Annotated in this window: 46 protein-coding genes, 1 tRNA gene and 2 rRNA genes; 27 read left to right on the forward strand and 22 right to left on the reverse strand. The window is 38.9% G+C overall.

The annotated features are described in order from the left end of the window. The 5 genes from ACP6L2_RS14160 to putP form a co-directional block, all read left to right on the forward strand. A 23S ribosomal RNA gene (locus ACP6L2_RS14160) occupies positions 1-874 on the forward strand; the annotation flags it as partial. 95 nt (positions 875-969) lie between these two features. Beyond that, positions 970-1,081: ribosomal RNA gene (gene rrf / locus ACP6L2_RS14165) — 5S ribosomal RNA — on the forward strand. Between the two features lie 860 nt (positions 1,082-1,941). Then, on the forward strand, positions 1,942-3,345 hold the full coding sequence (locus tag ACP6L2_RS14170; protein ID WP_440509991.1) for a S10 family peptidase: 1,404 nt from the start codon (positions 1,942-1,944) through the stop codon (positions 3,343-3,345). Positions 3,346-3,372: 27 nt separating this feature from the next. Continuing rightward, positions 3,373-6,252 carry a tetratricopeptide repeat protein gene (locus tag ACP6L2_RS14175; RefSeq protein ID WP_440509992.1) on the forward strand — a complete coding sequence of 960 codons (2,880 nt, stop codon included), beginning with the start codon at positions 3,373-3,375 and terminating at the stop codon, positions 6,250-6,252. Positions 6,253-6,277: 25 nt separating this feature from the next. Next, the gene (gene putP / locus ACP6L2_RS14180; RefSeq protein ID WP_440509993.1) at positions 6,278-7,774 is read left to right on the forward strand and encodes a sodium/proline symporter PutP; all 1,497 of its coding nucleotides are present in this window, start codon (positions 6,278-6,280) and stop codon (positions 7,772-7,774) included. Between the two features lie 136 nt (positions 7,775-7,910). Here the strand turns inward: putP and ACP6L2_RS14185 are convergent, their stop codons facing one another. Together ACP6L2_RS14185 and ACP6L2_RS14190 are read right to left on the reverse strand one after the other, a co-directional pair. After that, the gene (locus ACP6L2_RS14185; protein WP_440509994.1) at positions 7,911-8,759 is read right to left on the reverse strand and encodes a TraB/GumN family protein; all 849 of its coding nucleotides are present in this window, start codon (positions 8,757-8,759) and stop codon (positions 7,911-7,913) included. Positions 8,760-8,888: 129 nt separating this feature from the next. Continuing rightward, on the reverse strand, positions 8,889-10,751 hold the full coding sequence (locus ACP6L2_RS14190; RefSeq protein WP_440509995.1) for a CocE/NonD family hydrolase: 1,863 nt from the start codon (positions 10,749-10,751) through the stop codon (positions 8,889-8,891). An 85-nt stretch (positions 10,752-10,836) separates the two neighbouring features. Between ACP6L2_RS14190 and ACP6L2_RS14195 the strand changes: the two genes are divergently transcribed. The 5 genes from ACP6L2_RS14195 to ACP6L2_RS14215 all read left to right on the forward strand — a co-directional run bounded on the left by ACP6L2_RS14195 (position 10,837) and on the right by ACP6L2_RS14215 (position 13,696). Then, complete coding sequence (locus ACP6L2_RS14195; protein ID WP_440509996.1) at positions 10,837-11,331, forward strand: DinB family protein; 495 nt, start codon at positions 10,837-10,839, stop codon at positions 11,329-11,331. A gap of 162 nt (positions 11,332-11,493) precedes the next feature. Beyond that, positions 11,494-12,009 carry an RNA polymerase sigma factor gene (locus ACP6L2_RS14200; protein ID WP_440509997.1) on the forward strand — a complete coding sequence of 172 codons (516 nt, stop codon included), beginning with the start codon at positions 11,494-11,496 and terminating at the stop codon, positions 12,007-12,009. Beyond that, positions 11,975-12,661 (forward strand): hypothetical protein, encoded by a 687-nt coding sequence (locus ACP6L2_RS14205; protein ID WP_440509998.1) that lies wholly within the window; start codon positions 11,975-11,977, stop codon positions 12,659-12,661. Before ACP6L2_RS14200 ends, ACP6L2_RS14205 begins: the two co-directional genes overlap by 35 nt. A gap of 8 nt (positions 12,662-12,669) precedes the next feature. Beyond that, positions 12,670-13,146 (forward strand): DUF4252 domain-containing protein, encoded by a 477-nt coding sequence (locus ACP6L2_RS14210; RefSeq protein ID WP_440509999.1) that lies wholly within the window; start codon positions 12,670-12,672, stop codon positions 13,144-13,146. Positions 13,147-13,231: 85 nt separating this feature from the next. Beyond that, positions 13,232-13,696 carry a DUF4252 domain-containing protein gene (locus ACP6L2_RS14215; RefSeq protein WP_440510000.1) on the forward strand — a complete coding sequence of 155 codons (465 nt, stop codon included), beginning with the start codon at positions 13,232-13,234 and terminating at the stop codon, positions 13,694-13,696. Between the two features lie 327 nt (positions 13,697-14,023). On the opposite strand, the gene sucD is transcribed toward ACP6L2_RS14215, so the two are convergent. After that, positions 14,024-14,896 carry a succinate--CoA ligase subunit alpha gene (gene sucD / locus ACP6L2_RS14220; RefSeq protein ID WP_344673486.1) on the reverse strand — a complete coding sequence of 291 codons (873 nt, stop codon included), beginning with the start codon at positions 14,894-14,896 and terminating at the stop codon, positions 14,024-14,026. Between the two features lie 73 nt (positions 14,897-14,969). After that, positions 14,970-15,509, reverse strand: a complete 540-nt coding sequence (locus ACP6L2_RS14225) for an RNA methyltransferase (protein ID WP_440510001.1) — start codon at positions 15,507-15,509, stop codon at positions 14,970-14,972. A 117-nt stretch (positions 15,510-15,626) separates the two neighbouring features. Between ACP6L2_RS14225 and rpsT the strand changes: the two genes are divergently transcribed. After that, positions 15,627-15,881 carry a 30S ribosomal protein S20 gene (gene rpsT / locus ACP6L2_RS14230; protein ID WP_344673488.1) on the forward strand — a complete coding sequence of 85 codons (255 nt, stop codon included), beginning with the start codon at positions 15,627-15,629 and terminating at the stop codon, positions 15,879-15,881. Between the two features lie 399 nt (positions 15,882-16,280). Here the strand turns inward: rpsT and ACP6L2_RS14235 are convergent, their stop codons facing one another. Both ACP6L2_RS14235 and ACP6L2_RS14240 read right to left on the reverse strand, forming a co-directional pair. Beyond that, positions 16,281-17,138, reverse strand: a complete 858-nt coding sequence (locus ACP6L2_RS14235; protein WP_440510002.1) for a 3-keto-disaccharide hydrolase — start codon at positions 17,136-17,138, stop codon at positions 16,281-16,283. Positions 17,139-17,159: 21 nt separating this feature from the next. Next, on the reverse strand, positions 17,160-17,942 hold the full coding sequence (locus tag ACP6L2_RS14240; protein ID WP_440510003.1) for an AraC family transcriptional regulator: 783 nt from the start codon (positions 17,940-17,942) through the stop codon (positions 17,160-17,162). 375 nt (positions 17,943-18,317) lie between these two features. Between ACP6L2_RS14240 and ACP6L2_RS14245 the strand changes: the two genes are divergently transcribed. Continuing rightward, complete coding sequence (locus tag ACP6L2_RS14245; RefSeq protein ID WP_440510004.1) at positions 18,318-19,805, forward strand: succinate CoA transferase; 1,488 nt, start codon at positions 18,318-18,320, stop codon at positions 19,803-19,805. Positions 19,806-19,983: 178 nt separating this feature from the next. On the opposite strand, the gene ACP6L2_RS14250 is transcribed toward ACP6L2_RS14245, so the two are convergent. From ACP6L2_RS14250 to ACP6L2_RS14270, 5 genes are all read right to left on the reverse strand, one after another. After that, complete coding sequence (locus ACP6L2_RS14250) at positions 19,984-20,565, reverse strand: hypothetical protein (RefSeq protein ID WP_344673492.1); 582 nt, start codon at positions 20,563-20,565, stop codon at positions 19,984-19,986. A gap of 141 nt (positions 20,566-20,706) precedes the next feature. After that, positions 20,707-21,672 carry a glycerophosphodiester phosphodiesterase family protein gene (locus tag ACP6L2_RS14255; RefSeq protein ID WP_440510005.1) on the reverse strand — a complete coding sequence of 322 codons (966 nt, stop codon included), beginning with the start codon at positions 21,670-21,672 and terminating at the stop codon, positions 20,707-20,709. After that, positions 21,669-22,187 carry a shikimate kinase gene (locus ACP6L2_RS14260; RefSeq protein WP_440510006.1) on the reverse strand — a complete coding sequence of 173 codons (519 nt, stop codon included), beginning with the start codon at positions 22,185-22,187 and terminating at the stop codon, positions 21,669-21,671. Before ACP6L2_RS14260 ends, ACP6L2_RS14255 begins: the two co-directional genes overlap by 4 nt. Before the next feature lies 1 nt (position 22,188). Continuing rightward, positions 22,189-23,394 carry a BT_3928 family protein gene (locus ACP6L2_RS14265; protein ID WP_440510007.1) on the reverse strand — a complete coding sequence of 402 codons (1,206 nt, stop codon included), beginning with the start codon at positions 23,392-23,394 and terminating at the stop codon, positions 22,189-22,191. A 12-nt stretch (positions 23,395-23,406) separates the two neighbouring features. After that, positions 23,407-23,946: a DUF1599 domain-containing protein gene (locus ACP6L2_RS14270; protein ID WP_440510008.1), complete on the reverse strand. Its 540-nt coding sequence runs from the start codon at positions 23,944-23,946 to the stop codon at positions 23,407-23,409. A gap of 407 nt (positions 23,947-24,353) precedes the next feature. Between ACP6L2_RS14270 and ACP6L2_RS14275 the strand changes: the two genes are divergently transcribed. The 4 genes from ACP6L2_RS14275 to cysM are packed head-to-tail and all read left to right on the forward strand — an operon-like array spanning position 24,354 to position 27,226. Continuing rightward, the gene (locus ACP6L2_RS14275) at positions 24,354-25,139 is read left to right on the forward strand and encodes a HipA family kinase (protein WP_440510009.1); all 786 of its coding nucleotides are present in this window, start codon (positions 24,354-24,356) and stop codon (positions 25,137-25,139) included. Further along, positions 25,129-25,512 carry a DUF3037 domain-containing protein gene (locus ACP6L2_RS14280; RefSeq protein WP_440510010.1) on the forward strand — a complete coding sequence of 128 codons (384 nt, stop codon included), beginning with the start codon at positions 25,129-25,131 and terminating at the stop codon, positions 25,510-25,512. The genes ACP6L2_RS14275 and ACP6L2_RS14280 overlap by 11 nt, the downstream gene beginning before the upstream one ends. 32 nt (positions 25,513-25,544) lie before the next feature. After that, positions 25,545-26,354 carry a serine O-acetyltransferase gene (locus ACP6L2_RS14285; RefSeq protein ID WP_440510011.1) on the forward strand — a complete coding sequence of 270 codons (810 nt, stop codon included), beginning with the start codon at positions 25,545-25,547 and terminating at the stop codon, positions 26,352-26,354. Then, complete coding sequence (gene cysM, locus ACP6L2_RS14290) at positions 26,354-27,226, forward strand: cysteine synthase CysM (protein WP_440510012.1); 873 nt, start codon at positions 26,354-26,356, stop codon at positions 27,224-27,226. Before ACP6L2_RS14285 ends, cysM begins: the two co-directional genes overlap by 1 nt. Positions 27,227-27,299: 73 nt before the next feature. On the opposite strand, the gene ACP6L2_RS14295 is transcribed toward cysM, so the two are convergent. After that, positions 27,300-27,989 (reverse strand): hypothetical protein, encoded by a 690-nt coding sequence (locus ACP6L2_RS14295; protein WP_440510013.1) that lies wholly within the window; start codon positions 27,987-27,989, stop codon positions 27,300-27,302. A 183-nt stretch (positions 27,990-28,172) separates the two neighbouring features. Here ACP6L2_RS14295 and ACP6L2_RS14300 point away from each other — a divergent pair, with 183 nt between their 5' ends. Both ACP6L2_RS14300 and ACP6L2_RS14305 read left to right on the forward strand, forming a co-directional pair. Continuing rightward, positions 28,173-29,651, forward strand: a complete 1,479-nt coding sequence (locus ACP6L2_RS14300) for a DUF3943 domain-containing protein (RefSeq protein WP_440510014.1) — start codon at positions 28,173-28,175, stop codon at positions 29,649-29,651. 187 nt (positions 29,652-29,838) lie between these two features. Next, positions 29,839-30,492, forward strand: coding sequence for a hypothetical protein (locus tag ACP6L2_RS14305; protein WP_440510015.1), 654 nt, complete (start codon positions 29,839-29,841; stop codon positions 30,490-30,492). A gap of 278 nt (positions 30,493-30,770) precedes the next feature. On the opposite strand, the gene ACP6L2_RS14310 is transcribed toward ACP6L2_RS14305, so the two are convergent. Then, a complete protein-coding gene (locus tag ACP6L2_RS14310; protein WP_440510016.1) occupies positions 30,771-32,108 on the reverse strand; it encodes a trigger factor in 1,338 nt (445 codons plus the stop codon). A gap of 69 nt (positions 32,109-32,177) precedes the next feature. Next, a tRNA-Leu gene (locus ACP6L2_RS14315) sits at positions 32,178-32,259 on the reverse strand. Positions 32,260-33,031: 772 nt separating this feature from the next. On the opposite strand from ACP6L2_RS14315, the gene ACP6L2_RS14320 reads away from it, so the two are divergent. The 5 genes from ACP6L2_RS14320 to ACP6L2_RS14340 all read left to right on the forward strand — a co-directional run bounded on the left by ACP6L2_RS14320 (position 33,032) and on the right by ACP6L2_RS14340 (position 38,272). Further along, on the forward strand, positions 33,032-33,652 hold the full coding sequence (locus tag ACP6L2_RS14320) for a hypothetical protein (RefSeq protein ID WP_440510017.1): 621 nt from the start codon (positions 33,032-33,034) through the stop codon (positions 33,650-33,652). Then, a complete protein-coding gene (locus ACP6L2_RS14325) occupies positions 33,649-33,951 on the forward strand; it encodes a winged helix-turn-helix domain-containing protein (RefSeq protein WP_344673506.1) in 303 nt (100 codons plus the stop codon). Before ACP6L2_RS14320 ends, ACP6L2_RS14325 begins: the two co-directional genes overlap by 4 nt. A 61-nt stretch (positions 33,952-34,012) precedes the next feature. Next, positions 34,013-34,504, forward strand: a complete 492-nt coding sequence (locus ACP6L2_RS14330; protein WP_440510018.1) for a Coq4 family protein — start codon at positions 34,013-34,015, stop codon at positions 34,502-34,504. A gap of 4 nt (positions 34,505-34,508) precedes the next feature. Next, positions 34,509-36,014 carry a cell envelope integrity protein CreD gene (creD, locus tag ACP6L2_RS14335; RefSeq protein ID WP_440510019.1) on the forward strand — a complete coding sequence of 502 codons (1,506 nt, stop codon included), beginning with the start codon at positions 34,509-34,511 and terminating at the stop codon, positions 36,012-36,014. A 200-nt stretch (positions 36,015-36,214) separates the two neighbouring features. Then, entirely contained in the window at positions 36,215-38,272 is a 2,058-nt protein-coding gene (locus ACP6L2_RS14340; RefSeq protein ID WP_440510020.1) for a prolyl oligopeptidase family serine peptidase, read from the forward strand. A 434-nt stretch (positions 38,273-38,706) separates the two neighbouring features. Here the strand turns inward: ACP6L2_RS14340 and ACP6L2_RS14345 are convergent, their stop codons facing one another. The 3 genes from ACP6L2_RS14345 to ACP6L2_RS14355 are packed head-to-tail and all read right to left on the reverse strand — an operon-like array spanning position 38,707 to position 41,554. After that, entirely contained in the window at positions 38,707-39,654 is a 948-nt protein-coding gene (locus ACP6L2_RS14345) for an MlaD family protein (protein WP_440510021.1), read from the reverse strand. 56 nt (positions 39,655-39,710) lie between these two features. Further along, positions 39,711-40,589 carry an N-acetylmuramoyl-L-alanine amidase family protein gene (locus ACP6L2_RS14350; protein WP_440510022.1) on the reverse strand — a complete coding sequence of 293 codons (879 nt, stop codon included), beginning with the start codon at positions 40,587-40,589 and terminating at the stop codon, positions 39,711-39,713. A 59-nt stretch (positions 40,590-40,648) separates the two neighbouring features. Next, the gene (locus ACP6L2_RS14355) at positions 40,649-41,554 is read right to left on the reverse strand and encodes an N-acetylmuramoyl-L-alanine amidase family protein (protein WP_440510023.1); all 906 of its coding nucleotides are present in this window, start codon (positions 41,552-41,554) and stop codon (positions 40,649-40,651) included. A gap of 214 nt (positions 41,555-41,768) precedes the next feature. Between ACP6L2_RS14355 and ACP6L2_RS14360 the strand changes: the two genes are divergently transcribed. The 3 genes from ACP6L2_RS14360 to ACP6L2_RS14370 all read left to right on the forward strand — a co-directional run bounded on the left by ACP6L2_RS14360 (position 41,769) and on the right by ACP6L2_RS14370 (position 47,131). After that, entirely contained in the window at positions 41,769-44,351 is a 2,583-nt protein-coding gene (locus ACP6L2_RS14360; protein WP_440510024.1) for a putative LPS assembly protein LptD, read from the forward strand. A 20-nt stretch (positions 44,352-44,371) separates the two neighbouring features. Then, on the forward strand, positions 44,372-45,622 hold the full coding sequence (locus ACP6L2_RS14365) for a competence/damage-inducible protein A (RefSeq protein WP_440510025.1): 1,251 nt from the start codon (positions 44,372-44,374) through the stop codon (positions 45,620-45,622). A gap of 108 nt (positions 45,623-45,730) precedes the next feature. Next, positions 45,731-47,131 (forward strand): dihydrolipoamide acetyltransferase family protein, encoded by a 1,401-nt coding sequence (locus tag ACP6L2_RS14370; protein WP_440510026.1) that lies wholly within the window; start codon positions 45,731-45,733, stop codon positions 47,129-47,131. Positions 47,132-47,223: 92 nt separating this feature from the next. On the opposite strand, the gene ACP6L2_RS14375 is transcribed toward ACP6L2_RS14370, so the two are convergent. Both ACP6L2_RS14375 and tsaD read right to left on the reverse strand, forming a co-directional pair. Then, positions 47,224-48,600, reverse strand: a complete 1,377-nt coding sequence (locus ACP6L2_RS14375; RefSeq protein WP_440510027.1) for an MATE family efflux transporter — start codon at positions 48,598-48,600, stop codon at positions 47,224-47,226. A gap of 77 nt (positions 48,601-48,677) precedes the next feature. Then, on the reverse strand, positions 48,678-49,679 hold the full coding sequence (gene tsaD / locus ACP6L2_RS14380) for a tRNA (adenosine(37)-N6)-threonylcarbamoyltransferase complex transferase subunit TsaD (RefSeq protein ID WP_440510028.1): 1,002 nt from the start codon (positions 49,677-49,679) through the stop codon (positions 48,678-48,680). A gap of 94 nt (positions 49,680-49,773) precedes the next feature. Here tsaD and ACP6L2_RS14385 point away from each other — a divergent pair, with 94 nt between their 5' ends. Next, positions 49,774-54,138, forward strand: a complete 4,365-nt coding sequence (locus ACP6L2_RS14385) for a translocation/assembly module TamB domain-containing protein (protein WP_440510213.1) — start codon at positions 49,774-49,776, stop codon at positions 54,136-54,138. On the opposite strand, the gene ACP6L2_RS14390 is transcribed toward ACP6L2_RS14385, so the two are convergent. From ACP6L2_RS14390 to ACP6L2_RS14400, 3 genes are all read right to left on the reverse strand, one after another. Further along, entirely contained in the window at positions 54,125-54,424 is a 300-nt protein-coding gene (locus ACP6L2_RS14390) for a hypothetical protein (RefSeq protein ID WP_440510029.1), read from the reverse strand. The two genes, ACP6L2_RS14385 and ACP6L2_RS14390, sit on opposite strands and share 14 nt — an antisense overlap. Before the next feature lie 84 nt (positions 54,425-54,508). Next, positions 54,509-56,743 (reverse strand): Tex family protein, encoded by a 2,235-nt coding sequence (locus ACP6L2_RS14395; protein ID WP_440510030.1) that lies wholly within the window; start codon positions 56,741-56,743, stop codon positions 54,509-54,511. Positions 56,744-56,810: 67 nt separating this feature from the next. Then, positions 56,811-57,347, reverse strand: coding sequence for a Sec-independent protein translocase subunit TatA/TatB (locus ACP6L2_RS14400; RefSeq protein ID WP_440510031.1), 537 nt, complete (start codon positions 57,345-57,347; stop codon positions 56,811-56,813). Positions 57,348-57,671: the final 324 nt, after the last annotated feature.

The following is a 57,671-nucleotide window of genomic DNA, read 5'->3' on the forward strand; positions in this document are numbered from 1 at the left end:
GAGCTCGGTGAAATTGTGGTATCGGTGAAGACGCCGGTTACCCGCAACGGGACGGAAAGACCCCATGAACCTTCACTATAGCTTAACATTGAGATTGGGTACAGGATGTGTAGGATAGGCGGGAGTATGTGAAGCGGTTTCGCCAGGAATCGCGGATACGACCTTGAAATACCGCCCTTTCTGTATTCGGTTTCTAACTCGACAGAGTCGAGGACATTGTTTGGTGGGTAGTTTGACTGGGGTGGTCGCCTCCAAAAAGGTAACGGAGGCTTTCAAAGGTAAGCTCAGTACGCTTGGTAACCGTACGGGGAGTGCAATGGCATAAGCTTGCTTGACTGTGAGACCTACAAGTCGACCAGGGTCGAAAGACGGACATAGTGATCCGGTGGTTCTGTATGGAAGGGCCATCGCTCAAAGGATAAAAGGTACTCTGGGGATAACAGGCTGATCTCCCCCAAGAGCTCATATCGACGGGGAGGTTTGGCACCTCGATGTCGGCTCGTCACATCCTGGGGCTGGAGAAGGTCCCAAGGGTTGGGCTGTTCGCCCATTAAAGTGGCACGCGAGCTGGGTTCAGAACGTCGCGAGACAGTTCGGTCCCTATCTGTTGTGGGCGCTGGAAGTTTGAGTGGATCTGACCTTAGTACGAGAGGACCGGGTTGGACGGACCGCTGGTGAACCTGTTATGCCGCCAGGTGTACGGCAGGGTAGCTACGTCCGGGATAGATAAGCGCTGAAAGCATCTAAGTGCGAAACTAGCCACGAGATGAGACTTCCTCATAAGGGCCGTCGAAGATGACGACGTCGATAGGCCACAGGTGTAAAGGTTGAGAGACCAAAGCCGAGTGGTACTAATAACCCGAAGCTTTCCAATGCGGATAGAACTGTTGTCCTCTCTCTTTTTTATCTTTTCTTCCAATAACATGTCATTGTCCATCGGGTAATTGGTCCCGGTGCACAAAAAGGTATTCAGGTGCCTATATCGGCGGTGTCCACCTCTTCCCATTCCGAACAGAGAAGTTAAGCCCGCCAGAGCCGATGGTATTGCCGTAACAGGTGGGAGAGTAGGTCGGTGCCTAATTTTATACGGAGGCCCGTCATCGATGAGATGACGGGCCTTTCTGTTTTTGTTTTTTTCTTTATGGGTGGATAAGTTTGTCGAGGGCATCCCGGCTGACCGTAGGGTCGAAGCATGCTTCGACCGATAACAGATCCTATTTTTTTATCAGATCATAAGAAGGTTTTGATTTCCCGCTGGGTCTAGGGGATACGTCCATTTACAATGGAGACCCTGAATGCCTCCCCATTGATTCCATATAGATTACCTAACCCTGAACTGTAGAGATTTTGTTGGATGGTTTGATTGGTATTGTTCAGGCGGTCGGTGGATACATCGAACCTTCGGTAATCGGGAAATTTGGTCTAATTGTTTTTGCCTGACGGTTACTTCCTATAAAGTTCGTAGTTCGTGCATCGGGGATGCACGATGACGGGTTCTTGGGGGGAGGAAAGGAGACTCTTCGCTTCGCTCTGAGTTGGAAATAGCATTAATTGACTCTATCCCGCCAATAGGTCTATATACTAATTACTATATACTGCCCTCAGGGCTCAGACTCTTCGCTTCGCTCTGAGTTATAAATAGCGAAATACCATCCCGCCAATAGGTCTAACTACTACGTACTATATATAAATACTATAAAAAAACTGCCCGCAGGGCCAAAGTCTGTTATCTGGTGTCTTATATCTAACAGCGCAGCGATCTCACATCTTTTATAACAATTCCATATCCTTTCCTATCATTATTATTTTTCCAATTAGTTTTTTGTTAAATTCCCATCCTATTATTAATCTATTTTAACCTGAAAAACTGAAAAGAAAAAGATTTTATTTTCAATTGTTGCCATTTGTACGTTAGGTTTCGCGCAAGCACAACGTATTCCTTTGGCAGATTCGGCTGTAAGCACTAAACATCAAATTCGTGCCAATGGCCAAAGTTTCTCTTATACAGCAAAAGCTGGAACCCAACCTGTATGGGATAATTCAGGAAAAGCAATTGCTACAGTACATTATACTTACTACACGCGTGATGATATTCAGGATCGCAGTAAACGTCCTTTGGTGATCTCCTTTAATGGTGGACCAGGTTCGGGCTCAGTATGGATGCACTTGGCATATACAGGCCCTAGATTGCTTAATATCGATGATGAAGGATATCCATTGCAGCCTTATGGTGTTAAAGAAAACCCATATACCATATTGGATGTAGCGGATATTGTATTTGTAGATCCAGTTAATACTGGTTATTCACGTATATTGGATGAGAAAGCTGATCGCTCTCAATTCTTTGGTGTCAATGCTGATATCCGTTATTTGGGGGAATGGTTAAATACCTTTGTGACTCGTAATAACAGATGGGCATCGCCGAAATATTTAATTGGAGAGAGCTATGGCACGACTCGTGTTTCAGGATTAGCTTATGAATTGCAAAATTCACAATGGATGTATTTAAACGGCGTTATCCTAGTGTCTCCAACCGAATTGGGTATTAAGAGAGATGGCGCACTAAGCAAAGCCTTACGTTGGCCTTATTATGCAGCAGCAGCTTGGTTTCATAAAAAACTTCCTGCAGACTTACAGAGCAAGGATTTAGAACAAATGTTACCAGAGGTAGAGAACTTCACGATGAATGAGCTTCTACCAGCCATTGCGAAAGGATCTAGCATAGACCCTGCAAATAAAGCGGCTATCATTAAGAAAATGGCTCGCTATTCTGGCTTATCAGAAACCGTTATTTCTCAAAATAACTTGGATATTTCGACCAACTTATTCTGGAAAGAATTACTTCGTGATCAAGGAATGACCATCGGAAGATTGGATTCACGTTATTTAGGTATTGATCTGCGTGATGGTGGAGAACGCCCTGATTTTAATGCGGAGCTAACATCTTGGTTGCATTCTTTCACACCTGCGATCAATTACTATTACGCCAATGAGCTAAAATACAAAAGCGATGTCAAGTACAATATGTTTGGAAATGTGCATCCTTGGGATAACAGCAACGACAATACAGGCTATCAATTGAGACAAGCTATGGCAGCTAATCCATTCTTACATGTGATGGTGCAATCCGGTTACTACGATGGTGCATGTGATTATTTTAATGCCAAATACAACATGTGGCAAATGGATCCATCGGGTAAGTTAGCTCCTAGAATGAGTTTTAAAGGATATCGCAGTGGGCACATGATGTACCTTCGCAAAGAAGATTTGATCAAAGCCAATGAGGATATCCGTCAATTCATTAAATTATCTACCCCTAAGCCAGATCAGTCAGCTAAATATTAATTTTATATCACATCATCGCATCTACTCATGAGGATAAGTTTAATCGTATTCGCATTATTTTTTCTATTGCAACAAGGTCGAGGGCAAGGATTAGAGCTAGTCAATGATCCTGAAGCTGCCAAGGTATATTTATCAGCAGCTAGAGCAAAAGCATCTGAGGCATATCGAACCAAGAGCCAACCTGTATACCAAAGTTTAAATCAATTGATAGATCTAGGCGATTGGGAACTCGTGGAGAAAGCTCTTGTTTCTAATAAGGACTTAAAACCTGTAGATAGAGCCTTGTTAAGCGCTAAATTGCATTGGTTAAGAAATGACTTTCAAGCAGCTGAATCAGATCTCAAAAAGTTGTCTTCTCAAGATCAAACTGATTACCGAGTTCAACGATCTTTTGCACAATTAAAGATCGAAGCATGGGAACTAGAGACAGCTGAACACATGGCTAAGCAATTATTGGCTAAAAAACCAAATGATGTTGAAACAGAATTAGTTCTTGGTCGAGCTCTAATGTTGCAAAAGAAATATAAAGAAACATTGGATCTTGCCAATGCGATGATTAAGCACAATCCTCAAGAGGCTGCTGGATATTTTTTAAAGGCGGATGTCAATTTTTGGGATCAAAACCCCAAGGAAGCCGAAGTAGCCCTTATTGAAGGTTTAAAATTAAACCCCTTAAATGCAGATGCCCGATTCTATTATGGATATGCTATTTGGCGTAGAATTGATGCTACGCAACTCAACGATATGGTGGCTCAATGGGAATTGGCCTTGCTTATTAACCCCTTGCACTTTCAATCGCATTGGCACTTAGGAAATGGCCACACTAACCTGACTTATGCAGACTATGTAGATGCCAATGAGAAGGAAATCCGTAAAGAATTAGAAACTGCTGACTCCCTATTTACAGCTAATAATATTCAAGTTTCCATTCATGTTATTCAAGAGGTTTCCAAGAAATTCCCTAATTCCGTATTACCAGCCATGCATGAAGCTTCTTTGCTTTATGGAGATTTTGATGCTCAGGACCGCAAATCCAGATTAGATAAATCGGAAAAGTTATTTCTCGATATTCTGAAAAAGAAAAACCACTATGGCCCGGCACACAATGGATTGGCAGCAGTGATTAAGTCAAAGCGTATTCCATACCTGAAGACCTATTCCAAGATCATGCAGGAACTCCGTAATCCGAAGATTAGCAATATGGATGATTTCTTGGAAATCTTTCCTGATGTGGCCTATTATCCTGGAAATGTCGCAAAAGGAATGGCATGGAATCAACTATACACTTCCACAGTTTATTTTCCTTTCTTGGTGAAACAACATCGACTATTTGTAATTCCACCATTACATGTTGATTTAGCCTTGGCGATGAAATCTCCTTATTTCCGATTTAATTCCACTTTTGATAACCGTCAGTGGATGGATATCCGAGGAGTGGGCTCTGGAGCAGCCGCGATTGAATATGTAGAAAGAGGAGCTTTTGAGGAACGAAATGTATTGCTGCATGAGTATGTGCATCTATTTCATGGGCAAGTGCTAACCGATGAACAGAACAGGAAGATCAAAGCTTTGTACTATAACGCCATGAAGAATGGGCTAACCTTAGATTATTATTCCCAAAACAATGAGTCGGAATACTTTGCCCAAACCTACCCAGCCTATTTTGAAAAAGTAAAAGTACATCCATTGGATTTTAAATCCATGAACACCCTCTCCGATTTGAAGGGAAGAGACCCAGAGATGTATGCCTTTCTAGATGACTTGATTGGCAAAGAGAAGGCTTATTTGGCAGGTGATAAGAAAGCAATGGCTTCCAATTGGTCACAGGTTTATCTGAACCTAGCCAGTTATGCGGCAAGAAATGATCATCAAGAAGCATTCAGATTATTAGATACGGCTTTACAATACGATAAAAAATATTTGCCGGCGATTTTAGCCTACGCTGATATATTGGCTGATCAAAAACAATTTGCTTTAGCGAAAGCAAGAATTGAAGAAGCAAAGCAAATCAACGATAAATATGCTCCCATCTATTTAAGCGAAGGAAAACTAATGAGCATTCAATTCCCTCAGAAAAGAAATGAATTAGCTCAACTCTACAAGAAAGCTTATGATTTGGAAACCGATTACATGGAAAAAGCTAGAGTTTCTAGTCTATTGCGGAACTTTTATTTCCAAGGAGGGCAACTCAAAGAGGCCTTAAACGTAGCGGATGAATATGTAAAGAACGGATCAGAAATCTCCACTTATTTAAGAGATCGAAAAGATGATGCGCGATCATTTGCTGCTTGGCAAAGAGCTTTATTAGGTGATGAAACCCAAATTAAGCAATTGGCTTATTTGGCTGGACAGAAGCCACAAAACTACAGCATTAGAACCCAATATGTAGAAGCCTTACTTGCCAATCAACAAACAGATGAAGCGATTAAGAACTTGAAAGAAGTCTATAGAACTTTACAAGCAACGCAAGTAGGACGTGCAGATTTCGAATTATTACTCTTTGCAGCTTATATCCAAAAGGAGGATAAAGCCAATATTCAGGAGTATTTAAATAAATTGACGGGAAACCATGTGGATCCTATTCGCTTATCTTCCTTGAATAATTTACGCTTGGTTCGACTTTTATTACAGATTGGTGAGCAGCAAAAAGCAAAATATCTATACCAAACCATTAAAAAGGAATCAGGATTATTTTATCGCGCTTCTGATAGCTTAACCCAAGCAATGCTACTAAAAGTTGATGGAAAACAGGATGAAGGATTGAAAAGCCTAAAAGCAGCATTGGACATTTATCCTTATCAAATTGAAGCTTATCAAATCTATAATTCTTGGTTCAATAATCAACCAGCAAGCAAGAATAATAACAAGAAGATAAAAATTGATATCAATAATCCTCAAAAAATATAGCATCTTTACGAATTAAAATAACCGTATGAACATTTATGAACTTATTTCCATATCCATCTACATGTTACTCATGGTGGGTATTGGATTTTATTCTTGGAAGAAATCAACCAGTAATTCCGAAGAATTTTTAATTGGAGGCCGTAAGATGGGAGCTGCTGTAACGGCACTTTCAGCAGGTGCTGCCGACATGAGTGGCTGGTTGCTGATGGGACTACCGGGCGCTATGTACCTTTCGGGGCTTTCTGCGGCATGGATAGCTATAGGCTTGACCATTGGGGCGTTTTTTAATTACGTGCTTGTAGCGCCTCGCTTAAGGGTCTATACAGAGGTGGCTAAAAATGCCATCACATTACCTGTATTCTTTGAAAACCGCTTTCAAGATAAAACCCAATTGTTGAAACTAGTCTCTTCCATCTTAATTTTAGTGTTCTTTACCCTATATACCTCTGCAGGTATGGTTTCAGGTGGACGCTTATTTGAGTCTGCATTTGGAATGGATTATTACACCGGATTGTTCGCAACAGCATTCGTGGTTGTGCTATACACCTTCTTAGGAGGATTCCTAGCCGTGAGTTTAACGGACTTTGTTCAGGGTACTATCATGGTATTGGCATTGGTCATTCTTCCCATTGTTTTAATTAGTCAATTGGGTGGGCTGGGTACTACCTTAGATATTATTGAACAAAAGGACAGTAAATTCCTCGATCTCTTTAAAGGAACGACCACAGTGTCCATTGTATCGCTTCTAGCTTGGGGATTAGGCTATTTTGGTCAACCACATATTTTGGTTCGCTTTATGGCTATTGACAGTGTAAAGGACATTCCTAAGGCGAGAAATATAGGAATTACCTGGATGATCTTTACAGTAGGGGGTGCCATGCTAGTTGGTCTATTCGGAATTGCCTATTTGCAACAATTTGATCCTGCGACAATGAGTAAGTTTGACGGTTCTAAGGAGCATGCCGAAACCATCTTTATTCACTTGTCTCGTGTATTGTTCCATCCTTTAATAGGTGGATTCCTTTTGTCGGCAATTTTAGCTGCTGTGATGAGTACCATTTCTTCACAACTGTTGGTGACCTCCAGTTCTATGACTGAGGATATCTACAAGACATTCTTTAACAAACAAGCATCTGCGAAAAATATGTTATTGATGAGCCGTTTGTCGGTATTGATCGTAGCTATTATCGCTATTCTATTATCCTTAAATCCTAAGGATAGTATATTGAACCTAGTAGGGAATGCTTGGGCAGGCTTTGGTGCTGCTTTTGGACCAATAATTATCTTGTCCTTATTGTGGAAAAGAACTACAGCTATAGGTGGTTTAATTGGTATGTTAGTGGGAGCAGCGACGGTATTAGTTTGGGTATATGTGCCACACGATTACAAAGCGGTATATGAAATTATTCCTGGATTCTTATTAGGATTTCTAACCATCGTCATCGTATCGTTAATGACTAAACCAGTAAATAAGGAAGTGATTGAAGAATTTGATCATGTAGAAAAAATACTGAAGAGTTAATAGATAACCCGCATAAAACAAAAAGGTTGATTGTCGAACAATCAACCTTTTTGTTTTTATCTCCATAATGGAAACCTTGATAAACAAAGAAGCTGATCTACGGCATAGATCAGCTTCTTTCAATTAAACAAATGTATTAATCTAAAACTGGGGTAACTTTGTATCCTTGTTTCTTTAATAAATTTATTAGGCCTTTTTCACCTACAAGGTGTGCTGCACCTACCGCTACTAAAAGAGGTTTCTCATTTAAAATGGTCGGTAATTTTTCCATCCAAGCATTGTTTCTTTCTTTTAATAGTTTGTCGTGACCTTCAGGTGAAAGGAAGTCCATATCTTCAGATAATTTCTCAATATCTTTGATGTTTTCTGAGAAATATGCAGCAACCAATTTCTTAGTAGCTCCTACTTGACTGTCGCTATCCTTTAAGTAATTGTATAAATCTTCCGCACGAAATAGACTGTTTAACAAGTTTATTTGAAACTCTGGAGTTTCCAATTCTGCGACAGGCTTGTCTTTTAATTCAGCAAGTTTCTTCAACTCCATTTCCATCATTTTGATGTTAGTAGGATCTGAACAAGCAAAAGATTGCATAGATAATAAAGAAAGAACCACTACTGGAGGCACTTGATCGAATATTTCTACTGGTAGGTTCTTACTTTTCATAACGCTATCAATCACTGCTTTTTTCTTTGGATCGAAATCTTTAAAGAAATCAGGATTTGGTTTCATCAAATTTTGAATATTGGCTAGATTATCTGGGTTCTCTAAATCTACCTCTAGTACTAGTCCATCTACTTTTCCTGCGGCTACTTTGACTTTATCTTCCATTTTGAAATCTTCTGCACATGCCATGTGTAATGTTCCAAATAAATAAGATTCTTTTTTCAAGCCTTTACCCGAAATCTTCCATAACAAGGTGTTTTCTTGCGCAAAGACTGTTACAGCTAAAAATAATGCAAATACGCTAATTAATGTTCTTTTCATGTTTTGAATGTTAGTTGTAAGTATTAGTATCTAATACCATAATTGTGTTACAAAATATTAAAACTTTATTAAAAAAAAGACACCCATTCCGATGAAAGAATGGGTGTCTATGCTTAATTTATATAAATTCTATAATGTAGAAAAGCTTATTTTACTCGGATGTGCTTGGTCAAAATAAATTCTATGGGTGTTCTTCAGGTAATCTGACGCCTTAGCTTTATAGATATCCATAAACTGATTAGGATTTCTATCGGCTAAAGGAAACCAAGTATGTTGCACCTGAACCATTATTTTATGGCCTTTCTTAAAGGTATGCGCTACGTCTGGTAAAGTTACTTTAACCTGGGTAATAGCATTTGGTTTGAAAGGCTCCGGATTGCTAAAGCTATTTCTAAATTTACCACGTAAGATTTCACCCCGAACCAACATCTGGTAACCAGGCATCACAATGTCCTTGGCAACGGGCGAGGTAGCAGAAGAACTGTCCGGATAAACATCAATAACCTTAACTATAAAATCAGCATCTGTACCCGTCATAGCAATGGATAGATCAGCCACAATTGGTCCTGCCATGGTCAGGTCTTCATTCAGAACATCCGTTTCAAATACCATGACATCTGGTCGGTTAGCCACAAAACGCTGATCGGCAATCATGTATTCACGGGTTCTGCTCGTAATAGTCCCCTCTTGAAAAGGAACTGGTTTATTTGGGTCAGACGTATATTCTACAAATTTATTGTCACCGCTTGAGGCAGCTTTACTCAATTTACCTCCCTCATTCAAATATAAATCTTGAGGCTTGGCAGTCTTTACTGGCCAAGTATCAAAAGCATGCCATTCATTTGACCCTGTAAAGAATACATTCGCTTCAGCAGCTTTAAAATCGCCTTCTCCTTTTAGGTAGTAATTGAAAAACGGTAACTCAAAGTTCTTTTGGTAATAGGTACTAGTTTCTTGACCAAAGCGGATATCTCCAAAGGAATCTCCTTTACCACGAACCCAACCACCATGAAACCAAGGCCCCATTACTAAAATGGAATTGTTATTTTTATTACGTTGCTCGATTTGCTTATAAGTCTCAAACGCACCATAAGTATCCTCCGCATCATATAATCCACCTACGACCATAACTGCCGGTTTAACATCGTTTAAATGATGCGTAATGGTTCTTGCTTGCCAAAAGCTGTCTAAGGTGCTGTGCTTCGCTAGATTGTCCCAAAACTTAACCGTATGGTCTAGGTAGTCTTTTTTAATACCTGATAAGGTAGGGTTGTCCAAGAAAAATTTAGACCAGTCTTTAGATTTCAGTTCAAAACCTTTAGGTCCATGTTCGTTTGTAATAGGCTTAGGTCTTGGCGCATCAAATGTATACATGAAACGGAAAGCATCCATTAAAAATAATGCACCGCCATGATGGAAATCATCCCCTATGAACCAATCAGTCACTGGTGCTTGTGGCGATACAGCTTTTAAAGCAGGGTGGGAGCCAACCAAGCTTACCGTAGAATAGAATCCCGGATAGGAGATACCATAAATACCTACTTTTCCATTGTTGTTGGATAGATTTTTCACCAACCAATCAATGGTATCATAGGTGTCGGTGCTCTCGTCAATTTGATGCTTATTTTCTTTTGTTCTGGTAGGTCTTATATCTTCAAATGTACCCTCGCTCATCCATTTCCCCCGAACGTCTTGATAAACGAAGATATAACCAGCTTTCATTACCTCTAGATAACTGCCCAAACTACCCTTGTATTTGTCCTCTCCATATGGAGCTACCGTATAAGGTGTTCGATTTAGTAAGATGGGATATTTTTTAGACTTATCCTTAGGAATGTAAATGGAAGTAAACAGCTTGACACCATCACGCATGGTGATTTGTTTTTCGATTTTGTCATAATGCTGTTTTACATAATCGGCATTTGGGGCTTGTGCCATGGCTTGAGTCCCGAATATGGCTATTAGGAACCAAACAATTAATAAGTTTTTCATTTGTTTTAGGTGTTAATTTGACAAGCAAGTTAGAAAATTTTTAACTTTTTTGGCTACATTAGTCGTAAACATAATATTACAAACTATGAGTATCAAACAAGGATTTTTGGTTGAACTAGATCATGAAACCAATAACACAAGAAGAGTCTTGGAACGTGTGACTGATGAGCACTTAAATTATAAACCACATGAAAAAAGCATGACTTTAGGCAACCTATTTGGGCATGTTGTGGAATTGCATAACTGGGTTGCTGAAGGTTTACCTAAGGATGAGTTCAACTTGGCAACTGACTACAAACCTTTTAAACCGACTTCTGTTGCTGAGATTAAAGATGCATTGGAAGCAGGATATACAAAAAACAAAGAGACAGTAGAGAATATGAGTGATGAAGAATGGATGAAAACCTGGACATTGAAAGCTGGTGATCATGTGATTTCTCAAGTTCCTAAAATCGGTGCTTTCCGTTTTATCGTCTATAACCACTTAATTCATCACCGTGGACAATTGAACGTTTATTTACGTTTATTGGATATCCCAGTTCCGGGAATCTATGGTCCTTCCGCTGATGAAAAAATGTAATATACTGTATTAACAGATTAAAAAGAGCCAGATAATCTCCTTTCTGGCTCTTTTTAATAAACTGATTATTAGACCTATACTTAAATTTTTAATTTTTTTTCATTTTTCATGTAATAGATGGCAATACTTGTCTGTCTTGTTATTAAATAAGCGATATAAACGATGAACCAAGAAACCTTTAAACATACGGTATTTGTCCTCAAGGATAAGCTCTACCGATTTGCGAATAGGTTTTTAGAACATCAAGAGGATGCTTATGACTTGGTACAAGAAGTGATGATGAAGCTTTGGGAAAAACGGGAGGAATTGAGTAAGCTAGGTTCTGTTGAAGGGTATGCGATGAATATGGTCAGGAATATGGCCTATAACAAGATTGACCGTGCCGGGAGACAAGCAAAGTACTTACAAGAACTTCCACCGGATATCCAACCAGAACGGTATCCATCACTTACCCAAGAACTGATACTGAAATTTATTGACGCTCTTCCGGAAAAGCAACGATTGGTGATGTATCTAAGGGATATCGAGGAATATGAGATTGCTGATATCGCGAAATTAACAGCAATAGAAGAAAACGCAGTACGCGTCAATCTTTCTAGAGCAAGAACGGTAGTCCGGGAAAACTTAACTAAGGTTTTTGATTATGAGAAACGAAGAATTGGATCGCTTAAAGGCTAAATACTTAGCTGGGAATACCAGCCTAGAGGAGGAGCGCCAGCTTAAAGAGTTGGAGGAGGATGCCTTTTTTGCAACCTTAAAACAAGGTGATAAATCTTCTGAGCAGATGGATTGGGATTTTGATGCTTTCATGCAGGATGTAGACACGAACGAGTCAAAAGAACAGCAACCTAACAAGGTAAGACCATTGTTTAGAATGATCATCGGATTCTCAGCTTTGGCAGCTAGTTTACTACTTGCCTTCTTCTTAATCAGAAACAATAAAGTTGAAAATGCTACGGAGTTGACTAATACTTTAGCGCATCAGGAAGTGGAACCTTCGAAACCTAGGAATGAAGTAGAAACGATCCTTGACGTGCCAGCAAAAGACTTTGGTAAACAGGAAGTATTGGAAACAGAAGTAAAAACAAATCCTACAAAGCCGCATATGCATCTGGCGAGGGATACTAAGAGCACAGGGCAAAACAAAGCTATTCAGGCAATAGAAGAGCTAGATAGTGAAGGATTGTATGTAGAGGTTAATGGTGTCCGCATCTATGATGAAGAAAAGGCGCTGGAGGTAACAGAATCAGCCTTGCAATTGGCAACTGCCAACTTGAAAGCAGGGATGAAGAGTGTAGAAAAAATTAAGTATTTAAGTATTGAAATCTAAATTGAATTATGAAAACGATCATGTTAATAATCAGCTTGTTCTTTGCCACTTTAGCACAAGCTCAAATATCCAAACTGGATAAAATCTTTGAACAATATAAAGAACATAAAGGTGTTACATCCATTAAAATCGGAAAGCCGATGTTCAAAATGTTGAACAAAATGAAACTTAGCGATACGGATGTCGATATGATTAAACCATTGCTTGGTAAAATCAATTCCATCAAAATGCTCGTGCTTGAAGGTGAAAATAAGGGGATACAAACCGAAGTTTCCAATGCCATCAAAAACTTAAATTATGAAGAACTTATGGTTATTAATTCTGATGGCGATCAAATACGATTCTTAGCAGAGAATGTTGACGGAGATTTCTTTTCCAATCTATTGTTGAGCATCAACTCGGAAGAAGATACCATCTTCATGATCTTAGATGGTTCCATTAAATACGATGATTTAAACGCATTAGTTAATAACGATAAAAAATAGCCATATGAACCGTATTTTTAGATACCTAGTCGCAGCTTATCTATTATTTAGTTTACAGAGCTGCTTTGTTAAGAGCCGTCCCAATATGGCATTTGTTGACCGATCGCAACTTTCTAGAGAAGCAGAAGTTGTCTCCATCAAGGTTCCAGGATTATTAATGAAAGCATTCTTACGTGGGGAAATAAAAGAATTGAAGGAAGAAGATCCAATGTTGGCATTAGCAGTAAAGAAGATCAAAGGAATTAAAATTATGGCCATTGAAGGTGGGGGAGACGGACATCGCATCTACCAGGATTTCTCAAAATACCTGAACAAAAACAAGTTTGAGGAAATGATGAGCATCTACAGTGACGGAGCGAAGATCAGTATCAATACGCTCATGAAAGGAGATCGTATCAAAAATGTCCTACTAGGCGTCGTAGATGATGAAGACCATGTGTTTATCGACATGAAAACCGATCTTGACCTTAACGAACTAAATCAGCTGGTCGAACATTACGAAAAAATACATCCCGAGAAAAAGAAAACCTCTGAAGCATCGGTAGATTAAAAATATTTTGTTTGTTGTTTAGTATAAAGGCTAATGGATTCGTTCGTTAGCTTTTTTTGGAGACAACAGATGATAGACAACAGATTTTAGACCCTTTAAGGGGGGTAATTATTGGCGGGCGATGCCTGCATCGCCCCTACAAACGTTCGTGAAAATAAGGTTTCCTAATACCCAAAACTGTAGGGTCGAAGCATGCTTCGACCGTTAATACGCTCGATAAACCTATCCCGCCAATAGGTCTAACTACTAAATACTCCCTACTAAATACTGTATAAAAAGAGAGAGGCTAGATCATCGATCTAGCCTCTCTCTTTTTATACAAATTTTTTATTTGGCTAATTCTTCAGCCATTGCTTTTCCGATTTCAGCAGGAGATTCTACTACGCGGATACCACACTCGCGCATGATAGCCATTTTAGCAGCAGCAGTATCATCAGCACCACCAACGATTGCTCCAGCGTGACCCATACGGCGTCCCGGAGGCGCAGTTTGTCCAGCGATGAAACCAACTACTGGTTTAGTACCGTTTTCTTTAATCCAATGAGCAGCTTCAGCTTCCATGCCACCACCGATCTCACCAATCATGATGATACCTTTAGTTTCTGGATCGTTCATTAATAATTCAACAGCTTCTTTAGTCGTTGTACCAATGATTGGGTCACCACCAATACCGATAGCTGTTGTAATTCCTAAACCTGCTTTCACAGTTTGGTCAACTGCTTCATAAGTTAAAGTACCTGATTTAGATACAACACCAACACCACCTTTTTTGAAGATGAAGCCTGGCATGATACCAATCTTCGCTTCTTCAGCTGTGATGATACCAGGACAGTTTGGACCGATCAAACGAGATTTCTTATCACTCAAGTAAGATTTTACTTGAATCATATCTTTAGTAGGGATACCCTCAGTAATACACACGATCAAAGCGATTCCTGCAGCAGCAGCTTCCATAATTGCATCAGCAGCAAATGCTGGTGGAACAAAAATAATAGAAACATTAGCGCCAGTAGCATCTACGGCATCTTGAACAGTGTTGAATACTGGACGGTCTAAGTGGCTCTGTCCGCCTTTTCCTGGGGTTACACCACCTACTACGTTTGTGCCGTACTCAATCATTTGAGATGCATGATAAGTACCCTCGTTTCCGGTAAAACCTTGAACGATTACTTTGGAATCTTTATTTACTAATACACTCATTTTATCTTATTTTTTGCAACGCAAATCTACTATTTTGATATGACTTCTAAAAATCCCTAAGCTAGGTATTTTGTTATTTTTTGACAAAGCGTAGTTTATTGATCAAATCCCATAAAACAATCCCGATGGTAACCGATACATTAAAGGAATGTTTTGTGCCAAATTGAGGGATTTCTAAGGTTCCATCAGCATGTTGTATGACCTCTTCCTCTACACCATGAACCTCATTTCCAAACACCAAAGCGTACTTTTTGTCCGAAAGCGGCTCAAAGGTTTCCAATGAAATACTGTGATCTGTCTGTTCAATAGCATAAACCTGATAGCCTTCTGCCTTCAACTGGTTGATGGCATCCAAGGTGTCCTTATAATATTCCCAAGTAACAGATTCTGTCGCGCCTAATGCTGTCTTTTCAATTTCCCGATGTGGGGGCTGACCTGTAATCCCACAAAGTAGGATTCGTTCCACCGCCAAAGCATCCGCTGTACGAAAGGCTGATCCAACATTATGCATGCTGCGAACATTGTCCATCACGATAACAATAGGAGATTTTTCCTGAGACTTGAAGGTATTTACATCAACTCGGTTGAGCTGATCCATTGATAATTTGTGCATGTGCAAAGATAATCATTTCGAAAAATTAAAAATCATTTTGAATATTAGATTATGAATGTTATTTTTGCAGTCCGAATTTAAGTATAAAAGAATTATAATATTATATAGCTAAGAGAAATGGCAAATCATAAATCAGCGATTAAAAGAATTAGAGCAAACGCTGCGAAGCGTCTAAGAAACCGTTACCAAGCAAAAACTACTCGTAACGCAATCAAAAAATTACGTTTAACAACTTCAGCTGAAGAAGCTAAAGCTTTATTACCACGCGTAGTATCTATGCTTGATCGTTTAGCAAAGAAAAATGTTATTCACAAGAAAAAAGCTTCTAACAACAAATCTAAGTTAACTAAGTTCGTTAACAAGTTAGCGTAAGCTTAAGCTTTTTCCTAAAACATATTAGGGGTGCAAAACAGCATCCCTTTTCTTGTTTGTTCTCCGCCCAGAAAACCTATTCCAACAAACCCAACCTTGCACTGTGATAGCTTAAAAGTTAGTCAAAACTTTCTTTCCTTCTGAAGAATACTAATCTTTTTCCGTCTTTTTTTGTATAGACAACAGACAACAGACAACAGACAACAGACAACAGACAACAGATTTTAGATAAAAGACCTCAACCATAGCACTAAAATAAAGTGCCTAAATGCAAAACGGACAGCAAGAACTTGTTGTTCAATTGCTGTCCGTTTATAATAATTTATTTGGTATCAGATCTTTCTTTTGGTTGGCGTATTTTCCTATTAAATCTAAGGCGCCAGTAAGGAAAGGGTTCTGTTATTGTCTACTCAATAATTTGTCAATGGTAGATTTCAATTTGTTTTGATCTGTTTTGTATGGGCTAAGGTCATATAATTCCACCTTACGGAAATCAATTGGATGACTTTCACTTTGCAGATAAATGTAGCCTTCGGTCAAAGCTTTCCCGTCGGTTTTTTGAGCCGGATCAAAATTACTTACATTGCCACCACCAATTTGAGGTTTGTTGTATTCTAAAACAACCTGCCCATCGAGGATGTGCTGAATGATCGAATCGCCAAGTACTAAAAATTCTGCTGTTACCCAATCGTCACCATGGTAAGTTTTCGATTTGGAGCTTAAGCAATGTGGCGTGAATAGCTTGTTGTTGACCACCACATTTGTTCCCGGAGTACAAAGGTTGGAGTTCGTGCGTTCGTTCTTCCCATCGCCTCCTAAGAGCTGTCCTTCGATGGATATTGGGAAGTCCTGGTCCTTTAGCATGGTCTTCGGATCTTGTCCATGTAACATGGCACCTGAATTTCGCCATGCCCATCCTTCACCACCTTTGCTTTGTTGATCTACAAAACGATATTCTACACGAAGCAAATAATAGCTATATGGCTTTTTAAATGCCAAGTGGCCATACTGCTGATTAAAGTTATCATAGCCATCGTAACGTACTTTCAGTAAACCATCTTCTACACGAAAGGTATTGGCATAATTCTCACCGACTTCGTGCAATCGGATTTTAGGCGTCCAATCCTTCATGTCCTTGCCATTGAATAATTGAATAGGCTTCGGTAATTTGTCCGCTTTGGACATGGATTGAGAACTGACAGAACAAGAGAACAGCGTTCCAATACTGAGCGCTGCAATTAGGGTTTTAAGTTTCATTGGGTTTAGGGTTTTATTATATTATAGTAACAAATTTCTATTTTTCACATACTCACTTGGTCTTACTCCGATCACCTTATTGAAAGTATTGCTAAAGGTAGGCAGGCTATTGTAACCGACCCTTAAGGCAACTTCATTGACCGAAAGCTTATCATCCAATAACAATTTCAAGGAAGTCAACATTCGTAATATCGTGAAATATTGAATATACGACATATTTAATTGCTTTTGGAATAAACGAGCTAAAGTACGCTCAGAAATAACAAAGTGTTCAGCTAAACTCTTAAAGCTAATGTTCTCCGCAATATTCTCTTCCAAGTAAGCGATGATTTGCATGAGTTTTTCATGCTTTGGATAGGGTAGGGCTAGTGGTAATTCTGTTTGGGATATTTCTGGAAGAATTAATTTGAAAGCCTTTGCAATGGAATATTTCGGTTCTTCTTCTGGAAAGATATTCCCGTTCCAGCGATTGGTAAACATGATCAGTTCAATCAATAGATCATTCACTGGATAGATATTCACCTTATCGAAGAAAACTGTGTCTGTATCAAACTTCGGGAAGTAAAGATTCCGCATGACCACTTCCGGATTACTCGGATGAATGCTATGTTTTACATTTGCTGGGATCCATATATAATGTCTTGCCGGCAAAAAGTAAGATTTTTCAGGTGTTTTTAAGAACACCACTCCACCTTCGGTATATAAAAATTGCCCTTTATTATGGGAGTGTTCAACAACCTGACCTTCACCCATAACGGCGTGGTGGCAATAGATACTGTTTTCATAAGTATCTATTTCTGTCATATAATATCGATCAAGGTATTCCTTCTGCATCGAGTCTCTTCTAAAAATGAAGCATAAATTTCCATTTTTTATTTGATAAAACCAAAATAACAGACATAAGCGCTTGAGAATGATTATAGAAGTGATTAATATCATCTAATTATATACCGCTTCATTCGTATATTTATCAAAATTCAAGAAGGAATTGGTAAGTAAAATCACATGAAATCAATAGACTTTTATCTACTAGGGATTTTGCAAATGAATAGTCTTGTAAGTAACTGGTTACTTTTTATTGTTCGATAGAAAGTTACTGTCTAATTTTGATAATTATTAAATTAAAATAATGTTTAATATTGCCTCGCTCTTTTAAGAAAGAGGATAAAATAGGTTCTTATGATGGATAGAATACGTCTGGAAAGACTAAAAGAAAAAGTGACTACTGCAGAGGAAGCAGTTAAATTAATAGAAGATGGTATGGTCGTTGGTTCTAGTGGTTTCACCAAGGCCGGCGATAGTAAAGTAATTTTGCCAGCTCTGGCTGAACGAGCAAAAAAAGAACCTTTAAAGATTACTTTGATGACTGGGGCCTCCCTAGGTCATGGTACCGATGGTAAACTTGCTGAAGCAGGCGCCCTAAAGAAAAGAATGCCTTTTCAGGTAGACCCTGTTTTGCGTAAGAAAATCAATGCTGGTGAAGTATTATTTATCGATCAACACTTAAGCGAAAGCGCCGAATTATTGCATAATAAAAATCTTCCTGACGTCGATGTTGCTGTTATAGAAGTAGCATTTATCGATCGCGATGGAAGTATCGTTCCGACAACTTCTGTTGGTAACTCCGTTACATTTGCTGCATTGGCCAAAAAGGTCATCTTAGAAATCAATACCTCTGTACATGAGGATGTTTATGGTATTCATGATATTTACCAAGCAGAGAACTATCCGCATCGGAATGTAATACCTATTGTTGCACCTTGGAATAAAATCGGTAGAAAGACAATTCCATTAGATCCCAATAAGGTAGCTGCAATTGTGTTTACCAATGAGCATGACAGCCCAGCTGATATCGCTCCTCCGGATGAAAAAACGACAAATATCGCACAACATATCCTACGCTTCTTTGAAGAAGAGGTAAGACTAGGTCACTTGACAGATCGTCTTTTGCCTATTCAAGCAGGGATTGGAAAAGTTGCTAATGCGGTATTGATGGGATTCAAACACAGTAATTTCTATGATTTGACCATGTTCTCTGAAGTATTGCAAGACTCCACATTCGATCTTATGGATGCTGGAATTTTATCTTTCGCTTCCGCTTCATCGGTTACAGTTTCCAAAGAATGCTACGACCGTGTATTTAATAACCTGCAACGCTATCGTGATAAATTTGTTCTCCGTCCTCAGAATATTTCAAACACCCCGGGCCTTATCCGTCGTTTAGGAATCATAGCAATCAATACTGCTATAGAGTTTGATATTTATGGCAATGTGAACTCTACCCATATTGGTGGAACGAAGATTATGAATGGTATTGGTGGTTCAGGAGATTTTGCGAGAAATGCCTACTTAAGTATTTTCGTTACTCAAGCCGCATCCAAAGAGAACAATATCTCGCATATCTTGCCTATGGTGTCTCATACAGACCACACAGAGCACGATGTGGATATTTTGGTTACTGATATAGGTCTGGCAGATTTGCGTGGTTTAGCGCCAAGAGAACGAGCGCAGAAGATTATTGACAATTGTGTTCATCCTGAATATAAAGAAGAATTACAATCGTATTTTGATCGTGCTTGTGAACGTGGTGGTCACACGCCTCATTTATTGGAAGAAGCATTTAGCTGGCATATCCGTTTCAATGAAACAGGATCCATGAAAAAATAACAAGTATCTGAAGAATGAAAAAGCCCATATTGCATGGGCTTTTTTATTTTCTAGCTATACAAAAAAAAGATTGCCAAAGTAAAAACTCTGGCAACCCATTTTTTGGAAAACGATAAACTTGGAGCTTAGCTCCTTTATCTCTCGTGTTCCTAATTAACCTATTATAGGCATTTCTTTATTATCTTTTTCCTGGTAAGTAGATTTGGAAACCAACACCTACACCTAAACCAGTTGCTTTATCTCCAGCATTGATATTAGCTTTAGAATAGTTATATCCTAAAGTTGCTTCCAATGCTACAGTTTGCGTGATGAAGTGAGCATAACCTACGTTAGCACCTACATTTAAGGAAACAGCATCACCGGCAGATGATCCACCAATACCGATATCTCCTTGTCCGAAGAAGCGTCCAGTAGCACTAGCGCCTCCAGGGAAATAATAACGAACGAATGGCGAAATACCATAACCCCATTCATTGTCCATATCTTTTACGGCCTTTAAGCCTAAGTTTGCTTGCGCACCAATGGCTAAACCATCAGAAATAAAATATCCAGCTCTTGGCATTAATGAGATGTTGAATGTTTTACTCTCAAAAGCATAACCGATATTTCCAACCGATCCACCTACCATCCAATTACCAGCTTTGATTGGAGCCATGCCCACATCTGCTGAAGATTGTGGAACAGTGTTTACTTGTACTTGCGCAGTTGAATAAGTGACAGCACCTATTGCAATTCCTAATGTTAGTAGTAATTTTTTCATGGTCTTCTGTTTTTCTTATCTATAGAACAAGCCTTAGACCAAAATGTTTGAATTGGAGGTAGGAAAGCATGAAAAGAGCAGGTTGTAGTTATTTAACTACAACGTATAGAAATATTAGCCTTTACAAAAATAAATTGCCAGCTAGAGAATAAAAGGTGATTGAAGGTTTCTTTTGTTGATGTAGAATGATAGTGCTTTCCAAGCCTCAAATGGACGGTCTGTAGATAAAACATCAGCTCCACGATCAATATACTCTGCATATCGTTGGTATCCGGCTTTATCTGCGGACTTATCTAAGTTTCCAATGGTTCCTAAGATGGATTTGATGCCGTGCTGACGTAAAAGGCTGTACAATTCGGGTTGTGGCTCTCTGGTTCCAACAAAGGCAATTAGACGATTATCAGGAATCCCAAGGTCATTCAAACGGGTCAGATCATCTTGGTTTTTAATCGTAGCAGAAATCATGATATCTGGTGCTAATCTGCTTACGGCAGCAGCTTGATTAGCGGTATAGGTAATGATAATGGAATTGGCTTCTGCCTGGGCCTCACGTACAGCCTTAAGAACCAATTCATAGGGTACATCTCGCTTTACATCCAAGGTATAAATAACACGGCCTTTTCCCCATTTCAAAACATCTAATAAGGTTGGAATACGGTAATCGGTTATTGTACCTCCATTATCTTTCAAGTGTAGCTCTTGCAATTGTTCCCAAGTTTTATTGGCAAGTTTTCCTTTACCGGTAGTTGTACGATTTAAAGTCTCATCATGCATCAATACCAATACGGAATCCTTAGTCATTGCAATATCCACTTCCATAATGGCTGGCATTTCTTTGGCAACTTCAACCATAGTCGCCAAACAATTCTCTGGATAACCAGGATGCGGACCTCCACGATGCGCCGAAACCAAAGGAACGGAACCCTCTCCATAGGTCAGAAACTGATATAGCTCATCAACAGATTCAATTTTGAACTTTGGACTGATTGCTAATCCTTCTTCCGCAACCTCGGATGGTCCACCTCGGAAACATGAAAATAATACAGTTGTTGCCAGAACGGCAAGGGTATACCGTAACCCTGTTCTTAGCAAGGTAAAAGGCTTCATACTAAGTCTTGTTGTTTTACTAGTGCTACTAAATCTTCTAAACTGGTATTGATTTGATCGATAACAATATGGGCGCGGTCGTAATAGATAGCTCGTTCATTCAGCTTGCTATCGATGAAGGCTAAAAGTGCTTCACCCTGTAAGCCTTGAAGTGCCGGCCTTTTCTGTATATCGGAATTGCTTAATCTATTGAACAATGATTTTGGACTGTGCTTCAGGTATAGAACCGTACCATGGCTTAATAACCAATCCATATTGTCAAAATAACAAGGTGTACCGCCTCCGGTAGAAATGATACCCACTCGATTTTCTTGCTCGAGGAGCATTTCCTTTTCTAATTCCCGAAATTTTGCTTCTCCATGTAATTGAAAATACTCAGGTATACTCATGCCAATCTTGTTGACCAATTCATGATCTAAATCAATGAAAGGAACAGATAGTGCATTCGCCAATTTCTTACCCCAAGTGGTTTTCCCACTCCCCATAAAGCCAATCAAGAATACCGGTTTCTCCATCTTATGGTGCCTTATCTAAATAGTTTTTGATTAACTCTTCTTTGCTTGGGAAATTAATAGAAGACCATTTCTTAATCACTGTACCATTTAGCATCAACATAACTCCTGGATTAGAACGAACCATACTCTTTAATGGTACAGCATCTACATAAAATGTCTCTAATACCAAATCCATCTGATCGTTTAAGTAATTAACTTCATCAGATGAGGATGCGGTTGCCAGAATGGCCCGAATATTATAATCTTCAGATAACTCCCGAATAGTATTGTTGATTTTCTCCAATGCCTTAAGATCAATTGGAGACATTTTTGAAACATTGGTACTCGTTACGATAAAGTTATAATATGGATTATTAATAACTTCTTCAGTTCGGTCTGTACCGTCCATGTCAGAGATAATTAAATCAGGTATTTTAAGCTCAAATCCCTTCTTAACTAAGGTTGTTTTTGGTTCACCAATAATTTCCCAATCTTCATCTTCCCAAAGCTTCTGACTCATGTATTCCTTGTCAGTAACCTTTTTGCTCTCATTGGTTTTCTTGTTTTTCATTTCGTAGATATGCTCATACACATCTGGTTCAGCACCTTCAGGGACTTTCATTAATGAAGGAATATTATTTCCTTCTTTGTAAGGCAGGAAGTCCACAAAAGGCAAATAATACAAAGTGAAAATACCAATACCGAAAGACACTATTACGATTAATAAGGTTAAAAGATTAAGCGTAAATGGACTTTTGATGATGGGTTTAATCTGCTTTCTATAAATAAAAATAATGAGGATCAATACGAGTAATACCAAGTCTTTGATAAAGGATTCCCAAGGTGTAAGAGGGATAGCATCGCCGAAACAGCCACAGGATTTCACAGCACCAGATGCAGCGGAGTAAAAAGTAAGGAAGGTGAAAAATATGATGAGCAGCAATAGCCCCCAAGCTACTTTTCTTCCAGCTACCCCAATAAGTAATAATCCACCTAGAATGATCTCAATTGCGCATAAAAAAATGGCAATCCAAGTGCTAAAGTCACTCAGGAAGGCCATGTGGAAGACATGGAAATATTCATCGAGTTTATAGCCAAAACCCATTGGGTCATTCGCTTTTATCAGTCCTGAGAAAATAAACAATAGACCGACTAGAATTCTAGCGATCCACAATAGAATATTAGGTTTCGTAGGTTTTGCTGAAGAATTGCTTGCTGTAAACGTCATATTTATTAAGGGTTATTTTGCTAGGCCTAACTTGATTAAGGCAAAAACGGCATAGTTCAACATATCTTGATAATTCGCGGAAAGACCTTCAGACACGATAGTTTGTCCATCATTATCTTCGATTTGCTTTACGCGTTGTAGTTTCATTAAGATTAGATCGGTTAAAGAAGATACACGCATATCTCGCCAAGCCTCTCCATAATCGTGATTCTTTGCTAGCATAAGATCACGCGTCTCAGTGACCTTCTGATTATACTTCTGCTCGACCTCAGAAACAGGTAATTCCATCGGGTCAGCATCTGTTAATTCCAATTGCATCAAGGCAATCAAGCAATAATTTACAATACCAATGTACTCCTCAATTACGCCTTCACCAACTTTAGAAACTTTCTTTACCTCTAACGTGCGAATACGCTGTGCCTTGATAAAAATCTGATCTGTAATAGATGCTGGACGCATAATTCGCCATGCCGTACCATAATCACTGGTCTTCTTTAAAAACAAATCTTGACAATGACCGATGACACGGTTGTATTCTGTAGTGGTATCCATAAAGTAAATTTGATTGATTGCTCAATTGACAAATATAGTCAGAATAAACATAAGAAATTAGTCACATTTGTGTACAATTTCCCATACTTTTCTTTCATTTTTGCTCTTTACAGTACCTTTGGCGAATGAAAATCTTGTATTTTCTACTGCTTGATTTTTTAGTATTTGCCATCAATTATCGAATTTCACTTTTAGAACGCTAATAATATGTGGATTAGAAACGGGAATTGCTAACTTTAAACTTGTGGGGATAGCCTAGGAAATATTAGTGTCATCTATTAATGACTTTTGACAAGATTTCCTAACCTTAAAAGTTCAAAGCATAATAATAAAACCAGCATTTGCACAATGGCTTCAACTGTCTGGAGACTACTATGAAAGTCTGTTAGACTACAGAATAAAACACGATGAAAATACAGAAACCGGAAATTAGAGAGGTAAATATCACCCGATATATTCAACCGTTTAGAGAAGGAGGGTCACTTCCTGGCCTTGTGGATGCGGATGATGGCTTTAGTTATGTAATTAAATTTCGAGGAGCTGGTCAAGGGAAGAAGGCTTTGGTAGCCGAATTTATTGGCGGAGAGCTAGCACGCTTTCTTGGATTGCGCGTGCCAGAAATGGTATATGCTTGCCTAGATGAAGGATTTGGAAGAACTGAACCGGATGAGGAAATCCAAGACCTATTGAAATTCTCTGTTGGAAGAAATCTAGGTGTTAGCTTTCTCAATGGTGCCATTACCTTTGATGCCAATGCTGATCAAATAAGTGCCGAAGAAGCTTCAAAAATTGTATGGCTAGATGCCTTATTGATGAATGTGGACCGTACGGCTAAAAATACCAATATGCTGATTTGGCATAAGGAACTCTGGTTAATTGACCATGGTGCAGCCTTGTATTTTCACCACAGCTGGGATAATTGGGAAGATCATATAATGAAGCCCTTTGTACAAATTAAAGACCATGTCTTATTGAACAAAGCAACACAGGTTGAAGAAATAGACGTATCCTATAAAGCTTTATTTACAGCTGAAAACATTAAGCCAATACTGGATGTGATTCCCGATGAATGGTTAATTGATGAGGTTCGTGAGCTGTCTGCAGAAGATGTTCGCAAGGTATATGTGGAGTTTTTAACCCAAAGAGCAGCAAATTCTGCTGTTTTTGTTAATCAAATTCAACATGTCCGCTAGTACCTTATATGAATATGCGGTTGTCCGCCTAGTGCCACGTGTGGAGCGTGAAGAGTTCGTCAATATCGGCGTATTGCTATACTGCCGGAAGCAACGCTATGCTGAATTGTTATATTTTGTGGATGAAGAGCGATGTTGTCTTTTATCCAAAGAAATTGACTTTAGCCTTATCTATGGGCATTTGCAAAGTATGCATCATATTTGTAAGGGAAATAAGGAGGGGGGAGCCTTAGCACAATTGGATCAGACGGAACGCTTCCGTTGGTTAACTGCAAAACGAAGTACTTTGATTCAATGTTCTGCTGTACACCCCGGATTATGTGTTGATGCCGAAGAAACGCATCGACAACTAATGGAAAAACTAGTGCTTTGATAAAAAGCATCAAAATATCGTATTAAAAATATATGAAAGAATTTTACGAACATATCTTCGATAAGCAACAGGCTGTCCAAGATATGCCAAGTAATAAACGTATTGCCCAATGGGCGATCTCACTGTTGCACTTGCTGTTCCCAGAACGAAGTTCCAGTGATTTTAAGGAGCTTGCTGATGTTAAAGCCGCCTTTCAAGTAGCAGAGTCTGATCTGTATGAATTACTATTGAAAACTAAAGCTTGCTCCAGCTGTAATGTGAAAAAGGTATCGGAAGATTTCTTCTTGCACTTGCCGCACATTTACGAAACTATGTTAACCGATGCGCAGTCCATTATGGAAGGAGATCCTGCAGCAAAGAGTTTAAACGAGGTAATCCGAACTTATCCTGGCTTCTTTGCTATTGCCATTTATCGTATGGCGCATGAACTGCATCAGCAGGGGATTCCTTTGATTCCACGTATTCTTACGGAGCATGCACATTCCAAAACAGGGATAGACATTCATCCAGCAGCAAGGATTGATGAATACCTACATATTGACCATGGAACAGGTATTGTCATTGGAGAAACTTGTATCATCGGTAAGCATGTGAAATTATATCAAGGTGTAACCTTAGGAGCATTAAGTGTAGAGAAGAATTTGGCGAATACCCAACGTCACCCGATCATTGAAGATTATGTTATTATCTACGCCGGTGCAACCATTCTTGGTGGCGAAACGGTCGTAGGACATCATTCTATTATTGGAGGGAATGTTTGGTTAACCAATTCCGTCGATCCATATACTACTGTTTATCATCAACCCAATTCAAAGTTTATAGAAACAAAACCCATCGTATAATGGCAGGAATAATAGATACAATTGGTAATACCCCATTGGTGGAGATTACCCATTTTCACGATAACCCGAAGGTAAAGATCTTTGCCAAATTAGAAGGAAATAACCCTGGCGGCTCCGTCAAAGATAGAGCTGCATTAAACATGATTTCATCTGCTTTGGAGCGTGGAGATATCCATAAGGACAGCAAATTAATAGAAGCGACCTCTGGTAATACAGGGATAGCATTAGCAATGATTGCTTCCATGTATGGACTGGAAATAGAATTGGTGATGCCATCTACCTCTACGCGTGAAAGAACATTGACGATGGAAGCATTTGGTGCCAAGGTTACCCTATTGGAGAACATGGAGGTATGTCGTGATTATGCTGAAGAAAAGGCAGCAAAAGGAGAAGCTTTTATTTTGAATCAATTTGCTAATCCCGACAATTATAAAGCACATATTAAAACAACCGGTCCAGAGATCTGGCGTGATACAAACCATCAAATTACCCACTTTGTAAGTGCTATGGGAACAACTGGTACTATTATGGGCTGTTCGATGTATTTGAAAGAGCAGAATCCAGACATTCAGATTGTAGGATGTCAACCAACAGAGGAGTCCAGTATTCCAGGTATTCGTCGTTGGCCGAAAGCCTACTTACCTAAAATATTTGACCCAGCTAGAGTAGATAGAGTAATTGATGTATCCCAAGCAAACGCTACAGAGAAGACCCGCGCATTAGCAAAGAAAGAAGGTGTCTTTGCCGGAATGAGTTCTGGAGGGGCATTTCATGCTGCGGTACAAGTAGCAAACGAAATAGAAGAGGGTACCATTGTGTTCATCGTTTGTGACCGCGGTGATCGATACTTAAGCTCCGACTTGTTCGGATAAGCTAACATATAAAAACAAACAAGGCGGTTAATTGAAAAATTAACCGCCTTATTTGTTTATTATTAAACTAGAATTACTTCTTTTCTCTTGTCCAGATCTCAAATATCGGTGCCCCTTTGGAACTTAATCCGCTATGTTCCCATACACCATTATTTACCTTTCCATCAAATTTTAGGGTAGCACCAACACGAGTATTATCTCGAGAGAAGAAAAGAATGTTCTCCACATATTTCCCATCCTTAAAACTGTATGTACCACCGCCTGAACCAAAGAATGTCTTTTCTGCAGGGTTTATTGCTATCCATTGGAAATAGCCATCTACCAATATCTTTATAGTCTTCCGGTCTCCTCGTGGGATTTGATTGATTTTTTCATTTTCCTTACGTCCGGTAATACGCCATAAGCCATCCAAATCTTGCTTATTCGCCGGAAGACGTTTGAAGGTTAAACCATCTGCAACAACCTTGTCTTTATCTACCTTGAAGGCCATAGTTTTAGTTGTTCCAATTTTGTCAGCTTGTTTGTCGTTATATTCGATCTTAATATTGATGTTTTTACCATCGTAATTAAACGGGCCTCCACTAGTACCTAAATAGCTGTCCGGACCATATATCGTGTATGAACTGTAACCATCTATCAATAACCAAAGGTAATTGGTGTTTCCATCCTTAGCGAGATAGGCACCATTGATCGTGTTTTTTCCTTGACCAAATACAATAGCGGAAAGGAATAGGGCAAATAATATAAGCGAAAATCTTTTCATGTCTCTTTGATTTGATGTTCTTAAATATATTAATAACCAATAACTTGGGCAAACAGTTTTAGTGGTTTTGCTGTATTGCTATAGAAATCATGCGGAAAGTCATGTTTTAATATTGTTTCAACAGCTATTTTTGCTTTCCAGGGGTATTAAGTACTTTTGCGCTTTACATAAATTGACATTACATTGATCACACAGCGGTTTCTCTTTACCATCACAACGATTTTAATTGCATTGCTTTCCTCGCAAACAGTACATGCTCAACAAGACACTTCTCGAAACATCTCAGCAGATTCCCTAACTAAAAAGTACCAGGAATCACCTTATAGCTATAGTCCTCCGAAGTTCTTGCGTGATACGTTAATGGCAGAAATTAAACCTGTGAGAGAAAAGAAATTTTGGCGTGCTGGTACTGAATGGTTCTTGGCACAAGCATTCCCTGCTAGTTTCAATCGATTTATTACGCGTGACCCTTATTCTTACATCAGTTTTAAAAACTTTTTAGATCATCAACGTTTTAGTGCCTGGGATTGGGATGATAATCAATTTACGACCAATCAGATTGATCACCCATTCCATGGACAGATCTATTTCAATGCATTTCGTAGTAACGGTTATAATTTCTACCAATCCACTTTAGCGACCTTAGCGGGTAGCTATATTTGGGAGACTGCCGGTGAAACACAACATCCATCCATCAATGATTTAGTCAATACCAGTTTTGGCGGGGTACTGCTTGGAGAAATGATGCACCGCGTATCTCGAAACATTCTTGCTCGAAGTAGACACGGCCATAATCGAATTGGCAATGAAATAGTAGCTACGATGGTGAATCCTGTCAATGGATTAAATCGTTTGTTAGATGGTAAATGGGGGAAGAAAATCGATGATTATTACGAGGCTGACTCTTCCATCATTTCCGCAGAAGTAAATGCCGGTATTCGACGCTTTGATGCTAAGGATGGGGATTTCCTGAATAAAGGAAAGAATGCTTTCTATGGTCGCTTACGTTTTGTCTATAGCAATGGAGAGCATAACTACAAACGTCCATTTGATCAGTTCTCCGTGAACCTGGAGTTGGGTAATGGCGATAGTACATTTATCAATGCTGTCAATGTTCATGCGCTCTTATACGGCGCTAAATTCTTTAAATCAAAACGTGGAGATCACTACGGAACACTGAATGCCCACTATAACTTCTACAATAACGATGCGTTTTTCTATGGTGCACAAAGTTTAAATTACACCTGGCTGTCTGAGTTTAAATATAAAAAGGGAAATAGGTTGAACTTAAGTGTAGGGGCGGGGGCTATTGTCCTTGGTGCTGTACCTGATCCCTATCTTTTATATGGGGCCAGTAGAAACTACAATTATGGCTCAGGGGCATCCTATCGATTTAAAGGCGAATTGATGTTGCTGAATCGTTTCCTATTGACTGCGGATTATAATGGTGCCATATTATATACCATTTCTGGAACCGACTCCTATTACGTGCTCCATGGACTAGAGGTTCAAGGGAGCCTAAGATTGTATAAGCGTTGGTCCATTAATTTAAGTTCAGGATACTTTAACTTACAAGGCCATTTTAAAGCCAACCAATACCCTGATTTCAATCGGGAATATCCTTATGGAAGTTTGTCCATCGGGTACAATATCTTCTTTTAATAGGCCAGATGAAAGCATGGTAATTTGTGTTTTAACGAAAATATAATTGCTCTTTATTTTGTTTTGGCGCAAATATTAGTCGCAAAACAGATAATATTTAACATTTTATTTATGTTAATTAACTTTTGTTTACAATTTCAATAGCTCATTTCAAGTAGTTTTGTTTCATTAACTAATTCACAAGAATATGATTCAAAATTACAATGTGCAGAGCCGTATTGCGGTGTTAATTCTGCTCGGAAGCTTGTTCTATGGGCAGGATGCCCATGCCCAACAAGACAGTGTAAAACTCCAGCGTTTACATGGTATCAATCTTTCGATCATCACTCCGAATGTAAATTATCTGTATGAAACTGGTATTGGAGACAAAAGTGTATTTGAATTCTCTGCCGGGGTTCAATACAATTTCATGTTTCGTAAACACGATGAAACCATTCTAGGAACTACCAAAGAGACCAGCAGTAGTGAGAAATCCAAAGAGTTCACCCATTCTTTTTCTCCCTATATCGGTCTTGGATATCGGTACTACTACGATCGAGATCGAAGAATTAGAAAGGGTTCAAACGTAAGCAACAATGCCGGGAATTATATTGGATTTAGAACCTTAAACGGTATTGAAGGCTGGACAGAAAAAAACACGAAAATCAATGGCGTTTCCAATTCCGAACAATATTTCTCCTCGACCTTCCAAACCAGAAATGCCATATTCTGGGGAATGCGCAGAAACCTTGGACACAACATCATGTACAACCTGGAACTAGGACCTGAATTAAGCTACACCAAAGGCAAAAAAGTAAAAATACAGCCGTATTTGAATACTGGGTTTAGTATGATGTTTTGAGTTTAGATCGCTACGCTGTTAGATGTGAGATATGAGATATGAGATTTTGCTTGTGACAATCGAGGATTTAAAATACTTACGAATCAAATCTAAGTGAAAGGTAAGAAAGACTCCTTGCGTTGCTCTGAGTTGTTAGCTTATTAAATTATTCGTTCTGGTCATGCAAAATCTCACGTCTCAAATCTAATAGCGAAGCGGTCTCATATCTATCATAAAAAAAGGTTGACAAAATTTTGTCAACCTTTTTTTATGATATTTTATAACTAATTCTAAATCGCTTATTTGCTATCTAGTTTCTCAAATTTATCGTAGTCGATCTTTTTAGATTTGATCTTAACGGTATTTTTCAATTGATCGAAAACTTTCAATGCTTTTACCTCTTCGAATAAGCGGTTAGCTTGTTCTCTATCTGCTAATAATTGCATTGCGAATTGTTGCAACTGCTCATCAGTAGGCTCTTCATTGATGTTGTACATCTTGATTTGCGCATAGATACGTTCTTTTGCTAAATCAACAACTTCGTCGTACTTCACTTCTAAGTTATTAGCAGTAACGATGCGGTTCTCAATGATCGTCCATTTCAAGTTGCTCAAGAAATCAGCGAAACCTTCTTCGATTTCTTCTGCTTTCAAGTTAGGGTTAGTTGCTTGTAACCATTTCTTAAGGAAAGCTTCAGGGAATTTTGCATCCACTTTTTCCATTCCGAAAGTGTACATATCGTTACGAAGACGTTGAGCAGCATTTTGCTTGAATAAGTTCTCAACTTCTTCTTTAACTTTCTCGTTGAATTGCTCTGCAGTAGTTACATCACCTTCTGGGAACAATTTATCGAAGAACTCTTGGTTTAAGTCAGACTCCTCTAAACGGTTTACGTTTTTAACTGTCAATTCGAAGTTAGTAACGTCTAGGTTTTCTGCTTCTTCTTCGTTAACACCTAAAATACGCGCTAAGTCAGCAACTTTGAATGCTTTCTTCACATCGATTTTAACGGTATCATCTTTCTTAAGACCTACTAAAGATTTTTTGATTTTTGCATCTTCAATGCTGTCTGTACGAACGGAAGTAGTTTTTTCAATACCATCTTCTTTATCTTGTTTCAATGTCGCATATAAAACGTCACCTTCCTCAGAAACCTCTGGGTTAGTCATTTTACCGTAGCTACGACGTAAGTTTTTGATACGTTCTGTAAGAGTAGCTTCGTCAGCTTGGATATCGTACTCTGTGAATTCAGTTTCGCCAGTGAATGGAGTTTCGAATTCTGGAGCAATACCGATTTCGTAGTTGAAGTTAAAGGTATCTTTAAAATCCCAGTTGTATTTCTCATCAGTTTCGCCTTCAGCAGGAAGTGGTTGACCCAATACTTCTAACTTTTGCTCGCCGATGTATTCTGCGATTTTATCATTGATCAATTTGTTGATTTCATCAAACAAAATAGATTTACCATACATACGTCTGATGTGACCTGTAGGAACCATTCCTGGACGGAATCCTGGTAATTTAGCCTTCTTTGCTTGATCCTTGATTGCTTTATCAACTTGAGGGTTATAGTCCTCTGGAGTAATCTCTACCGAGATATTCGCGTTGATGTTATCAATGTTCTGGTGTGAAATATTCATACTCGTTATTTACCTTTTTGCAATTTAAAAAAAAATCCTCCCGATAATTAGTTTCGGGAGGACATCAAGTGCGGAAGAAGGGACTCGAACCCCCACGCCTCGCGGCGCCAGATCCTAAGTCTGGTGCGGCTACCAATTACGCCACTTCCGCAGTTAGGATTTTATTGAGCCACAAAGATAGAAACCTATCCTATATATGTCAAGACTTTTTTTGCCTTTTTTACTTTATCAACCGTAAGTGCTTGTTTGTTAAGTCCCTAATTTTTAATATTACCTCTGGCCTTCTCTTATTTATTTACAGGATGCTTTATCATCATTCACCCTGATACGCTATTAAACGCTATTTAGGATGTTTTTTATCCAATTTCGACAGATTCCCTGTTCTATAACTACATTCCGCCAATCAGCTAATTCTATACATATATTGCCCCTCATCTGTATCCCATCTCCGCTTCGTTTTTTACCTATTTCTCATGGCACTGATATGTAGTCTGCTTTCTTTTTTCACTTTACTAAACTTTGGGTTTTCTAGGGGTTCTCTAGGGGTTGTCTAGGGGTTGTCTAGGGGTTGTCTAGGGGTTGGGTTCGAGACTCCTTCGGATCTCCTTCGGAACTCCTTCGGATCTTGTTCGGATCTCGTTCGGTTAGAAGCGAACGAGATCCGAACAAGATCCATATCAGATCCTAAGAAATTCCTTTGTATTCTCGAACCCAACCCTAAGTCTTCATAAGCTTAAACATACCCAAACCTTAAGCAAATAGGAGACAAGGTGAACCTCGATAGCTATAAAGTAAATTGCAAAAATAGGTATAGGTCATTTTTAGACAAATGGAATGGAAAGTCTAAGTGCTTGCAGAAAAAAAGTAAAAAATATTTTGTGATATGAAATATTCTACATTACTTTGAAACACAAAGTACTTTTATGAATCAGAAAGATTTACTTCAGGAAATAGGTCAAATACGCTCGATGATGGAGAAGTCCTCCAAGTTCATGTCTATCTCAGGTATGTCGGGAGTTGTCATAGGCTGTGTTGCTTTGGTGGGTGCCGCTGCTGCTTATTTTACCGTGTATGGAACAAAGAGCGAATTTGGGTACAGAGATTTCTATGTTTTGGATGAACAGGTCATTTGGAAATTAGCAGGGATTGCTTTGCTAGTTTTATTGCTGTCCATCATCCTTGGAATAAGTATGGCTAAGGCAAAGGCAAAGAAATCTGGACAATCCATTTGGAACCCGACAAGTAAAGCATTATTAAAAGCTATGGCCGTTCCATTGGTAACCGGTGGACTATTTTCACTTATTCTGATCAGCAAAGGTGTGTTTGGCTTAATCGCGTCAAGCTTACTGATCTTTTATGGGCTTTCATTAGCAGCTGCCAGTACCTATACTTTTCGCGAAGTTCGGGTGCTAGGGATTTTGGAAATTGTCCTAGGCTTGTTAGCTTTGGCCTTCCCTGGATATGGCATCTGGTTCTGGTCCTTAGGATTCGGTGTATTACACATAGTTTACGGATTAATCGTGCATAAGAAATACGAAAAGTGAGTTTAGATTTATCATTATATGACAAGGTTTTAGAAAATAGGATTAGGCTTCAGATCATGAGTATTCTGATGGCTAATGATTCCTATGACTTTAATTCCTTAAAAGAATTGCTGGAAGTAACCGATGGAAATCTTGCCTCCAATTTGAAAAGTTTAGAAAAAGAAGAATATATCAATGTCACGAAATCTTTTGTTGACAGAAAACCGAATACACGCTATAGTAAAACAGAAAAAGGAGCTAAAGCATTTGAAAATCACTTAGCAGCCCTAGAAAATTTGATAAAACAGCAGTACAAGTAATTTTTTTTATACCATTACTTTGAAATACAAAGTACTTTTTAAAACTAAAAAACTAAAAAATATGAGAGGACTTCGCTTAAAATTTATGTTATGGCTTTACGATCATTCTTCACGCATCTATGCCAAAATATTTAAAGCTGGAAAAACGCCGTGGGGGATAGCTAAGGAAGATTTCCTAAACTATCCTAAGAATTCCTTAGGCTATAAATTAGGTCAATTTTATAGGGATAAGGGATTTGACGTCATGCCAACCTTGGAAAACCACGATGTCTTTCACATCCTTACGGAGACGGATACCGAGATTAAGGATGAGATCGCTATGCAATACCTTTTATTTGGGAACTCCAAGCTAAGCTTTTACTTAATCGGCATGTTACTCGTAGGTACATTCATATTTCCAGAACATTTTCGCTATTACCGTTCTTCTTTCCGAAAAGGGCAGACAATGAAAAAGTTTCATCATCTAGAATTTAAGGAATACTTGCATATGGACGTGCAAGTTCTTCGACAATCATTTTATACAAAACATATTTACGCATATATCAAATACTAAACGCATGGAAAATTTTAATCAACCCACAGAAGAAAGGTTTCCTAAGGAGCCATCATTCTTCGAAAAATTGAGTCAATCAGTAATCTTGAAAGTGATCTTCATATTTTTTCTGACGCTCGTTTTATTGATACCATTAGAGATGGTAAACGATCTAATTAGAGAGCGTAAGGACCGAGGATCAAGTGTTAGCCGGGAAATAGCGATGAAATGGGGTACAGACCAAGTCATACTAGGTCCTGTATTGGCTGTTCCATATGATGCAATTGAGGAAAAAATAGAATCATTGCCTGATGGAAAGTCCAAAACCATTCAGACGAAAGTCACGCAATATGCTTTTTTGATGCCTAATGAAGTGAAGGTGAATGGTGAGGTTAAGCCTGAGGTCAAAAAACGTGGAATTTATCAATCCATATTGTACAGTACAAAGGTAGATATAAATGGAAATTTCACTGGCTTTGACTTGGAGAAATTGCCTGTAGACCAAGCGAATTTGAAATGGAAAGAATCAAAATTGATTGTAGGGATTGAAGATTTCAAAGGATTGTCCAAAAACCCGGTTATAACTTGGGGAGGTAAGCCTTATGAGCTGACAAAGAATAATCAGGAAGTTCGCTTATTCCGAGAGAATTTAACTGTCACAGTACCCTTGGAAGGACCAGAATCTGTGAAGCAGGCATTTTCCTTGCCATTGGAATTAAGAGGTTCCAAGTCCTTGAATTTTTTGCCTTTAGCCAAGCAAACCCAAATCAAAGTAAAGGGTGATTGGTCGAATCCAAGCTTTAACGGTAATTTTTTACCTGAAAAAAGAGAAGTAGGTCAAACATTTGATGCGCTTTGGAATATTCCAGCATTTACCAGGAAAGTACCTCAACAATGGACAGGATCCCCAAGTATCATTTTTAAATTCCAAGGATTGGAGCTCAATTCAGAAGACCGTATGATGTCTACTTCTGAAGAAGCCTATATGCAATCTCAGGCAGCTGCAAACGCTGTGACATCCGGTAGCAATGAAAATATAGAGACTTCAAATGATTTGGATCTGGTGCAGATTAACTTCCTGCCATCGGTGAACAACTATCAGAAGATCACTAGAGTGGCGAAGTATGGAATCTTGGTTGTAGGATTGACCTTTGTGTCTTTGATTTTCATGGAATTGATCAAAAAGCAAAAGGTGCATGTTGTTCAATATGTGTTAATCGGAATTGGAATGGTATTATTCTATGGTTTATTATTGGCAATTTCTGAGCATTTGGGCTTTAACTGGGCATACCTGGTCTCTGCATTAGCGACCATGGTCTTAATATCCACATACATTATGGGGATTACTAAAAACCGTAAATCAGCGATGTTGTTTGGGGTCATTCTTTCGATATTTTACTTGTTCATTTATGTGTTACTGCAATTACAAGATTACTCGTTAATCGTAGGTATGATTGGTCTGTTTGTCATCTTGGCTGTTCTTATGCGTTTGTCCACCAAGATTGAATGGAATTTATCGGAAAGAAAATGATCAAATTAGGAAGAATATCTTTAAGGATGTACCTCAGCAGCATTTGGCTGCTATGGCATAGTCATAAGCGCTATTAAGTACTGAAATCTGTGTTATATTTCGCTTTGCCTGCCAACTTTAGTAAATTGGTAGGCAAAATGAAATATACTATGCGGAAAATTACCTGGATTGGCGCATGCATATTAATAAGTAATATGGCTATGGCACAACGAACAATAGATGTTAATGATAAACTGGAGCGTCCCAAGCTTGCAGTTAAAACAATGAAAAGTACCGGCTCCGAAGCTTTATCACCAAAGAAATTATGGGAATTGGGTAGAGTTGCTGCCGAAGGTATTTCAGCCGATGGATCCCAATTGATTTATTCAGTTTCCAACTATCAGTTCGAGGAGAACAAATCCGAGAAGAACTTATTTGTTATTCCAACCAAAGGTGGCGAAGCCAAGCAATTCACCAATGAGGCTGGAGGAGAATCTGTCATTCAGGTGGAGCCTAATGGCGATGTCCTGTATATGTTTAAAGGACAAATCTGGAGAAAGAATCTTCGTGGTGGAGATGCTGTGCAGTTAAGCCATGTGGAAGAAGGATTGGAAAATGTGAAATTGTCGCCAGATGGTAAACATATCCTTTTTAGCAAATCCGTTTTAATAAAACCTTATCATTCCGTTGATAAATATAAAGACCTTCCAAAGTCGGATGTTTATATCTATGATAACCTTGATTACAGACATTGGGATACTTGGATGGATGGACGTTTTAACCATCCATTCGTAGCGACTTATGATAATGGGAAGTTAGGAGAAGCAAAAGACATCATGGAAGGTGAGTCATTTTATTCACCTCAGATGCCTTTTGGAGGTGCAGAAGACTTTTCTTGGTCTCCTGATGGACAGTCGATCTATTATGTGAGTAAAAAGAAATTTGGGAAGGAATATGCCGTTAGTACCAATGCCGATATTTATCGTTATGACTTGGCAAGTGGGAAAACCTCCAATGTCACAGAGGGAATGCAAGGTTATGATACCAATCCGCAGTTCAATAAACAAGGGAATGTATTATCCTGGTTGAGCATGAAGACCGATGGTTATGAAGCCGACAAGAACGATATCTATGTATTCGAATCTAAATCCAATATAAAATTAAATCTGACTGGCCATTGGGATGGTACCGTGAATTCATATACTTGGAGCAAGGACAATAAACGCATTTATTTTGTAGCGCCTGTTCAAGGTACCGTTCAGTTATTTGAAGTGTTGGTACCTGTTAACTTCCGAGTAAAGTCTTTGCCTCAGATCAATCAATTGACAGCAGGAGACTTTGATATCACGGGTATAGTTGGCGAAACGAAAGATGGTTTAGTTGTAACTTCCACTCGCATGACTCGTGCTACAGAGGTATTTTTCTTTCCTTTCAAAGGGAAGGAATTGAGTCAAATTACGAAGGTCAATGATGCAGCATATAGCCAGATTGCCGATACCAAAGTTGAGAGCCGTGTAACGAAAGCCTCAGATGGGATGGATTTATTCTCATGGGTTATCTATCCACCAAATTTTGATCCGGCTAAGAAATACCCAACATTATTGTTCTGTCAAGGAGGACCACAATCAGCAACGACACAATCTTATTCTTTCCGTTGGAACTTTCAGTTGATGGCATCGCAAGGTTATATTGTAATAGCTCCGAACCGTCGAGGAATGCCTGGTTGGGGTGTGGAATGGAATGAGGAAATCTCCAAAGATTGGGGAGGACAGGCCATCCGCGATTACTTGTCCGCTATTGATGATCTAGCCAAAGAATCTTATGTAGATAAGAGCCGTTTAGGCGCTGTAGACGCGAGCTATGGTGGTTATTCGGTGTTCCAACTTGCAGGCGTACATGAAGGTCGTTTTAAGACCTTTATTTCGCATTGTGGACTATTCAATATGGAGTCGTGGTATGGTACCACAGAAGAGCTGTTCTTTGCGAATCATGACCTTGGAGGTCCTTATTGGGATGCTGCGAATAAAAAGACTTATACCGAATTTAACCCTATGCGTCATGTCGATAAATGGGATACACCAATCTTAATCATCCAAGGAGGCAAGGATTACCGTGTTCCAATCGGACAAGGCCAAGAAGCATTCCAAGCCGCACAATTGCGTGGCATTAAATCGCGCTTTATGTATTTACCAGATGAAAACCACTGGGTACTCTCCGGACAAAACGCACAAGTATGGCAAAGAGAGTTCTTTGGCTGGTTGGGGGAAACGCTTGAGTAGATATGAGACCGCTTCGCTGTTAGATATGAGATGTGAGACATTGAATGGCGAGAAAGAGGGGAGAGAGTAAATAAATTCAAAAGCGGTAGATGGAAGCATCTACCGCTTTTGTGCTTATTTGTATTTCTGATGATAAACCATCATTGAAACGAATAGAATATCCTATGCTATTTAAGGTGTTTTTAAATCTTTATTGTATTAATGATGCGGTCGATGCATGCATCGACCCTACAAATATTCGTGAAAATTTGAAGCATAATTAGCAGTTTTTCGACCGCTTATTTCAGTAATAAAACACTTAATTCCAAAAATAAATGGATATTCAATTAATATAAAAAGGTCAATGCTAGCACTGACCTTTATTATTTTATTCTTCTTGGATTTGACAATGCAAAATCTCACATCTCAAATCTTATAGCGCAGCGGTCTCACATCTACTTCGTGTCTTTCTTCCCGAAAATAGAAATCTTCAAGTATTTACCTGGGTTTTTCTTCAGGTCGTTTACTAGTTCGTTTAGACTTTCTGAGGAGTTTGCCAAGTTGTTATAGAGTTTGTCGTCGTTTAGGAGTAGGCTTAAGGATCCTTCTCCGTTATTGATTTTATTGGTGATCGCACGTACATCTAACATTGCTTGATTAGCATTGTCGATGGTTGCTTTGATTTCTGTTTTTGAAAGATCATCCGATAGGTTATCAAGATTAGCAAGGATGCTGTTGATCTTCTTGTCGTTTTGTTTGAAGTTATTGGTGATGGACTCTAAGTTCGCTAAGATGTTAGTTAGCTTAGCGCGTTCGCTGCCCATTAAACCATCAACGTCATTGGTGATTTTCTCCAGGTTTTTCAAAGAGACAGAGATACTGTGAACCGAACTTTTGAAGTCACGTTGGAAGTTTTCATCCAATACGGAGTTTACACCAGATAATACAGAGTCTAATTTTACTACTAGGTTTTCGATTTTCTTTTGTAGAGGTTCTACCTTTTCCATCAGGTTTGCTTGAACATCAGAAAGAAGGGGGTCACCATTTCTGGCCATTGTAGTACTGTTTCCCAATTCGAAAACAATAGCTTTACTTCCCAATAAATCGGCACTGACAATGCGTGCTACCGTATTGGAAGGGATATCGATATCATCTTTAATTTTAAATTCTGTTTTAATCTTGCCATTGGGTTGCAGAGTAAGATTGGAAACACGACCGATTTGAAAACCATTTACCAATACGGGTTTGGATACGGCAAGCCCATCCACATTGTCGTATTCTGTATAAAAGACGTTTTCACTGCTGAAAACGTTGTTTCCTTTTAGGAAGCTGTAACCAATAAATAACAAGGCGATAGCAATACAGGTAAGCGCACCGACCTTAGTTTCATTAGAAATTTTCAAAATGATTCGATTTTAAGAGTATCTACAAATAATTATACAGCAAGTTAAGAAAAACTTTATTTTTCAACGGATTTTCTATAGTTATTTATTGCATTGAATAAATCTGTTACGATTGCTTCTTGACCTGCAGCGGAATTCATGTAACGTTCTTCTTCCGGATTGCTGATAAATCCGATTTCGGTAAGTACCGCTGGCATACCTGCTGTTGCTAATACTCCTAAGGATTGTTCCTTCACACCACGGTTCGTACGTTTGGAGTTGGTGAATTGCATTTGCATATAGCTGGCGATTCGGATACTCTGCTCACGGTAGCGGCGTTTCATCAATGAAAATACAATATAAGTTGATGGATCTTTAGGGTCAAATCCACCGTAGTTTTCTTTATAGTTTTCCTCCAATAAGATGGATGCGTTTTCTCGAAGTGCCACATCCTGTTCACCGGTACGTCCAAAACCCAAAACCAATGTTTCTGTTCCGGCTGCAGAAGTATTCAATACGCGTTGCGTAACGTATTTCCCACGGCTGTTTTTCACTCTTCTAGAGGTTGTCCCTCCGGAGTTACAGTGAATGGAAATAAATAAATCAGCATTGTGTTGGTTGGCTACTTTAGGCCTTGCATAGACAGGCAAGAATACATCGGTAGAGCGTGTGTAGACTACTTTAATTCCTGGGAATTCTTTTTTGATTTTATTGCCAAGTTTCAAAGCGACCTGTAAAGCGATATCCTTTTCTTTGGAGACACGTCCTACGGCGCCAGAGTCATGACCACCATGCCCAGCATCCAATACAATGGTACGAAGTTCTTTCTTTGGTTTTTCTTGATCCTTGTCTTGATCAATCGGTTTAAAAGCCGCAAAAACTATTACAATTAAACAAATAGCCGTTCGCCCTAATATTCTCACTACGTTTGGATTCTTGTTTACTAGCCTCTTCAATTTTAAATAATTATTTGTTTTTCAAGGCTCAGGTCTAAATTGTAAGTTGCAATCCGCTATTACATTCCTGAGCTGGTTTTATAACGTTTTACTGCATCAACAATGTTGCCAACAATTTCAGTTTGTCCTTTTTGAGACAACATATAATTTTCTTCATCGGGATTACTGATAAAACCTATTTCGGTTAAAGCAGCAGGCATACTAGCAAATGCCAGTACCGCTAAGGATAATTCTTGCACACCACGGTTCTCACGACCTAAGCGTACATATTCATCTTGAATGTACGATGCAAAACGAATGCTCTTATCGCGATAAGTTCTTTTTAAAAGGGAGAAGATGATATAAGTAGATGGGTTGTTTGGATCAAAACCACCGTAGTTTTCCTTATAGTTTTCTTCCATTAAGATATCGGCATTCTCACGCATGGCAACAGTAGATTCTCCACGTTGAAGACGGTTGTAACCACACACGAAAGTTTCTGTTCCACTAACACTTGGTCTACGGATAGTACGGGTAGTATAACGACCGTTCTTTCCTTTTACACGTTGATCTGAGTCTGCGGAGTTACAGTGTATCGACAAGAATAAATCAGCATGGTTTCTATTGGCTATTTCAGAGCGTTCTCGAAAAGGAACATCTACATCCTTTTCCCGTGTCAGGATAGCTTTTACACCAGGTAATTCTTTTTCTATAGCTTCTTTGAGTTTAAGAGATACTTGCAAGGTAATGTCTTTTTCAGCAGAAATTCTTCCCTCAGCACCCGGAAGGTTTCCTCCATGTCCTGGGTCAATAACGATTAACTTCATCGCTTTATTGCTGTTGCTTTCCTTAACTTGATCAGTGCTTATGTTCTTTCCATTGATTTCTCCAACAAAAAGACCAAAGGATAATACAGGTAGAGTAATGCCCAAAAAAATAAGGGCTAATTTTGTTCTTCGATTAAGATTCATTTCCAACTTCTCCATTTTTATACTCAACAGTGTGTATTTCGTGTAAACTGTTAAATATGATTAACTTTATTAAAATCCTAATTGTTGTTATGGATTTTTGACTATTTTTGCCAACAAGAGTTTAAAATTAGCACAAAAATAACATTCATATTTCATTTTGAAGGCTTTAAGTTGTTTTTTCCTTACCCTATTGCTTTTTTTCGTCGGATTGTCTTGTGTACAGGGCCAGGTGGAAAGGACTTCCAAAGAGCAATCTGTTACAAATGATACCACGAAGAATGTTCTTCAGGATACCAGTAAAAACAGCTTTAAGGAGGTTTCTGGACAGGATACGGTCCATATGAAAGATGAAGGTGGACTGGAGACGGTGGTCACCATTACCGCCAATGATTCCTCTTGGAATCAAGTGAGTAAAAATATTCTACACTTGTTCAAAGGTGCTAAAGTAAAATACCAAGGCTTTGAACTTGCCGCTGATTACATTCGATTAGACCGAAATACCAATGTTTTATTTGCTTCTGGAGTTAAAGACCATAACGGGAAATATGTCGGTAGACCCGTGGTGATCATGCCTGGAGAAGCACCAATTGCGGTGGATTCCTTGTTGTATAACTATAAAACACAAGTGCCAAAAACCTTTGGTGTCATGACCGAAGTAGATGGTGGTTATATTCAAGCTAGAGAAGTTCGTAAGAATATTTACGATGAAATGTCACTGTACAAGGGTTTGTACAGTACCTGTAATTTGCCCTATCCGCATACCCACTTTGGCATACAAATCAGTAAAGGGGTAATTACGCAAAAGCAAATTATTGCTGGACCATCTTATTTGGTGGTTGAAAATATCCCTTTAAAATTTATTGCTATTCCCTTTGGATTCTTTCCAAAACAAGATAAAAAGAGTTCAGGATTTCTATTTCCATCTTTTGGAGAAGATGCTGCCCGTGGTTTCGCGATGCGTGACTTAGGTTGGTATTTGGCATTCAATGATTATTGGGACTCAGAGATTCGTGGTAACTTATACTCTAAGGGAACTTGGGAAGCTAGCGTTCGTACGCAATATCTTGTGAACTATAAGTTCAGTGGTAACTTCAATTTGCGCTATGGTTCTTTCGTGGAAGGCGTAGAGGGTACCCCATCCTATGGACGTAGTAAGGATTTCAACTTTACTTGGAATCACACACAACGACAAGAGGCTAATCCAGGTACTTCATTCTCTGCTGCGGTAAACTTTGGTTCTAGATCTTATCTGCAACGTTCTGCTGCCGGTGGTACTTATGACATGCGAGCAGCTACCAATAACCGTATGAACTCTTCCATTGCCTACGGTAAAGTATTTGCAGATGGTAAGATCAACTTCACTTCCAACTTACGCCATGAGCAAGATTTAGCAACTGGTCGTTTGTCCTTGGATTTACCTACCATCAGTTTAAACGTGTCAACCTTTAACCCTTTTGACTCTAAAGATCGTATCGGTGAGCAGAAGTGGTATCAACGTATTACAGTTGGTTATAGCATGCAAGCACAAAACCGTATTGTAACAATGGATAGCTTGTTATTCCGTAAAGAATCGCTTAAGGATTTTACCAACGGTATGCAACATAACATTCCGGTGAGTTTAAGTTTAAATGCCTTCAAATATTTCCAGTTTAATACATCGGTAAATTACACTGAGCGTTGGTATTTACAATCTGTTCGCAATAGATTGTCTAATCAGCTGAATGGTTATAAAATGGTACGCGATACGATTCAAGGATTTAAACGTGCTTATGATTATTCGGTATCCTCAGGTCTTTCGACCAAGGTATATGGTATGTATCCTAAGATGGGTAAGATAGAAGGTATTCGACACGTTATTACGCCATCGGTAAACGTGAATTATCGTCCTGACTTTGGAATCGAGCGCTATGGCTATTTCAAGAATTACATGGATACCACCGGGGTGACCAGAAGGTATTCTATTTTTGAAAATGGAATTTATGGTTCACCATCTGAGGGTAAATCCTTTGGTATAGGTTTCTCCATTGATAACAATATTGAAGCAAAAATTAGAGATGACAAGGATACTACTGGTACTGGATTTAAGAAGATACCTATCATTCAAGGTCTGACATTCTCTGGTAACTACAATATGGCTGCTGACTCCTTGAAGCTGTCGCAGATTAGTTTCTCAGGTCGTACATCACTCTTCAATCAAAAGGTAAACATCAACTTTAGTGGATCCTTTGATCCTTATTCCTACGATAAATATACCGGACAACGGATTGATCGTTTTGCTATAAAGGATGGTAATCTTGCTCGTTTAACGAATATGGGGCTTTCCTTTGACTATAGCTTCAATCCGAAGGCTAATGAAAGGCGGAGTGATAATATTGACTCCTTGCGTAATAGTATGCCTAATATGACGAAGGAGCAAGCAGATGCTTTGGCAAGGATTAGTACTGATCCAAATGCTTTTGTGGATTTCAATATTCCATGGAATCTGGCGGGGTCTTTCAGTATGAACTATGCCAGGGTCTTTGACAACCAAGTCAGAAGAATGGAAACCCGATTAACCAGTACTGTTAGTATACATGGTGACTTTAATGTTACCCCAAAATGGAAAGTACAGTTTAGTTCGACCTATGATATTGTAAATAATGAGCCTACGGCAACCCAGATCAGTATATATCGCGATTTGCACTGTTGGGATATGTCCATAGGATGGGTTCCGATGGGACGATTCAAGAGTTACAACATCACCATTCGAGCTAAGGCATCTATACTACAAGATTTGAAGTTGACGAAACGACAGAGTCATTACGTCTATTAACCACGATAAATCCATCTACTATGAAAGCTGAGATTATTACCATTGGTGATGAAATCCTGCTAGGACAAGTAGTTGATACCAACTCGGCATGGTTGGGTCAGCAGTTATTTGACTTGCAGATCCATGTTCAGCAGATTACCTCCATTACAGATTCCGAAGCACATATTTTACAGGCTTTAACAGAGGCTAGTCAACGTGCCGATGTGATAATATGCACCGGAGGTCTTGGGCCTACTCGTGATGATGTGACGAAGGCGACTGCTGCTAAGTTCTTTCAGACCGAATTAGTGCATAATGAAAAAGTTTTAGACCATGTAAAGCAAATATTTGCGCGGTTCAATAGAACCATGCCAGATATGAATTATGGTCAAGCTTCTATCTTAGCAAATGCAGAAGTCCTGTTCAACGATTGGGGGACAGCTCCCGGTATGTGGGTGCAGCGAGGAGAACAAGTTTTTATATTCTTGCCTGGGGTTCCTTACGAGATGAAGAATCTGATGCAACATCGCGCAATTCCTAAGTTGAAAGCTTTTCACAGTGCTGAAAAACTGGTACTGAGATATATTTTGACCGTGGGTATTGGAGAGTCGCATTTGGCAGAAAGCATTTCCGATATAGAAGATTCCTTTCCAAGTTCAGCGCATTTGGCCTACTTGCCAAAGATCGGGATGGTGCGATTGCGATTAACGCTTAGTGGAAAAGATCTGGAAGAATTAAACAGAACTGCTGATGACTTACAGCAGCGATTAATTGATCGTATTGGTTCGGCTGTTATTGCGACTGAAGACCTGAGCTTTGAAGAAGTCATTGTGCGTAATTTTGTGAAACATAATTGTACTTTAGCTACAGCAGAGAGTTGTACGGGTGGAAATATTGCTAGACTGATTACGGAGATTTCCGGAGCTAGTGAGATGTTTTTAGGTGCTATTGTATCCTATGCTAATGAAGTTAAAGTTGCCCAATTGGGCGTATCTGAGGAGACTTTAAAGGAGCATGGAGCAGTAAGCGAAGAAACGGTCGTTCAGATGGCTAAAGGTGCACAGGAGCGATTGCATACAAGTTATGCTGTTGCTACGAGTGGTATTGCTGGTCCAGGAGGAGGTACTGTTGAGAAGCCGGTAGGAATGATTTGGGTAGCAGTAGCAGGCAAGAATTCTGTGCAAACGAAGCTGTTTCAATTCCATGGAGATCGATTAATCAATATTGAAAGAGCTACAAATCAGGCCTTATTGATGTTATGGAATTTATATCGCCAAGAGAATCAAGATTAACCGAATTATATTTTTCCCAATAAAATAATCAAACTATTAAATTTTGTTTCCTTGTGATTCGAGTTTTAATAATTAACTTAGTGGTCTTACAATCCAAATAAAAAATAGATGGCTATATATGAACTTATCCTTCCCAAGATGGGAGAAAGCGTATCAGAAGCTACGTTGACCAAATGGGTTAAACAAATTGGAGATCAGATTGACGAAGATGATGCTGTTGCAGAAATTGCTACAGATAAGGTTGACTCTGAAGTTCCTTCGCCTGTTCGGGGTATATTAAAAGAAAGATTGTTTGACGAGAATCAGGTCATTCAAGTTGGTGAAGTAATAGCCTTGATCGAGATTGAAGGTGAGGATTCAAGTCCAGCCGCAAACCATACGACCGAAGTTACAGAACCACAACCGAAAGAAGAGGCAGAGCCAACAAATGAGGTTGAAGAGGTTATAGAAGAATCCTCAACAGAAGAACAGATCCCTGGTATTTCGCAGATTGCAGAACGTCCAATAGAAACAAATCATGAGCCGAATGATATTCATTCAGGTATTCGTTTTTATTCACCGCTCGTACGTAATATCGCCCAAGAGGAAGGGATTTCTCAATCCGAGTTAGATGCTATTCCGGGTACTGGTGCCGAAGGTCGTGTAACCAAGCAAGACGTTTTGAATTATATTCAGTATCGTCAGGGTGGTTCGCCATCAACTGGACAAAATCAAGTTTCTACATCTGCTCCTGCCGCTACTTCTACAGAGAACACAGCAAAGACTACAACAGCTCCAGTACAAGTAGTGAAGAGCTCAGGTTCTGATGAAATAATAGAAATGGATCGCATGCGTCGCTTAATTGCAGATCATATGGTTCATTCTGTTTCTACTTCTCCACATGTATTCTCGGTGGTCGAAGCTGATGTAACCAATTTGGTGAACTGGAGAAATAAAGTAAAAGATGCTTATAAGAAAGCTGAAGGAGAGAATATCACCTTTACACCACTTATCATAGAAGCCATTGCAAAAGCTATCAAGGACTTCCCAATGATCAATGTTTCAGTTGATGGATACAACATCATCAAAAAGAAAAACATCAACATTGGTATGGCTGCGGCACTTCCTAGTGGCAACCTGATTGTACCTGTGATCAAGAATGTGGACCAGTTAAGTCTAACCGGAATATCTCGTTCAGTAAATGATCTAGCAGTTCGTGCTCGAGGTAATAAATTAAAACCAGATGATACCCAAGGTGGTACTTTCACCTTTACGAATATTGGGGCATTTGGAAATATATTCGGTATGCCAATCATCAATCAGCCACAGGCAGCTATAATGGCTGTAGGAACTATTAAAAAGAAGCCTGCTGTATTGGAGACTGAATTTGGTGATGTAATTGCTGTTAGACACATGATGTATATCTCCATGTCTTATGATCACCGTGTAATTGATGGTGCTTTAGGTGGCAGTTTTATCCGTCGTGTAGCAGATTATTTAGAGAATTGGGATGTTGATCGAACCATCTAATTCAAAATAGAAAATATAAGGTAATCCAAATAAGAATGCCTAATCCCTAAAAAAAGCTGTATCGTTCTGATACAGCTTTTTTATGTTTTATACTAGTGTAAGGATAGATCCACTTGGGTGATTAGTTTCTTTTGAATCATATAGCGATATCGCAAGAAGAGTAGGACGGAAGATGTCAATAGCCCTAAGGTTAAGCCATACCATATCCCTTTTACGCCTATCTGTAACTCGATTCCTAGGTAATAAGCCACTGGTAATCCAACTACCCAATAGGCAAAGAAGGTAATAAAGGTAGGAATATTCACATCGCCCATGCCCCTTAAAACACCTAATCCTACTACTTGGGTTCCGTCAAATAATTGGAACATTCCTGCTATGATTAACAATGGAGCCGCCATTGCAATCACCGTTAAGTCCTTTGAAATAATATAAGGTAGGTATTGATTAAATACCGCAAATATCAAGGCACAGATCAACATAAAGACAATAACCAAATGATAGGAAACCGTTGCGAATTTCTGCAACCTAAAGTAGTTTTTATTACCAAAGCTATTACCGATTTTAATGGTCGCAGCAGAGGCAATGCCACTTGCCATCATATACGTCATTGCAGCCAGTGTAATGGCCGTTTGGTGTGCAGCTTGTTCTGTAGCACCAATCTTACCTGCAATTAATGCAGCGCCTGCAAAAGCACCAATTTCAAAGACAAATTGCATAGCTACCGGAGCTCCTATCTTCAATACCTGCTTAATTCGGCTGAAGTCAATGAATCGAATAGAGAAATGTTGAATATAGCGTTTGAAATTCTTAGACGATAAGACGTACCAAGCCATGACGGCCATCATCAATATCCTGTCAATCAAGGTGGCAATACCCACTCCACGTACACCCATAGGTTCAATACCAAACATTCCCTTTACAAGGATTATTGCTAGAACGACATTCAATACATTACCCCAGATGGTGATATTCATGGCTTGTTTGGTAAAGCCTAAGCCTTCAGCAAATTGCTTGAAGGTGTTGAATACCATTAAAGGAAGAATGGAAAGACTTAATATCAGTAGATAGGGTTTAGCTGTTTTAACTACTTCAGGATCTTGATCAGCATGCTGCATGGCATACATGGATCCGTAGTAAACCGCTAGAAACAAGATAATGGCCGAAATAATATTTAACCAAAAGCTATTGGAAAGTAGTTTGGCACATTCTTGATAATTGGAACGGCCATTCTCTTGTGCAATTAGTGGAGTTAATCCGAAGGCAATACCTAACCCGATAACCAATACCACCATAAAGACGGAATGGACTAAGGAAACAGCAGCTAAAGAAATAGTTCCTGCAAATTGACCAACAATAATTGTATCGGCAGTTTGCACGAGGGTATGTCCCAATTGGGATATCACCACGGGACCTGCAAGGGCCATGCTGCTGAGGTAATAAATCTTGTTGGATTTGTAGAAATTGAACATAAAAATTGACTTGAGCCGACAAATGTACAAAGTTTAAACTGCAAAAAATGTCTGATTCAAGTTAACTTTTCGTGTATTTATACAGGCATTCTTGCTAATGGCGCAATGTCTTGACCAACAAAATCTTTGTTTAAGAACTTTTGGTATCCGGCAATTGCGATCATAGCTGCATTGTCTGTGCAGTATTCAAATTTAGGGATGTAGACATTCCATTTATAGCGTTTTCCCATCTCGATTAATGATTCTCTTAATCCGGAATTAGCAGAAACTCCACCGGCTATGGCAATCTCTTTGACGCCTGTTTCCTTAGCTGCCTTCTTCAATTTATTGAGTAAAATTGAAACAATACGGCTTTGAACGGAAGCACAAAGATCATCAATCCGCTCGGTCAGGAAATTAGGATTCATTTTCAATTCCGCTTGAACCAAATAAAGAATGGCTGTCTTAAGACCCGAGAAACTAAAGTTTAAATCTGGAATTTGAGGTTCTGGAAGTTTAAAAGCATCCGGATTACCAAGTTTAGCATGTTTGTCTACCAAAGGTCCTCCTGGATAGGGGAGATCTAATATTTTGGCGGTCTTATCGAATGCTTCACCTGCAGCATCATCTAAAGTTTCTCCCAATAATTCCATTTCAAAGTAATTTTTGACCAATACTATTTGCGTATGACCACCAGATACGGTTAGACACAAGAATGGGAATTGAGGTTTTGGATCTTCAATAAAATGCGCTAGGATATGCGCTTGCATGTGATTTACTTCAATCAATGGAATATCCAATGCCAACGCAAAGGACTTGGAGAAGGATGTGCCAACCAATAAAGAACCTAAAAGTCCAGGTCCACGTGTAAAGGCTACTGCATCTATCTCATTTTTATGTATTTTTGCCTCAGCAATAGCTTGATCCACTGTGGGAATGATGTTTTGCTGATGGGCTCTAGAAGCTAACTCTGGAACCACCCCTCCGTATTTCGCATGAACTGCTTGTCCAGCAATAATATTTGCCTTAATTTCGCCATCTATACAGATAGAGGCCGAAGTTTCGTCACAAGATGATTCTATTCCAAGGATGATGGCCATGATGAAGGAAGTAATTTAAATAAAGTACAAAAGTATCAAAAAAATACTTAAAATAACGTCTATATGCCTGCTTAGCATTCTTGCTCTGCTGACAATCGCCGTTTTTTCCCTTCAATTTCCAGCTGTACAAACATTGGTTTCTAAACGAGTTGCCTCCTATCTCTCCAAAGAATTGAATGCCAAGGTAGAGCTGGACCATATTTACCTCAAGCCTTTCTCTGAATTGACATTGACAGGTTTCAAACTGTCTGATCAATCAGGTAAACCCCTTATGCATGCCAAGGAATTGCATGCTGACCTGAAACTTCGTAAAATCTTCCAAAATAAAATAACCATTGAAGAGCTTAGTTTGGAAGAAGCTTATGCTGATTTACATTTCTATAAAGACAGTTCCAACTTTAAGTTCTTGGTAGATTACTTCAGTCCTAAGAAAACAGACGAAAAGAAAAAGAAGAAAGAAATGGAGTTGAAACTCCATAATGTAACCTTGATTAACAATCATTTTAAAGTTTACAATCATAGCCAAAAGTACCATCCTAAAGGTGTTGATTTTGGAGATTTGGACCTAACGAATATTTCAGGGAAATTTAAGAATATCAAACAGGATAGTAGCAGTCTTCAGGCGGATATTGAGAAGTTCACTTTAAAAGACAAATCAGGTTTTCACCTAAAGGAATTATCTGCTGAAGCTTTTGTTGGTGATAAGGCCATGGAATTTGACCGCTTAAAGATTATTACCAATAATTCCAAAATGGGGCGTTATTTGAAATTCTCTTATGATGACTTTGAAGACTTCTCGGATTTTATTGATAAAATTCAAATTGAAAGTACATTAGAGAATACCTTCGTTGACTCTAAGGACATTGAATACTTTGCGCCAGAGCTTAAATATGTCAAATTCAAAGCGCAGGTTCTACAAGCAAAGGTAGATGGGACAGTAAGTAAATTGCGGGCAACTACAGCTCACCTTAAAACAGGGAAGGAGACAGAGCTTGTTGGTGATTTCAGTATTACCGGACTACCTTATATCAATAAAACAATCTTTGATTTTCAATTACAGAGTCTAAGAAGTTCTGCTCAAGATGTAGAAGTTTTGGTTCCTCAATTGGCAAATAAAGCTACTTTCAAACTTCCAGAGCAACTCCACAAATTTGGAAATATTGATTTTAAAGGTACTTTCCATGGTCTATACAATTTGTTTGATGTAAACGGTGATTTTACCACTGCTTTAGGGAATTTAAAATCAACGAGCAAAATCAATATACAGAATGGAATTGCCTATGAAGGAAATGTCGCTTCTTCTGAATTCCAACTGGGTAATCTCCTAAACAATAATACGCTTAAAAGGACAGGATTTAACTTTGAATTCAATGGTAAAGGTCTTGAATTAGAAGAGTTGCAATTGGACGCTGCAGGTGATTTAAAACAATTTCAATTAGGCGATTATCAATATGACAGTGTATTTGTCAATGCCCAATTCAAGGATAAACTAGTGGAATTGATTGGCGATATCAAAGACAAGAATATCCGGCTGAGCTATGAATCATCCATCAATTTCCAAGAGCCAGAAACTTTTTACGATGTCTATGCTGATATTGAGAAAATCAATTTCAAAAGGATGGGCATTGTCAAAAAGGATAGTATCCTCATTTACAATACCAGTATCCACACCCAGTTAAAAGGAAATAACTTGAATGACCTTAATGGAGATCTATACAGTGATCAAATCTCCATGAGTAGCTCCAAAGGAGAGTTCAATATTAAAGATGTTTATTTCTCTGCTCAAGGGAATGAGAAGGATAGGCAATTCAATTTGAAATCCAATGTTGTGGATGGAGAAATGAAAGGGGTTATTGATTTGAATACTATTGTTCCTTATTTCAAAGCCTTGGCTATGCGGTATGCTCCAGCTATTGGTTTACCCCTTGAACCATACAATCCGCAGATATTTGACCTAAAGGTTGACCTTAAGTCATTTGAACCAGTATCTGCCTTCCTTGATCCTAATTTAACCTTGGAAGATGGAGCTAGCTTGGAAGCACATTTCTCCTCTGAAGATTATACGGCAAGTTTCAATGCATTTAGTCCATTTGTCAAGTACAAAGGATTTAATCTTCAGAATATTAAAATTCAAGAGAATGCCGATGAACATGCCTTTTCCTTGAACCTGAATGCAGATAAACTTATCTTCAGTGATAGCCTATTCGTTGATAATATTGAAATAAAAAATATCCTATCGAATGACAGTTTGATCTTTTCTGTCAATGGTGCGCATGAGACCGATCCTAACTACATGCGTTTAAATGGGAATATTCACTTTGCACATAACTTACCAGCATATATTAAGTTTACTCAATCAAAAATTATCCTTAATCGGGAACCTTGGACCTTCAACACCGATGCTGAAATGCGTGTTTCAAAAGGGAAGTTTTATCTTCAAAATTTAATAGCCAGCCAAGAGAAACAAAGAGTAACTTTCAACGGCGTACTCTCCAATGAAGATGATAAATTGGAAGTTGCATTCAATCACTTTAATCTTAAATCCCTAGAAAGCATCTTAAGCCCAATGGGAATACAGTTGAGTGGTGAGTTAAATGGAAATATAGAATTACACTCCATTTTTAAGAAACCTTACTTATCAGCCAATGTTAATACCACGCCTTTGGTGTATAACCAGATTCCGATAGGTAATCTTAAATTATTAGCTGACTTTGTTCCAGAACAGAAGATTGCGAATATTGATTTGCAGTTATTAGATGAACTCCAAAGAGGCTTAGTGCTTAAGGGAACCTATATGGTTGGAGAGGGTGATCAAGAACTGAACTTAAAAGGTAAATTAAACGAAACAGAGTTGATCTTATTACAACCATTCGTGCGCAATTTAGCATCTAATTTACAAGGTAGAATAAATGCTGATATCAATATTGGTGGTACACTAAAGAATCCATCCTTTAATGGTTTGGCGAAAATACCTTCGGCATCTTTTGTTGTCAATTACCTGAAGACTGCATATGTGTTTCAGAACCAAACGGCAATTGTGGATAATAACATTATCCGTCTTCAGAATTTAAGTTTCAGTGATGCTCAAGGGCATCAAGCTACTGCTGCAGGAAATATTGATCTGAATAACCTAAGCAATCCTTATATTGATGTGCAGGTTGCAGCAAATGATGTAATGATCCTTAATACCACCTACAAGGATAATAACATCTATTATGGTACTGCTTTCGCGACAGGAACCTTTGCCTTCAAAGGACAAACTTCGGCTATCGATATCGATATTAAGGCAAAATCAGAAAAGAATACCAGCATCAGTATTCCTTTTAATACGGCAATGACCATTTCTGATAGTGACTTTATATACTTCGTAAGTAAGGATTCCTCCGAGAATAAAGAGAATGCCAATCGTTATTTCTTAAAGGGGATGACCATGAATATGGACTTGGAGTTAACCCCAGATGCTGAAGTCAATCTACAAACCGATCTAGGTACTTTGAAAGGAAATGGTAATGGTGAGATATCTTTGAAGATCTCCAGTTTGGGTGACTTTGAAATGTTTGGTGACTACGTGGTCAATTCTGGTAAATTCCATTTTACAGCACAGGATTTCATTAATAAATACTTTGACATCAAGCAAGGTGGTACTATCCGTTGGACGGGATCTCCTGAAGGAGCAAACATTAACATGGTAGCCTTGTATCAACAGCGGACAAGTATCGGAGATCTTTATAACGCAGCAGGTAGAGCAGGCCAAGATGAACGCGTATTAGCGCAGGCGGATATGATTATCAAAGGTACATTGAGTCAACCTGATGTTACTTTTGATCTGAACTTTCCGCAGAATCCTTATGTGAAGGATGAATTACAAGCCTATTTATCCGATGCCAATAACGTCAATCAACAAGCATTAAGTTTGATTATCCGCCGTAGTTTCTCGGCTGGATCATCGAATAATGATGTAGGAAAAGAAGTGAATAATACCCTCTTATCTGCAGGTACAGAAATTGCCTTCAATCAATTGAATAATATTTTAGCCCAATCCTTAAACATCAACTTTCTGGACTTCAATATCAAGTCTTTTAACGATGCTTCAGCATCTTTCCGATTCTTTAATGATCGACTGGTTCTAACAGGAGGGATTGTTGATCGAAGAAATATACAAACGACAGATTTAACTTTCTTCTCGAATCAGGTTGCTACCGATGCAGAATTAACCTATAAGGTGAGGAGGGACGGTAGCCTTGTTTTTAGAGCCTACAATAGACTAAATACCCGTAACATACTGTTCACACCTACGGATGATTATATCAATGCTGTGGGCCTTGTTTACCGTCAGGAATTCAATACACTTGGAGAGTTCTGGAGAAGAATGTGGACCTTCAAAACAAAGCGGGATACTGTTCAGGCTGTTACTCTTCCTAAACAAGACTCTGTAAAGAATGATCTTAATCCTTTTTAGATAGGAAGGCAATCGCCAATTCTTTCCATTCCTCTTCTAGGTTTCCTTTAAATTCAGGTTTTTTAGCTCGATTATACCAATACCGAGCATTCCATAAATCGCCTTCAACCCGATGTAAATAAGCATGCACATTTGCTGATGATAAATCAGAAAGTTGATCGACCAAATCATGAGCCTTCTTCCAATCGCCTTTAGCATCATACCAAAGGGATTGTAATTGAACAGACCATGTTGGTTCTGGTTGTCGCTCTTGTTGAATATGTGTTGTAAATTCTGCTAGTGTCATCCTCAAAAATACAGCAATAAAAATAGATTAACTCGAAAGGATTATTAAAAAAGGCTGGATTGTGATTAATCCAGCCTTGATCTCTTATTTGAATTTACTTGCTAATGCTGCAAGTTTACTTGCCATATCTGTTTCTGGCGCTTTGTTTTCTCGATGATCTCTTTTTTCAGATCGTTTTCTTGGACCCTTATCCTCAGTTTTCATGGTTAGGCCGATGCGGTTTCTTCGTTCATCAATTTCAGTAACTTGAACCATCACTTGCTGTTGAACTTTTACCACCTCATGTGGATCTGAAACATAATGATTTGCCAATTGGCTTAAGTGCACCAATCCATCTTGATGAACACCAATATCCACGAAAGCACCGAAATTAGTAATGTTCGTAACGATACCCGGTAATTTCATACCAACCTTTAGATCCGAAATGCTATTTACACCTTCTGTAAAGGAAAAGCTTTCAAATTTCTCCCTAGGATCTAATCCAGGTTTGGCTAATTCATTCAAAATATCATTTAAAGTAGGTAGACCAACTTCCTCAGAAGTATATTTTTGAAGATTTACTTTCTTCCGTAAAGCTTCATCTTTTATCAATTCAGGGATAGTGACATTCAAGTCTTTTGCCATTTGTTCAACCAAAGCATAGCGCTCAGGGTGTACAGCTGAAGCATCTAAAGGATGCTCTCCATGACGAATACGTAAGAATCCTGCTGCTTGTTCAAATGCCTTGTCCCCTAACCGAGGAACCTTTTTCAATTCCCTACGGGATTTGAATGGGCCGTTTTCTTTACGATAATTAACGATTTGTTGAGCTAGGGCAGGACCTAAACCCGATATATAAGCTAGAATTTGTTTAGACGCTGTATTTAATTCTACACCAACAGCATTCACACATGAAATAACGGTATCATCTAGGGCCGATTGCAATTTATTCTGATCAACATCGTGCTGATATTGTCCTACACCAATGGATTTAGGATCTATCTTCACCAATTCTGCCAATGGATCCATTAATCGACGGCCAATAGATACAGCACCACGCACGGTAACATCATAATCAGGAAACTCCTCACGAGCAGTTTCTGATGCAGAATAAATGGAAGCACCACTCTCATTCACCATAACTACCGTCACATCCGCTAACTTCAATTTGCGAACAAAATCTTCAGTCTCTCGACCTGCAGTTCCATTCCCAATCGCGATAGCCTCAATATCATATTTTGATACCAAATGCTTCACTGTTTTCTCCGCTTCTGCTAATCCACCTGCTCCATTGTGCGGGAAGATAGCTGTATTCTCTAACAAATTACCCTGAGCATCTAAAACCACCGTTTTACAACCTGTTCTAAATCCAGGGTCAATAGCCAGTAATCTCTTTTGGCCAAGTGGTGCTGCCAATAATAATTGACGTACATTGTCTGCAAATACCTTAATAGCTTCCACATCGGCGCGCTGACGTGTCAACACACGAACTTCAGTTTCCATGGAAGGTTTCAATAATCGCTTGTAGCTGTCTTGAAGTGCCAACTCTACCTGATCTGATGAGTCATTTTTAGCTTTGATGAATTGCTTGGCAATCCCAGGTAATACCGCAGTTTCCTCTACATCAACATCCAAGTATAACAATTCCTCTTTCTCCCCGCGGCGCATAGCTAAAACACGGTGAGAAGGTGCATCTTTCAATGATTCAGACCACTCAAAATAATCCTTATATTTCAAAGCGGCTTCTTCTTTTCCAGGTACTACACGAGAAACAAATTTCCCTTTTTCTAAGATGACCTTTCTGGTATGTGCTCTCACCTCGCCATCCTCAGCAATCTGCTCAGCAATAATATCACGAGCACCTGCTAATGCTTCTTCCAGATTGTTTACTCCCTTTTCTTCATCAATGTAATCGGCAGCAGCGATTTCAACATCAACTTTATCCTGTGCCAATAAAACATCCGCCAATGGCTGAAGGCCTTTCTCTCTAGCCATGGAAGCACGAGTACGGCGTTTTGGTTTGTAAGGGAGGTATATGTCCTCCAGTACAGCCATCGTCTCTGCAGTTTTCACTTGCTCCTCTAGGGCAGGTGTTAATTTACCCTGCTCCGTAATGGATTTTAATATCGCTTCTTTGCGCTTATCCAATTCGCGTAATTGCTGTACACGATCTCGAATTGCCGCAATCTGAACCTCATCTAAGCTGCCCGTCACTTCTTTCCGATAACGCGCAATAAAAGGAATGGTAGCTCCCTCATCCAATAAGGCTAAAGTGCTGTGCACCTGTTTTTCGCTGATAGCTAATTCCTGCGATACAATTAATTCGTGGGATGTAATCATACTCAATAGAAAAAATAAGCTGTTGACTATTCATCAACAGCTTAATAATATTTTTAAAAATTATTTATTAGGCGTTTTTAGTTCCATGATCTTCTTTCGAAGCATGTTCTTCTGTAGATTGTCCTTCAGTTGATGATGTAGTTTGGTCTGCATCATTGGCAACTTGTTCGTTATTATCAAAATGGTCTTTGTAACCATAGCTGTAATAATCTTCTTCTGTTGGAGTTCTATAAGGCTGATGCTCATAAGTACCAGAAGGTGCAGAAAACTGTGGCGTTTTCTTTTCTTTTACCTCAGTGTTTTCATTCTCTTCCGACTCTTGTGCGTTATTTGCATAACTTTCTGTAGGGTTTACGGAAGTGGAATTATTGCTTTCCGGTTCTTTTTCTATATCCGCCTTCACATCATCAATCTCCTTCTCAAAATTATTAATCTGATCTGAAATCTCGCGTTTGATGCCTTCAGATGCATCTTTAAACTCACGAATCCCCTTGCCTAAACCTCTCGCCAACTCCGGTAATTTCTTCCCTCCAAATAGTAATAATGCTACCAAGATAATAACAACCATCTCTTGAGTACCAATATTCATAAACGCTAAATTCATCGCTTCTCTTCTTTTATTTAATATGCTAAGGTAAGCCTATTATTTTTTTTCAACAATAATTAACTGTAATTATTTCGTAACAAGGGGTGGAGACCGCTTCGCTAATAGATATGAGATATGAGATCGCTACGCTGTTAGAAGTTAAGTATCATTAGAAAGGAATCCATTTACAACTCAGAGCAACGCGAAGAGTCTCTCTTCCCACCCACAAGACCACGTCATCACGAAGCTAGCTGAGTGAACTTCAAACTATGTAGGCCAGAAATAGTTAATTTATTGGATATTGAATACTGGATAACGGTCGAAGCATGCTTCGACCCTACA

Source organism: Sphingobacterium lactis, assembly GCF_051951495.1.
In the GTDB taxonomy this organism is placed as follows: domain Bacteria; phylum Bacteroidota; class Bacteroidia; order Sphingobacteriales; family Sphingobacteriaceae; genus Sphingobacterium; species Sphingobacterium lactis_A.

Coding starts and splice junctions, on each gene's coding strand:
- ACP6L2_RS14255 (WP_440510005.1), bottom strand. CDS start 21,672: ATGAAGCCTTTTACCTTGCTAAGAACAGGGTTACGGTATACCCTTGCC.
- ACP6L2_RS14225 (WP_440510001.1), bottom strand. CDS start 15,509: ATGCACAAATTATCAATGGATCAGCTCAACCGAGTTGATGTAAATACC.
- ACP6L2_RS14175 (WP_440509992.1), top strand. CDS start 3,373: ATGAGGATAAGTTTAATCGTATTCGCATTATTTTTTCTATTGCAACAA.
- creD (WP_440510019.1), top strand. CDS start 34,509: ATGGAAAATTTTAATCAACCCACAGAAGAAAGGTTTCCTAAGGAGCCA.
- ACP6L2_RS14210 (WP_440509999.1), top strand. CDS start 12,670: ATGAAAACGATCATGTTAATAATCAGCTTGTTCTTTGCCACTTTAGCA.
- tsaD (WP_440510028.1), bottom strand. CDS start 49,679: ATGGCCATCATCCTTGGAATAGAATCATCTTGTGACGAAACTTCGGCC.
- cysM (WP_440510012.1), top strand. CDS start 26,354: ATGGCAGGAATAATAGATACAATTGGTAATACCCCATTGGTGGAGATT.
- ACP6L2_RS14245 (WP_440510004.1), top strand. CDS start 18,318: ATGATGGATAGAATACGTCTGGAAAGACTAAAAGAAAAAGTGACTACT.
- ACP6L2_RS14260 (WP_440510006.1), bottom strand. CDS start 22,187: ATGGAGAAACCGGTATTCTTGATTGGCTTTATGGGGAGTGGGAAAACC.
- ACP6L2_RS14370 (WP_440510026.1), top strand. CDS start 45,731: ATGGCTATATATGAACTTATCCTTCCCAAGATGGGAGAAAGCGTATCA.
- ACP6L2_RS14270 (WP_440510008.1), bottom strand. CDS start 23,946: ATGGATACCACTACAGAATACAACCGTGTCATCGGTCATTGTCAAGAT.
- ACP6L2_RS14195 (WP_440509996.1), top strand. CDS start 10,837: ATGAGTATCAAACAAGGATTTTTGGTTGAACTAGATCATGAAACCAAT.
- ACP6L2_RS14235 (WP_440510002.1), bottom strand. CDS start 17,138: ATGAAACTTAAAACCCTAATTGCAGCGCTCAGTATTGGAACGCTGTTC.
- putP (WP_440509993.1), top strand. CDS start 6,278: ATGAACATTTATGAACTTATTTCCATATCCATCTACATGTTACTCATG.
- ACP6L2_RS14295 (WP_440510013.1), bottom strand. CDS start 27,989: ATGAAAAGATTTTCGCTTATATTATTTGCCCTATTCCTTTCCGCTATT.
- ACP6L2_RS14355 (WP_440510023.1), bottom strand. CDS start 41,554: ATGGAGAAGTTGGAAATGAATCTTAATCGAAGAACAAAATTAGCCCTT.
- ACP6L2_RS14365 (WP_440510025.1), top strand. CDS start 44,372: ATGAAAGCTGAGATTATTACCATTGGTGATGAAATCCTGCTAGGACAA.
- ACP6L2_RS14310 (WP_440510016.1), bottom strand. CDS start 32,108: ATGAATATTTCACACCAGAACATTGATAACATCAACGCGAATATCTCG.
- ACP6L2_RS14395 (WP_440510030.1), bottom strand. CDS start 56,743: ATGATTACATCCCACGAATTAATTGTATCGCAGGAATTAGCTATCAGC.
- ACP6L2_RS14400 (WP_440510031.1), bottom strand. CDS start 57,347: ATGAATTTAGCGTTTATGAATATTGGTACTCAAGAGATGGTTGTTATT.
- ACP6L2_RS14240 (WP_440510003.1), bottom strand. CDS start 17,942: ATGACAGAAATAGATACTTATGAAAACAGTATCTATTGCCACCACGCC.
- ACP6L2_RS14215 (WP_440510000.1), top strand. CDS start 13,232: ATGGCATTTGTTGACCGATCGCAACTTTCTAGAGAAGCAGAAGTTGTC.
- ACP6L2_RS14200 (WP_440509997.1), top strand. CDS start 11,494: ATGAACCAAGAAACCTTTAAACATACGGTATTTGTCCTCAAGGATAAG.
- ACP6L2_RS14275 (WP_440510009.1), top strand. CDS start 24,354: ATGAAAATACAGAAACCGGAAATTAGAGAGGTAAATATCACCCGATAT.
- ACP6L2_RS14375 (WP_440510027.1), bottom strand. CDS start 48,600: ATGTTCAATTTCTACAAATCCAACAAGATTTATTACCTCAGCAGCATG.
- sucD (WP_344673486.1), bottom strand. CDS start 14,896: ATGAGTGTATTAGTAAATAAAGATTCCAAAGTAATCGTTCAAGGTTTT.
- ACP6L2_RS14285 (WP_440510011.1), top strand. CDS start 25,545: ATGAAAGAATTTTACGAACATATCTTCGATAAGCAACAGGCTGTCCAA.
- ACP6L2_RS14205 (WP_440509998.1), top strand. CDS start 11,975: ATGAGAAACGAAGAATTGGATCGCTTAAAGGCTAAATACTTAGCTGGG.
- ACP6L2_RS14390 (WP_440510029.1), bottom strand. CDS start 54,424: ATGACACTAGCAGAATTTACAACACATATTCAACAAGAGCGACAACCA.
- ACP6L2_RS14265 (WP_440510007.1), bottom strand. CDS start 23,394: ATGACGTTTACAGCAAGCAATTCTTCAGCAAAACCTACGAAACCTAAT.
- ACP6L2_RS14305 (WP_440510015.1), top strand. CDS start 29,839: ATGATTCAAAATTACAATGTGCAGAGCCGTATTGCGGTGTTAATTCTG.
- ACP6L2_RS14320 (WP_440510017.1), top strand. CDS start 33,032: ATGAATCAGAAAGATTTACTTCAGGAAATAGGTCAAATACGCTCGATG.
- ACP6L2_RS14185 (WP_440509994.1), bottom strand. CDS start 8,759: ATGAAAAGAACATTAATTAGCGTATTTGCATTATTTTTAGCTGTAACA.
- rpsT (WP_344673488.1), top strand. CDS start 15,627: ATGGCAAATCATAAATCAGCGATTAAAAGAATTAGAGCAAACGCTGCG.
- ACP6L2_RS14280 (WP_440510010.1), top strand. CDS start 25,129: ATGTCCGCTAGTACCTTATATGAATATGCGGTTGTCCGCCTAGTGCCA.
- ACP6L2_RS14250 (WP_344673492.1), bottom strand. CDS start 20,565: ATGAAAAAATTACTACTAACATTAGGAATTGCAATAGGTGCTGTCACT.
- ACP6L2_RS14330 (WP_440510018.1), top strand. CDS start 34,013: ATGAGAGGACTTCGCTTAAAATTTATGTTATGGCTTTACGATCATTCT.
- ACP6L2_RS14340 (WP_440510020.1), top strand. CDS start 36,215: ATGGCACAACGAACAATAGATGTTAATGATAAACTGGAGCGTCCCAAG.
- ACP6L2_RS14190 (WP_440509995.1), bottom strand. CDS start 10,751: ATGAAAAACTTATTAATTGTTTGGTTCCTAATAGCCATATTCGGGACT.